Origin of the sequence: Methylosinus sp. (genome assembly GCF_036560965.1) — a bacterium.
Taxonomy (GTDB): Bacteria; Pseudomonadota; Alphaproteobacteria; order Rhizobiales; family Beijerinckiaceae; genus Methylosinus.
Genome location: NZ_DATBQF010000020.1, coordinates 115,053 through 170,639, shown reverse-complemented (window position 1 = coordinate 170,639; position 55,587 = coordinate 115,053). Strand labels below are relative to the sequence as shown.

56 protein-coding genes, 1 tRNA gene and 1 pseudogene (2 of these 58 running past the window's edge) are annotated in these 55,587 nt (G+C 66.3%); 34 read left to right on the top strand and 24 right to left on the bottom strand.

Annotated features, from left to right (window positions below; translation table 11 throughout):
* Positions 1-137, bottom strand: the beginning of a protein-coding gene (locus VIF40_RS07080; RefSeq protein ID WP_414684767.1) for a sigma-70 family RNA polymerase sigma factor. It extends 382 nt beyond the left edge of the window; only the first 137 of its 519 coding nucleotides appear in the window; the start codon lies at positions 135-137; its stop codon lies beyond the left edge, outside the window.
* Between the two features lie 246 nt (positions 138-383).
* Here VIF40_RS07080 and VIF40_RS07075 point away from each other — a divergent pair, with 246 nt between their 5' ends.
* Positions 384-1,706: a L,D-transpeptidase family protein gene (locus tag VIF40_RS07075; RefSeq protein WP_414684764.1), complete on the top strand. Its 1,323-nt coding sequence runs from the start codon at positions 384-386 to the stop codon at positions 1,704-1,706.
* 549 nt (positions 1,707-2,255) lie between these two features.
* Here VIF40_RS07075 and VIF40_RS07070 read toward each other — a convergent pair.
* The 4 genes from VIF40_RS07070 to VIF40_RS07055 all read right to left on the bottom strand — a co-directional run bounded on the left by VIF40_RS07070 (position 2,256) and on the right by VIF40_RS07055 (position 6,340).
* Positions 2,256-2,723, bottom strand: coding sequence for a hypothetical protein (locus VIF40_RS07070; RefSeq protein ID WP_331936821.1), 468 nt, complete (start codon positions 2,721-2,723; stop codon positions 2,256-2,258).
* A 175-nt stretch (positions 2,724-2,898) separates the two neighbouring features.
* Positions 2,899-3,657, bottom strand: coding sequence for an FkbM family methyltransferase (locus VIF40_RS07065; RefSeq protein WP_331936820.1), 759 nt, complete (start codon positions 3,655-3,657; stop codon positions 2,899-2,901).
* 377 nt (positions 3,658-4,034) lie between these two features.
* Positions 4,035-4,439 carry a hypothetical protein gene (locus VIF40_RS07060; RefSeq protein WP_331936819.1) on the bottom strand — a complete coding sequence of 135 codons (405 nt, stop codon included), beginning with the start codon at positions 4,437-4,439 and terminating at the stop codon, positions 4,035-4,037.
* Between the two features lie 32 nt (positions 4,440-4,471).
* Positions 4,472-6,340, bottom strand: a complete 1,869-nt coding sequence (locus VIF40_RS07055) for a methylmalonyl-CoA mutase family protein (RefSeq protein WP_331936818.1) — start codon at positions 6,338-6,340, stop codon at positions 4,472-4,474.
* Between the two features lie 192 nt (positions 6,341-6,532).
* Between VIF40_RS07055 and VIF40_RS07050 the strand changes: the two genes are divergently transcribed.
* The 8 genes from VIF40_RS07050 to VIF40_RS07015 all read left to right on the top strand — a co-directional run bounded on the left by VIF40_RS07050 (position 6,533) and on the right by VIF40_RS07015 (position 13,652).
* Positions 6,533-6,808, top strand: coding sequence for an acyl carrier protein (locus VIF40_RS07050; protein WP_331936817.1), 276 nt, complete (start codon positions 6,533-6,535; stop codon positions 6,806-6,808).
* 1 nt (position 6,809) lies between these two features.
* Entirely contained in the window at positions 6,810-8,054 is a 1,245-nt protein-coding gene (locus tag VIF40_RS07045; RefSeq protein ID WP_331936816.1) for a beta-ketoacyl-[acyl-carrier-protein] synthase family protein, read from the top strand.
* On the top strand, positions 8,055-8,471 hold the full coding sequence (locus VIF40_RS07040; RefSeq protein WP_331936815.1) for a hypothetical protein: 417 nt from the start codon (positions 8,055-8,057) through the stop codon (positions 8,469-8,471). It begins immediately after the preceding gene.
* Complete coding sequence (locus VIF40_RS07035) at positions 8,468-8,887, top strand: MaoC family dehydratase (protein WP_331936814.1); 420 nt, start codon at positions 8,468-8,470, stop codon at positions 8,885-8,887. Before VIF40_RS07040 ends, VIF40_RS07035 begins: the two co-directional genes overlap by 4 nt.
* Entirely contained in the window at positions 8,884-9,681 is a 798-nt protein-coding gene (locus tag VIF40_RS07030) for an SDR family NAD(P)-dependent oxidoreductase (protein WP_331936813.1), read from the top strand. Before VIF40_RS07035 ends, VIF40_RS07030 begins: the two co-directional genes overlap by 4 nt.
* Positions 9,678-10,859, top strand: a complete 1,182-nt coding sequence (locus tag VIF40_RS07025; protein WP_331936812.1) for a glycosyltransferase — start codon at positions 9,678-9,680, stop codon at positions 10,857-10,859. The genes VIF40_RS07030 and VIF40_RS07025 overlap by 4 nt, the downstream gene beginning before the upstream one ends.
* Before the next feature lie 6 nt (positions 10,860-10,865).
* Positions 10,866-12,167 (top strand): glycosyltransferase family 2 protein, encoded by a 1,302-nt coding sequence (locus VIF40_RS07020; protein WP_331936811.1) that lies wholly within the window; start codon positions 10,866-10,868, stop codon positions 12,165-12,167.
* Between the two features lie 120 nt (positions 12,168-12,287).
* Positions 12,288-13,652, top strand: coding sequence for an outer membrane protein (locus VIF40_RS07015; RefSeq protein WP_331936810.1), 1,365 nt, complete (start codon positions 12,288-12,290; stop codon positions 13,650-13,652).
* A gap of 10 nt (positions 13,653-13,662) precedes the next feature.
* Here VIF40_RS07015 and VIF40_RS07010 read toward each other — a convergent pair whose 3' ends face one another.
* Complete coding sequence (locus tag VIF40_RS07010; protein ID WP_331936809.1) at positions 13,663-14,400, bottom strand: YqgE/AlgH family protein; 738 nt, start codon at positions 14,398-14,400, stop codon at positions 13,663-13,665.
* Positions 14,401-14,498: 98 nt separating this feature from the next.
* On the opposite strand from VIF40_RS07010, the gene VIF40_RS07005 reads away from it, so the two are divergent.
* Positions 14,499-15,329 carry a protein-disulfide reductase DsbD domain-containing protein gene (locus tag VIF40_RS07005; protein ID WP_331936808.1) on the top strand — a complete coding sequence of 277 codons (831 nt, stop codon included), beginning with the start codon at positions 14,499-14,501 and terminating at the stop codon, positions 15,327-15,329.
* Between the two features lie 126 nt (positions 15,330-15,455).
* Here VIF40_RS07005 and rnhA read toward each other — a convergent pair whose 3' ends face one another.
* From rnhA to ispH, 3 genes are read right to left on the bottom strand one after another with little or no spacing between them, the layout of a single operon-like run.
* On the bottom strand, positions 15,456-15,911 hold the full coding sequence (rnhA, locus tag VIF40_RS07000; protein ID WP_331936807.1) for a ribonuclease HI: 456 nt from the start codon (positions 15,909-15,911) through the stop codon (positions 15,456-15,458).
* On the bottom strand, positions 15,908-16,873 hold the full coding sequence (gene thrB / locus VIF40_RS06995; protein WP_331936806.1) for a homoserine kinase: 966 nt from the start codon (positions 16,871-16,873) through the stop codon (positions 15,908-15,910). Before thrB ends, rnhA begins: the two co-directional genes overlap by 4 nt.
* A gap of 47 nt (positions 16,874-16,920) precedes the next feature.
* Positions 16,921-17,892: a 4-hydroxy-3-methylbut-2-enyl diphosphate reductase gene (gene ispH / locus VIF40_RS06990; protein WP_331936805.1), complete on the bottom strand. Its 972-nt coding sequence runs from the start codon at positions 17,890-17,892 to the stop codon at positions 16,921-16,923.
* A gap of 191 nt (positions 17,893-18,083) precedes the next feature.
* On the opposite strand from ispH, the gene VIF40_RS06985 reads away from it, so the two are divergent.
* Positions 18,084-18,788, top strand: a complete 705-nt coding sequence (locus tag VIF40_RS06985) for a DUF937 domain-containing protein (RefSeq protein WP_331936804.1) — start codon at positions 18,084-18,086, stop codon at positions 18,786-18,788.
* 4 nt (positions 18,789-18,792) lie between these two features.
* Here VIF40_RS06985 and VIF40_RS06980 read toward each other — a convergent pair whose 3' ends face one another.
* Positions 18,793-18,960, bottom strand: coding sequence for a pilus assembly protein (locus VIF40_RS06980; protein WP_331936803.1), 168 nt, complete (start codon positions 18,958-18,960; stop codon positions 18,793-18,795).
* A gap of 308 nt (positions 18,961-19,268) precedes the next feature.
* On the opposite strand from VIF40_RS06980, the gene VIF40_RS06975 reads away from it, so the two are divergent.
* Entirely contained in the window at positions 19,269-20,642 is a 1,374-nt protein-coding gene (locus VIF40_RS06975) for a glutamate--cysteine ligase (protein WP_331936802.1), read from the top strand.
* A 58-nt stretch (positions 20,643-20,700) separates the two neighbouring features.
* Here VIF40_RS06975 and VIF40_RS06970 read toward each other — a convergent pair whose 3' ends face one another.
* Together VIF40_RS06970 and VIF40_RS06965 are read right to left on the bottom strand one after the other, a co-directional pair.
* The gene (locus tag VIF40_RS06970; protein ID WP_331936801.1) at positions 20,701-21,012 is read right to left on the bottom strand and encodes a hypothetical protein; all 312 of its coding nucleotides are present in this window, start codon (positions 21,010-21,012) and stop codon (positions 20,701-20,703) included.
* A gap of 196 nt (positions 21,013-21,208) precedes the next feature.
* A complete protein-coding gene (locus VIF40_RS06965; protein ID WP_331936800.1) occupies positions 21,209-21,955 on the bottom strand; it encodes a 16S rRNA (uracil(1498)-N(3))-methyltransferase in 747 nt (248 codons plus the stop codon).
* A 195-nt stretch (positions 21,956-22,150) separates the two neighbouring features.
* Here VIF40_RS06965 and VIF40_RS06960 point away from each other — a divergent pair, with 195 nt between their 5' ends.
* Both VIF40_RS06960 and ubiA read left to right on the top strand, forming a co-directional pair.
* Positions 22,151-22,567, top strand: a complete 417-nt coding sequence (locus tag VIF40_RS06960) for a hypothetical protein (RefSeq protein WP_331936799.1) — start codon at positions 22,151-22,153, stop codon at positions 22,565-22,567.
* Positions 22,564-23,547, top strand: coding sequence for a 4-hydroxybenzoate octaprenyltransferase (gene ubiA, locus VIF40_RS06955; RefSeq protein WP_414684763.1), 984 nt, complete (start codon positions 22,564-22,566; stop codon positions 23,545-23,547). The genes VIF40_RS06960 and ubiA overlap by 4 nt, the downstream gene beginning before the upstream one ends.
* Here ubiA and VIF40_RS06950 read toward each other — a convergent pair.
* Positions 23,538-24,071, bottom strand: coding sequence for a DUF6101 family protein (locus VIF40_RS06950; protein ID WP_331936798.1), 534 nt, complete (start codon positions 24,069-24,071; stop codon positions 23,538-23,540). The genes ubiA and VIF40_RS06950 overlap by 10 nt on opposite strands.
* Positions 24,072-24,311: 240 nt before the next feature.
* Between VIF40_RS06950 and VIF40_RS06945 the strand changes: the two genes are divergently transcribed.
* The 4 genes from VIF40_RS06945 (at position 24,312) to lpxK (ending at position 27,820) form a co-directional block, all read left to right on the top strand.
* Positions 24,312-25,130: a 3'(2'),5'-bisphosphate nucleotidase CysQ gene (locus VIF40_RS06945; protein WP_331936797.1), complete on the top strand. Its 819-nt coding sequence runs from the start codon at positions 24,312-24,314 to the stop codon at positions 25,128-25,130.
* Positions 25,127-25,378, top strand: a complete 252-nt coding sequence (locus VIF40_RS06940; protein ID WP_331936796.1) for a DUF4170 domain-containing protein — start codon at positions 25,127-25,129, stop codon at positions 25,376-25,378. The genes VIF40_RS06945 and VIF40_RS06940 overlap by 4 nt, the downstream gene beginning before the upstream one ends.
* Positions 25,379-25,531: 153 nt before the next feature.
* On the top strand, positions 25,532-26,809 hold the full coding sequence (locus tag VIF40_RS06935; RefSeq protein WP_331936795.1) for a 3-deoxy-D-manno-octulosonic acid transferase: 1,278 nt from the start codon (positions 25,532-25,534) through the stop codon (positions 26,807-26,809).
* A 21-nt stretch (positions 26,810-26,830) separates the two neighbouring features.
* Positions 26,831-27,820 carry a tetraacyldisaccharide 4'-kinase gene (gene lpxK, locus VIF40_RS06930; protein WP_331936794.1) on the top strand — a complete coding sequence of 330 codons (990 nt, stop codon included), beginning with the start codon at positions 26,831-26,833 and terminating at the stop codon, positions 27,818-27,820.
* A 35-nt stretch (positions 27,821-27,855) separates the two neighbouring features.
* On the opposite strand, the gene VIF40_RS06925 is transcribed toward lpxK, so the two are convergent.
* From VIF40_RS06925 to VIF40_RS06915, 3 genes are all read right to left on the bottom strand, one after another.
* Positions 27,856-28,083 (bottom strand): DUF2093 domain-containing protein, encoded by a 228-nt coding sequence (locus VIF40_RS06925; protein ID WP_331936793.1) that lies wholly within the window; start codon positions 28,081-28,083, stop codon positions 27,856-27,858.
* A gap of 145 nt (positions 28,084-28,228) precedes the next feature.
* Positions 28,229-29,890: an OprO/OprP family phosphate-selective porin gene (locus VIF40_RS06920; protein WP_331936792.1), complete on the bottom strand. Its 1,662-nt coding sequence runs from the start codon at positions 29,888-29,890 to the stop codon at positions 28,229-28,231.
* Positions 29,891-30,040: 150 nt separating this feature from the next.
* Positions 30,041-31,699, bottom strand: a complete 1,659-nt coding sequence (locus tag VIF40_RS06915; protein ID WP_331936791.1) for an OprO/OprP family phosphate-selective porin — start codon at positions 31,697-31,699, stop codon at positions 30,041-30,043.
* A 561-nt stretch (positions 31,700-32,260) separates the two neighbouring features.
* On the opposite strand from VIF40_RS06915, the gene VIF40_RS06910 reads away from it, so the two are divergent.
* From VIF40_RS06910 to VIF40_RS06900, 3 genes are all read left to right on the top strand, one after another.
* Positions 32,261-33,922, top strand: a complete 1,662-nt coding sequence (locus tag VIF40_RS06910) for an OprO/OprP family phosphate-selective porin (protein ID WP_331936790.1) — start codon at positions 32,261-32,263, stop codon at positions 33,920-33,922.
* 209 nt (positions 33,923-34,131) lie between these two features.
* Complete coding sequence (locus VIF40_RS06905) at positions 34,132-35,781, top strand: OprO/OprP family phosphate-selective porin (protein WP_331936789.1); 1,650 nt, start codon at positions 34,132-34,134, stop codon at positions 35,779-35,781.
* Between the two features lie 241 nt (positions 35,782-36,022).
* The gene (locus VIF40_RS06900; RefSeq protein ID WP_331936788.1) at positions 36,023-37,693 is read left to right on the top strand and encodes a porin; all 1,671 of its coding nucleotides are present in this window, start codon (positions 36,023-36,025) and stop codon (positions 37,691-37,693) included.
* A gap of 30 nt (positions 37,694-37,723) precedes the next feature.
* On the opposite strand, the gene VIF40_RS06895 is transcribed toward VIF40_RS06900, so the two are convergent.
* Positions 37,724-38,917 (bottom strand): Ppx/GppA phosphatase family protein, encoded by a 1,194-nt coding sequence (locus tag VIF40_RS06895; protein WP_331936787.1) that lies wholly within the window; start codon positions 38,915-38,917, stop codon positions 37,724-37,726.
* A gap of 248 nt (positions 38,918-39,165) precedes the next feature.
* Here VIF40_RS06895 and VIF40_RS06890 point away from each other — a divergent pair.
* The 5 genes from VIF40_RS06890 to VIF40_RS06870 all read left to right on the top strand — a co-directional run bounded on the left by VIF40_RS06890 (position 39,166) and on the right by VIF40_RS06870 (position 44,253).
* A tRNA-Gln gene (locus tag VIF40_RS06890) sits at positions 39,166-39,239 on the top strand.
* Between the two features lie 331 nt (positions 39,240-39,570).
* Positions 39,571-39,945, top strand: coding sequence for a DUF2946 family protein (locus VIF40_RS06885; RefSeq protein ID WP_331936786.1), 375 nt, complete (start codon positions 39,571-39,573; stop codon positions 39,943-39,945).
* 101 nt (positions 39,946-40,046) lie between these two features.
* On the top strand, positions 40,047-40,547 hold the full coding sequence (locus VIF40_RS06880) for an RNA polymerase sigma factor (protein ID WP_331936785.1): 501 nt from the start codon (positions 40,047-40,049) through the stop codon (positions 40,545-40,547).
* Between the two features lie 93 nt (positions 40,548-40,640).
* Positions 40,641-41,588 carry a FecR family protein gene (locus VIF40_RS06875; protein ID WP_331936784.1) on the top strand — a complete coding sequence of 316 codons (948 nt, stop codon included), beginning with the start codon at positions 40,641-40,643 and terminating at the stop codon, positions 41,586-41,588.
* A gap of 166 nt (positions 41,589-41,754) precedes the next feature.
* Positions 41,755-44,253: a TonB-dependent receptor gene (locus VIF40_RS06870; RefSeq protein ID WP_331936783.1), complete on the top strand. Its 2,499-nt coding sequence runs from the start codon at positions 41,755-41,757 to the stop codon at positions 44,251-44,253.
* A gap of 3 nt (positions 44,254-44,256) precedes the next feature.
* Here the strand turns inward: VIF40_RS06870 and VIF40_RS06865 are convergent, their stop codons facing one another.
* Entirely contained in the window at positions 44,257-44,520 is a 264-nt protein-coding gene (locus VIF40_RS06865) for an Imm74 family immunity protein (protein ID WP_331936782.1), read from the bottom strand.
* A gap of 22 nt (positions 44,521-44,542) precedes the next feature.
* Positions 44,543-45,628: an A/G-specific adenine glycosylase gene (gene mutY, locus VIF40_RS06860; RefSeq protein ID WP_331936781.1), complete on the bottom strand. Its 1,086-nt coding sequence runs from the start codon at positions 45,626-45,628 to the stop codon at positions 44,543-44,545.
* 50 nt (positions 45,629-45,678) lie between these two features.
* Between mutY and VIF40_RS06855 the strand changes: the two genes are divergently transcribed.
* On the top strand, positions 45,679-46,194 hold the full coding sequence (locus tag VIF40_RS06855; protein WP_331936780.1) for a DUF721 domain-containing protein: 516 nt from the start codon (positions 45,679-45,681) through the stop codon (positions 46,192-46,194).
* Between the two features lie 3 nt (positions 46,195-46,197).
* Here the strand turns inward: VIF40_RS06855 and VIF40_RS06850 are convergent, their stop codons facing one another.
* The 4 genes and pseudogenes from VIF40_RS06850 to VIF40_RS06840 all read right to left on the bottom strand — a co-directional run bounded on the left by VIF40_RS06850 (position 46,198) and on the right by VIF40_RS06840 (position 48,643).
* A complete protein-coding gene (locus VIF40_RS06850) occupies positions 46,198-46,518 on the bottom strand; it encodes a hypothetical protein (RefSeq protein ID WP_331936779.1) in 321 nt (106 codons plus the stop codon).
* A 177-nt stretch (positions 46,519-46,695) separates the two neighbouring features.
* Entirely contained in the window at positions 46,696-47,946 is a 1,251-nt protein-coding gene (locus VIF40_RS06845; RefSeq protein WP_331936778.1) for an FAD-dependent oxidoreductase, read from the bottom strand.
* Between the two features lie 242 nt (positions 47,947-48,188).
* A pseudogene (locus tag VIF40_RS21425) lies at positions 48,189-48,419 on the bottom strand (DUF5615 family PIN-like protein); the annotation flags it as partial.
* On the bottom strand, positions 48,419-48,643 hold the full coding sequence (locus VIF40_RS06840; protein ID WP_331936777.1) for a DUF433 domain-containing protein: 225 nt from the start codon (positions 48,641-48,643) through the stop codon (positions 48,419-48,421). The gene VIF40_RS06840 and the pseudogene VIF40_RS21425, both read right to left, overlap by 1 nt.
* 227 nt (positions 48,644-48,870) lie before the next feature.
* On the opposite strand from VIF40_RS06840, the gene purB reads away from it, so the two are divergent.
* Complete coding sequence (purB, locus tag VIF40_RS06835; protein WP_331936776.1) at positions 48,871-50,178, top strand: adenylosuccinate lyase; 1,308 nt, start codon at positions 48,871-48,873, stop codon at positions 50,176-50,178.
* Positions 50,179-50,233: 55 nt separating this feature from the next.
* On the opposite strand, the gene VIF40_RS06830 is transcribed toward purB, so the two are convergent.
* Positions 50,234-50,533, bottom strand: coding sequence for a DUF6156 family protein (locus tag VIF40_RS06830; RefSeq protein ID WP_331936775.1), 300 nt, complete (start codon positions 50,531-50,533; stop codon positions 50,234-50,236).
* Positions 50,534-51,192: 659 nt separating this feature from the next.
* Between VIF40_RS06830 and VIF40_RS06825 the strand changes: the two genes are divergently transcribed.
* The 6 genes from VIF40_RS06825 to VIF40_RS06800 form a co-directional block, all read left to right on the top strand.
* Positions 51,193-51,765, top strand: a complete 573-nt coding sequence (locus VIF40_RS06825) for an ANTAR domain-containing response regulator (protein WP_331936774.1) — start codon at positions 51,193-51,195, stop codon at positions 51,763-51,765.
* Positions 51,762-52,931, top strand: coding sequence for a CmpA/NrtA family ABC transporter substrate-binding protein (locus VIF40_RS06820; RefSeq protein WP_331936773.1), 1,170 nt, complete (start codon positions 51,762-51,764; stop codon positions 52,929-52,931). The genes VIF40_RS06825 and VIF40_RS06820 overlap by 4 nt, the downstream gene beginning before the upstream one ends.
* 227 nt (positions 52,932-53,158) lie before the next feature.
* Positions 53,159-53,281 carry a hypothetical protein gene (locus VIF40_RS06815; RefSeq protein ID WP_331936772.1) on the top strand — a complete coding sequence of 41 codons (123 nt, stop codon included), beginning with the start codon at positions 53,159-53,161 and terminating at the stop codon, positions 53,279-53,281.
* A complete protein-coding gene (locus VIF40_RS06810) occupies positions 53,274-54,599 on the top strand; it encodes a CmpA/NrtA family ABC transporter substrate-binding protein (RefSeq protein ID WP_331936771.1) in 1,326 nt (441 codons plus the stop codon). Before VIF40_RS06815 ends, VIF40_RS06810 begins: the two co-directional genes overlap by 8 nt.
* A gap of 14 nt (positions 54,600-54,613) precedes the next feature.
* On the top strand, positions 54,614-55,510 hold the full coding sequence (ntrB, locus tag VIF40_RS06805) for a nitrate ABC transporter permease (RefSeq protein WP_331936770.1): 897 nt from the start codon (positions 54,614-54,616) through the stop codon (positions 55,508-55,510).
* Positions 55,511-55,525: 15 nt separating this feature from the next.
* On the top strand, positions 55,526-55,587 hold the start of the coding sequence (locus tag VIF40_RS06800) for an ABC transporter ATP-binding protein (protein ID WP_331936769.1). It continues 703 nt past the right edge of the window; only the first 62 of its 765 coding nucleotides appear in the window; it begins with the start codon at positions 55,526-55,528; its stop codon lies beyond the right edge, outside the window.

The window sequence follows — 55,587 nt, the reverse complement described above, 5'->3', positions numbered from 1 at the left end:
TGCACCACATCCTCCGCCTCGCCGACATCGAGGCCGAGGCGCGCGCAATCGCGCCGCGCGACGCCGCGCAGCGCCGGCGTCAGCGAGACGAGCAGCCTCTTATAGGAGCCCGAATCGCCCGCTATCGCGGCGCGCATCAGCACGGCCCATTCCTCCTCGGCGTTACGCGCTGCCAAACGTCCACCATCCCATTCGTGAAAAAGCGCCCTTTCGTTACGTCATGCGCGGGGTCTGCGTCGAGTGTTCTCGCGATTTTCCGAGCGCGTCACAAAAACGCCGGACTATTCGCGCCTTTTTAACGAAAGAATCGCAAATCTATCGACGCGCCGCGCGACAGCGGCCTCGCCCGGGCGAAACGGGCGCAGTCGGATTGGAGCTTCCCCTTGCGTAGGTTTTCGAAGTCCGTCTTTTCGCTGAGCGTTCTCGCGCTCGCCGGCTCCGCGGCCACTGCGGCGATCGCCGCCGGCGACGCCTATGACGGCCAGGCCGAATGGGCGCAGCGCTACGACGCCGATCCGCGCCTCACCGTCTCGCGCTCGACGACCCCCATCCTCTCGGCGCAGACGGTCGCCGCGACCGAGGCCGCCATCACCCAGCTTCAGGAGATCGTCGCGCGCGGCGGCTGGCCGATGGTGCCGGCCGGCCAGCAGTTGCGCCTCGGCTCCAACGGCCCCGCCGTCTCGGCGCTGCGCCGCCGCCTCATCGTCTCCGGCGACATCGGCGCCGAGGCGGGCGCGAGCCCCGTCTTCGACTCTTACGTGGAAGCCGCGGTGCGGCGCTTCCAGGCGCGCCACGGCGTCAACGCCACCGGCGTCGTCGCGCAGCAGACCTTCGCGGCGCTCAACGTCTCCGCCGAGCTGCGCCTGCGCCAGCTCGAGACCAATCTCGTGCGTCTGCGCAGCTTCTCGCGCGACCTCGGCAATCGCTATGTCACGGCCAACATCCCCGCCGCCACCGTGGAGACGGTGGAGAACGGCGCCGTCGTCACCCATCACACCGCAGGCGTCGGCAAGATCGACCGCCAGTCCCCGGTGATGCAGACCAAGGCGATCCAGGTCAATTTCAACCCGTTCTGGACCGTGCCCGCCTCCGTCATCCGCAAGGATCTGATCCCCAAGATGCAGGCGGACTCCAACTATCTCTCGGACAATCACATCCGCGTCTACAATAAGGAGGGCGTCGAGCTCTCCCCGCAGCAGATCAACTGGAACTCGCTGGAGGCGCTGAACTACAAGTTCCGCCAGGACACGGGCGGCGATTTCAACTCGCTCGGCGTGGTGCGCATCGACATCGCCAACCCCTACGGCGTCTATATGCACGACACGCCGGCCAAGGGCATTTTCGGCGATGATTTCCGCTTCGTCTCCTCCGGCTGCATCCGCCTGCAGAATGTGCGCGACTATGTCGCCTGGCTGCTGAAGGAGACGCCCGGCTGGGACCGCGACCATATCGACGAGGCGATCCGCTCCGGCGAGCGCATCGACGTGAAGATCACGCCCGCCGTGCCGGTCTATTGGGTCTATGTCACCGCCTGGGCGACGCCGGAAGGCGTGATGCAGTTCCGCGAGGATATTTATCAGCGCGACGGGCTCGGCATGACGGCCTCCATCCCGCAGCAATCGGCCCCCGCCCCGACGCCGGCGGCGTCGCGACAGGCGTCGCGCTCGCCGCAACTGCTGCCGGTGTTCGGCGAAGACGAGAACTGAGCAGCGCCGCAGGCATGCGAGAAGGATGGCGACGTCGATTTTAGGCTCGACTTCGAGACAAAGAATTTGTTTCGCTGGAAAATTGCCTCCGGGCTGCAACATCTCAAAAGGTCGAAATAAGCGACAGATCAGCACGGGGCAAAGTCCTTCAACTCCGGCGCTAACACGACGGCCAGCACTCTACAGACAGAGAGCAGGCCGTCGAACTCGCGAGGTTCCGGGTGTGTTTGTTGCTTCCGCGGGCCCGCATCGACGGCGTGACATACATTATTGCCTCGGGTGAGGATCGCTCCTGTCGAGAGCGAAGGAGTCGAGATATAAAAGTTCGATTTTCTTTGGCGCCGTTAGCACAGACCCAAGCTTGTAGAGGAATGAAACGGAGTCATTGCAAAAAACGCTCACATTTCTCGATACATGCCTTCTGGCCACACCGCAGTTGATTGGGTCGATATCAACTGCATATACATGCCCGCCACAAATTGTGACAAACTCATCGAACAAGAAGGTACTTTGACCATCGGCCCACGGCCCTTGCGACCCGCCCGGATATCACGGGTGGTCGGCAGGAACCTGATCGCCATAAACGACGCCGTCTCCATCCGCCTTGCGAGAACAGCCTGTTTCGACAATAGCGCAGCTGTCGAGACGCATGTTCGCCAAGAAGTTGAAAATAGCACGAAATCCGGTCGCTCGAAACGCCGTCTTAGCAGCGTATTTTTCTTCAAAAAGGTCAATATATGCGTCGGAGTTGCGACCCAAGATCTTGGAATTGTGACGATCAGCCGGCAATGTGACGTCGACATAGTCACCCGCCCTGCGTCCATTCAGCGCGCAGCGCACGCGATTAGCGGCCCGCGCGCCGGACTCCACAGCGATCCACCGCGCCATGTGCGCCGTCGCATGCGCTCGAATATCATGGCGCTGCAATAGGGAGAGCGCTCCGACGTCGCCACGACGAAAACGCCATCGCTGGTTCTTATCGATCGCGATCGAAAGATGCGCAGATGCGCTCGACAATTTCGTGACGCGTTCGGCGCCGCGCAGGCCGCAGCTGGTGTTCTGCGAAAAGCGGAATCGAGGCGGCGATCGTTTCTTTCGTCAGGCGCTATTGGCGGCGCTCATCGCGAGATAGGGCAGCTGCGAAAATGAGGATCGAATTCGCTCCTCGCTTTCGCAGCGCCTGCGCCGATGATTACGAAGCCTGATTGACGAGATCGAATACGGCGAATTCCGTTTGCGACATCGCATCGAGCGCGGCAACCGCGTCACGAGCGTTTGCGGGCAGACGCTTCACCTCGCCGGTGAGAGGCTCGACGACTCCGAGAGGGCCGAGCAATTCGAACGCTCGCTGCAGAAATTGCTCCGGCTGCGAGCCGTGATTTTTGACGATCGCATAGCGATTGTATTCGAGAAAAAAGATCGGCCGATGTTTGAAAATCGTCTCGATCGCGCCCTCCAACACCTCGATCTCGAAGCCTTCGACGTCGATCTTGACGAAGTCCACTGAAGGCAGCTCCGCTGCGAGAGCGTCCACGGTCCACACCGGCACCTCGGAGCCTTCGCCATTGACTGTCAGATGATTGCCGGCCGAGGCGCTCTGGTTATCAGCGAAGTGAGCGGTCCCTATTTGATGCCCGACCGCCCAGCAGTGGGTCAAAACCTGGCCTTCTGCATTCGCTCGGTGGACATTTTCCACCAGGAATTGATAAGTCCTCGCGGAAGGCTCGAACGAGTATATTTTGGCCGTCGGCGCAATCTCGGACACCAAAAGATTAGAAAGACCAATGTTTGCCCCGATGTCGAAACAAACACGAATCTGCCGCTTCGCTGCAATGCGGAAAAAATAGTTGCTCAGACCGCCAAGGTCGTGCTCGGGCAAATTCTTGTAATATCCGTCCCCATCATTACCGTTGATGGTGTAGGTGTTCTTGAAGCCTCTAAACGTTTTCATGCACGTTTCCCGCCTTGGGTTGCGTCGTGAGTTTCGTCCATGGACGCCGAGGGAAAATAAGACCAATGCGGCTGACGCCGCAAGCAGATATCACCGCTGCGGAATCCTCACGAATCCAGCAGAGCGCGCGTCCAATATCCGATCGAGTCACGCTCGTTCGAATTCGCCTTGAATTCATCATTCCCGATCGGCCGTCCAAGTATCGTCTCAAACAGAAAGTCCAGAATCTCGCCATCGGCCAGATGGGAATCGATCAAGTTAGAATCCGTCATACGGAGCGGTTGGCTCCGGTCGGTTCTCTAGCTCAGGGACGGCCGTTTGGCCAGAGGCGTTCGGAGACCGCCGCGAGGGCCGAGCGCTCCTGCGCCCGGCGCCCCTCAATACCCCGCGCGCTGGGCGCCGCCGCGATGGGCGCGCCATGTGCCGCCGCATTTGTCGGTGGAGGAGGACCAGGCGCCCTGGCCCGCATTGCCGCGCAGATTGCCATGGGCGCGCGCCACATGGCCGCCCTGCGAGGTGAAGCGCGTCATGATCGCGCCATCGCCCTCGACATAGCCCCAATGGGCCATGCGCCCGGCGGCGAGCGCCGCCGCTCCCGCCTGCGTGCCGACGAGAAGATCGCCGCGAATCTCGATTTGCTCGGGCAGCAGCCCGGGGCAGGAGCCAACCGTCGTGCGCGGCTCGAAAACCCAGCCGCCGTCGTAGCGGCCGGCCTCCGGCGCGGCGCCGGTCGCCTCGCGCTGCGCGGCCTGCGCGGCCTGCGCGGCCCCGATCGAGATCATCGCGCCAACCAAGAAAAGTCCCAACCCCCGCATCACACGGCCTCCTCGAACGCTCGCTGCAGCGTGTCGAACATATCACCGCCAGCGTAAATAAATTCTGCGACGCCAGCCGCGCGCAACGCCGTCTCGAGCTCTCCCGGCCGCCCCGCGAGATAGACTCGCGCCCCCGCCGCTGCGAGATCGCGCGCCGCCGCGCCCGCCTTTTCCGCATAGATCGCGTCGGACGAGCAGACGCAGGCGAGCTTCGCGCCGCTCGCGCGGAAAGCCGCGACGAGATCCGCGACGACGTCCGCGCCCTCTTCGCCGAACACCGCCTCTATGCCGGCGGCCTCGAAGAAATTCTTGGCGAAATTCGCCCGCGCCGTGAACGCCGCCACAGCGCCCAGATTGGCGAGAAAGACGCGCGGCCGGGCGCCCGTTGCGGCGAGCGCGGCGTCGGAGCGGTCGCGCAGGCCCTCGAAGGGCTCGGCGATGCGGCGCGGCCGCAAGGGCGTCGAGCGCGCAGCGCCGGCGGGCGCCGCCGCTTCGAGGAACGACGCGTCGAAAGCCGCGAGCGCCGCGACCGGCGTTTCGCCGATGTCGGGAAAAGCGTTGCAGCCGGTGATCTTGTCGCGGGCGCGCGCGGCGTTCTGCGCCCGCTTGGCGGCGACCTCCGCGATGCGGCCCTGGAAGGAGCCCTTCTCCAGCGCCGCCGCCAGCCCCCCATCGGCCTCGAGGCTCTGGAACGCCTCCCAGCCGCGCTCGCAGAGCGCCTCGGTCAGCGCCTCCATGCCGCCGGAGCCGCTCGCCGGATCGTCGACGGCGTGGACATGCGACTCGTCCTGTAGCACGAGCTGCGTGTCGCGGGCGAGGCGGCGGGCGAAACCATCCGGAGCGCCGAGCGCCTGCGTGAACGGCAGAACGGTGATGGCGTCGGCGCCGCCGATCGCCGCGCCGAAAGACGCCAGCGTCGCGCGCAGCAGATTGGTCCAGGGATCGCGCCGCGTCACCATGCGCCAGGCCGTCTCGGCATGGACATAGATCGGCGCGGGCGTGAGGCCGCAGGCCTCCTCGACGCGGGCGAACAGGCGTCGCAACGCGCGGAATTTCGCAATGGTGACGAATTCGTCGGCGTCCGCGGCGAGGCGGAAGACGAGCAGCGAACGCGCCTCGTCGAGCGACAATCCGCCCGCCTCCAGCGCGCGCAGATAGGCGAGCGCGGCGGCGAGCGCGAAACCGAGCTCCTGCGCCTCCGTCCCGCCGGCGGCATGGATCACACGGGCGTCGACGGCGACGGTCCCGAACCGATAGCCGGCGGTCGCGAGGCTCTTGGCGCGGGCCGCGAAGGACCGGCTCGCCTCTCCCCAAGGGGCGGCCGCAAAGCCATGCAGCGCCTGCGCGCCGAGCGGATCGAGCCCCAAGGAGAGGCGCGTGATGCTCGGATCGATATGGGCGCGGTCGACCAGGCTCAGCAGCGCGTCCACGGCGCGCGGCGCGCGTGGGGAAAGCTCGACCAGCGCGGGAATCCCGTAGTCGAGGCGAATCTTGTCGAAAACATGGGCGAGCGCTTCCTCGCCGTCGTCGACGAGGCCCGTCCCATAGGCGCCCTGCGCGCCGGCGAAGACGATGTGCAATCCATCGGCGCCGCCCTCGAGATCGGCGAGAGCCATGGCGTTGGCCGCGTCCGCGTCGGCGAGATCGACGCGGGCCAGAACGGACCAGCGGCCGGGCGCGGCGCGAAGCGCCCGCGGGCCCGGCGCAACGGCGCGCGGATAGAGCGGCGCGATGGCGACGCCGTCGTAAGTCTTGGACGTCAGCCGGTCGAAGGAGGCGCCTTTGAGCGCGCGATCGACGATTTTACGCCAGCCCTCCTCGTTTCCCGGTGGAAAAACGCCGGCCAGCGGCGCGTCTTGCAAACTCATGAGCGAGCCTCGAACAAATGACGGGGTTGCGGGCGTCTTCTTGCATGAAGCGCGCCCTCCCGCCACCCAATATCCGCAGCCTTCGCCAGCGCCGGGCTTTATTTTCGCGGCGGGGCGCCTTAACGAGAACGCTGCGCCGCCCGCCCCCGGGAGGCGGCCCGACCGGCTGAATGACCCTGAACGGAGGTGGACGTGGCTGAAGATCCGCAGGAAAAGGCCAAGCTCGTCGAAGAAATCGTCGAGGTCATCGCGTCGGAGGGGATGATCGACCGCACCAAGGTCACGCCCGGCGCGACGATCGAGAGCCTCGGCCTGAAATCGGTCGATATCGTCATGATCCTCACCGCCCTCGAGGAAAAGTTCAACGTCTATATCCCGATGGACGGCGCTCTGCAGGACGCCAAAAATGTCGAAGGTCTGATCGACGCCATCGCGGAATATGTGCTGAAAGAGAGAGAGAAACAATAATATGGCCGCTTCGTCCGGAGGCGTCGGCGAGCGTCGGGTGGTGATTTCGGGAATGGGGACGGTCTCGGCGGCCGGCGTCGGAACCGCGGCGCTGTGGACCGCCGCCCGTGACGGAATCTCGCAGGTCCGCCCCCTCGTGACCGAATATCCGTACGACGGGCGCATCCGCATCGCGGCGCAGGTTCCCGATTTCGATCCCGCCAAATATCTCGAGAAGGCGCTTCTGACCTTCTGCGACCCCTTCACGCAATTCACGCTGGTGGCAGCCGAAGAGGCCGTCGCCCAAGCGGGCTTTGCGCGCGAGGAGCTCTCGGGACCGCGCGTCGGCGTCATCGTCGGGTCCGGCATCGGCGGGATGACGACGATCGACAACGGTCTGCGCCACTATTACCAGGAGCGCATCCGGCCCGATCCGTTCAGCGTGCCGCGCCTCATCCCGAGCGCCGCGCCGACGACTCTGGGCATGCGCTACGCCGCCAATGGCCCGACGTTCTCGGTCGGCAGCGCCTGCTCCTCGGCGAGCCAGGCGGTGGGCCTCGCCGCGCAGATGATCCGCTTCGGCCTCATGGATCGCGCCCTCGTCGGCGGCGCCGAGGCCTGCATCGTCAACGGCACCATCCGCGCCTGGGAGGGCCTGCGCGTGATGACGCCCGATTTCTGCCGCCCCTTCTCCACCGGCCGCAACGGCATGACGCTCGGCGAAGGCGCCGCGGTGTTCGTGCTGGAGACGCTCGAATCGGCGCAAAAGCGCGGCCATGCGCCGCTCTGCGAGCTCGCCGGCTATGGCACGTCGAGCGACGCCAAGGATTTCGTGCGGCCCGATCTCGACGGAATGACCGGGGCGATGGAGGCCGCGCTCGCCGACGCCGGCCTCGCGCCGGAGGCCATCGACTATCTCAACGCCCATGGCACGGCGACGCACGCCAATGACATCACCGAGGCGGCCGCCATCGGCCGCGTGTTCGGCGAGCGCGCGGGCCGCCTGCCGGTCTCCTCGACCAAGCCCGTCCACGGACACGCGCTGGGCGCCAGCGCCGGGCTCGAGCTGGCGCTGACGATCCGCGCGCTGCAGGAGCAGATCGCGCCGCCGACGATCAATTTCCTCGATTTCGATCCGCGCTGCCCGATCGACGCCGTGCCCAATGTGGCGCGAGGCGTCGAGATTCGCACGGCCATGTCGAATTCCTTCGCCTTCGGCGGCATCAACGCCGTGCTGATCGTGCGCGCGCTCGCGGGAGGGGCGTGAATGACCGCGGAGCCCGAAAGCGCAGAGACGCGCATCGGCCCGCTGCGCGTCTGCGCGGATGAAGAGCGCGTCATCCGCTATCGCCGCGAGATCGGCTTTCCCGACACGCTGGAAAAAATCGTGCCCGTCGCCTTTCCGGCGGTGTGGCTGACCACGCCGGAGATCGACGCCGCGATCCGCGATTTTCTCGCGGGCGAGGACGCCGTGCCGGTGCACGAATCGCAGAGCTTTCATTATTTCGCGCCGCTGCGCATCGGCGAGAGCTACGACTTGACCGTGTCGCTGCGCCGCGAGGCCGAGCCGCCGCGCCTTGCGGTCAACGCCAGCCTCGCGACACTGGGCGGCGAAACCCGCCTGCACGCCGAGACGCTGCTGCGCATCGTGCCGCGCCCGGCGAGCATGGGAGGCGCCCCGTGAGCGGCGCGCGCCTGCCCGCCGTCGGCGAACGCCTGCCGGATTGGCGGATCGGCCCCTTCGACGCCGCGGCGCTGGCGGCCTACGCGACCGCCTCCGGCGACGCCAACCGTTTGCATCTCGACGATGATCTCGCCCGCGCGATCGGCTTTCCCGCGCCGCCCGTCCATGGCATGAAGCTGCTCGCCGCCTTCGAGCCCATGCTCTCCGCCTGGCGGCGCGATTTGTTTCTGGCCCGGCTCGCCGGCAAATTCGTGCAGCCGGTGCTGCGCGGCGAAGCGGTCACCCTGTCCGGCCGCGTGCTGCGCTCATCCCCTCGGGAGGGAGTGTTCTTGAGACTTCTGGCCTATGGCGAGGCGCGCGCGCCGGCGATCGTCGGCGAGGCGCTGATGACTCTTCCGCGAAAGCTCCACCCGTGAAGCGCGGGGCGCGGCGCATACTCGTCACCGGCGCGTCGAGCGGCATCGGCCGCGCGCTGGCGCTGCGCTATGCGCAGGAGGGCCGGAGCCTCGCTCTGTTCGGACGCGACGCCGCGCGGCTCGCGGCGGTCGCCGCCCAGTGCCGGGCCAAGGGCGCGGAAACCGCCGTGACCATCGCCGATGTGCGCGACCGCCGCGCCATGGCGGACAGCATCGCCGAGGCGGATGCGCGCGATCCGCTCGATCTCGTCATCGCCAACGCCGGCGTCTCGACCGGCCTCTCCCCCGGCCAGATCGCCGAGGACCCGGAGGCGGTGCGCGGGACGCTGTCGATCAATGTGCTCGGCGTGTTCAACACGGTCGAGCCGGCCATAGAGGCGATGACGGCGCGCAAGCGCGGCCAGATCGCCGTCGTCGGCTCCATGGCGGGACTGCGCGGCCTGCCCTATTCTCCCGCCTATTGCGCCAGCAAGGCGGCCGTTCACCTCTACGCCGATTCTCTGCGCGGCGCGCTCCGCCCGCATGGGGTCCATGTGAGCCTGATCGTGCCCGGCTTCGTGGCGACGCCGATGACCGACAAGCTGACGGCCTGGCAGGCGGGAAAGGTCAGCGACGAGCGGGCCGCGGAGATCATCATGCGCGGCCTCGACCGACGCGCCGCAGTGATCGCCTTTCCGCTGTTCGTCTATTATGCGATGAAGCTGTTTGCGATGCTGCCGCCCCACGCCGTCGATTCGGTCATGCGGCGCTTCGAAGTGGCCGTGCCTCAGACCCATGAGCGGGAGGAGCCGTGATCGACAGCATTTTGTATTGGCTCGTCGTTCTATCGGCTGTCTTCTGGGCCTGCTCCGCCTTGCTGCTGCTTCTCTCGATCTTCGCGGCGCTCATCCATCCCTGGCTCATCGCGCGGCGCGGGACCAGCTCCGAACAGCCGCCCGTCTCGCTGGTCCTGCCGGTGAAGATGCTGGACCAGGGGTTCGCCCGCGCGCAGGAATCGGCTCTCGCGCAGAATTATCCACAGCTGGAGGCGCTCGCCTCGGCGACAGAGGCGGATTCCCCCGCGATTTCGGCCATACGCGACATTTTCGCGCGCCATCCGCAGATCGCCTCGCGCATTTTCCAATCCACGGCGCGTTTCGCCGCGAGCCCCAAGGTCGACAATCTGTTCGCGCCCTTCAACGCGGCGCGCAACGATGTGATCTTCATGAAGGACTCCAATGTCGTGCTGGAGCCGGACGATCTCGCCGAGACGATGCGGCATTTGAAGCCCGGCGTCGGCTTGGTCTGCGCGATCCCCTACGCCGCGCGGCCGGAGAATTTCGCCGCCCATGTGGAGGCCGGCATTCTCAACGGCCCGCATCAGCGCATGTTGTTCGCGGCCTCCGCGCTCGGCGGCGGCTTCGGCGTCGGCAAGATCATGCTGTTTCGGCGCAGCGATTTCTTGCGCGCCGGCGGCTTCGCGGCGATCGCGCATACGGTGGGGGAGGACAACGCCACCGCCAAGGCGCTCGGCCGCATCAAGCTTCGCACCGTCTTCTCGCATCGGCTGGTGCGCCAGGAGCTCGGCGAGCGCAATCTCGTCGACATCTACAATCGGCAGCTGCGCTGGAGCGTCGTGCGCCGCGACGACGAGATCCTGTCCTTCCTGGCCGAGCCCTTCTGCCAGGCGCTGCCGGCCTTCGCGGCGGCGGCGATCGGGGCCCCGCTCGTCGGCGCGACGCCCATGACGGCCTTGACCGTCACTTTCGCTTTGTGGCTAAGCTCGGAGACGCTGCTCTCCATCGCCAAGGGATGGAAGGTGTCTTGGGCCGCGCCGGTGATCTTCCTGGCGCGCGAGGCGTTGATGTTCGCTGTGTGGCTGCACGCCTGGACGGCCACCAAGGTCGTCTGGGCCAGGACGACGATCGACACGCGCTCCGGCGGCGAAGCGGCCGCCACCACGGAGCCGCAGGTCGCGAAGGAAGAAGGATAACACCGCTTGATCCTCGCTCTTCTGCAGTTTCTCGTCGATAGCGTCTGGCTCGCCGCGGCGCTGATCATGATGATGATCGGCGCGGGCTTCGTCGCGATCATCGCGCGCTTCCTCTTCGATCGATTGCGCGGCGCGCGCGACCCGGAGCCCGCCGTCCTGGCCGAGGACGAGCTGCCGCATGTGCTGCTGCAAATCCCCGTCTTCAACGAGGCCGAGGTGACCGAGCAGGCGCTGCGCTGCGTCGCCGAGCTCGACTGGCCCAAGGACAGGCTGCACATTCAGCTGCTCGACGATTCGACCGACGAGACGCCCCGGCGCGCCGAGGCGGTGGCGATCGAGCTGCGCGCCAAGGGCGTGGACATCCACCATGTGCGCCGCGCCGATCGCTCCGGCTTCAAGGCCGGCGCCTGCGCCGAGGGGCTGAAGCTCTTCGACGCGCCCTATGTCGCCATGCTGGACGCCGATTTCCGCCCGCCGGCGGATTGGCTGCGCCGCACCGTGCCGCTGCTGGTGAAGGACGATCGCGCCGGCTTCGTGCAATCGCGCTGCGAATTCTCCAATTATCGCAAGAATTGGCTGACGCGCGCGCAAGGCCTCGTGCAGGACGGGCATTTCCTCGTCGAGCAGCGCACCCGCGCGCTCGCCGGCTGGCTGTTCCAATTCAACGGCACCGGCGGCATTTGGCGGCGCGCGACGATCGACGCCGTCGGCGGCTGGTCGGATTACTCGCTCTGCGAGGATCTGGACCTCACCGTGCGCGCGGCGCTCGGCGGCTGGCATGGCGTCTTCGTCTCCGAGCCGCCCATTCCCGGCCAGGTGCCGGAGGGGCTGCGCGACTATCGCCGCCAGCAGCGCCGCTGGTCCAACGGCTTCGTGCAAGTGGCGCAGAAGACCGTGCTGCCGCTGTGGAACGCGCCCTGGTCGCTGACCCGGCGCGTCGCGGCGATCGTGCTCATCGTGCATCAGATCTTCTTCCCGACGGCGGCGATCGGCCTCATCGCCCTGCTGCTCGGCGTGATCCTGCGCGGCTCGCTCACGCCCTATCTGCCGGTGCTGGAGCTGATCCTCGCCGAGACGCTGGTCGTCGTGCTCGGCTTCACGCTTCTGCCCTATCTGGCGCTGAAGCGCGGCGGGCTCGGCGATTATGTGAAGACGATGGCCTCGGTGCCGCCGCTGATGATCTATCTCGCCTTCTCCAATGGCGCGAAGATCCTGCAGACGATGCGCGGCCGCAAATCGACCTTCAAGCGCACGCCCAAGACGGAACATGCGCCGGCGGCGCCGACGCAGATTCAGGAAGCGGAGTGAGGCGCGCCGGGGACGGACCGCCGTCCCCGGCTACTCGAAGGCGAGCGTCGCGTGCGTATGAGACGGGTCACGGGGCGTCGCGCCCGATTTCGCCGCGCGATCGGAAAGCGTCTCGCGGCCTTGCTGATAGCCGGCTTTTCGCTCGCGCTGTCCCCCGCGAAGGCAGGACCGCCGTTTCTGACCGACGATCCGGAGCCTGTCGACTACGGCCATTATGAATTCTACCTGTTCTCGCAAGGCGTCCGGGCCGGCGGCGAGACGAGCGGCGGCGCGCCGGCCTGCGACTGCAATTTCGGCGTGCTGCCCAATGTGCAATTTCATGTGCAGCCCGCCATGGCCTTCCGCCGGCCGGGCGGCGGCGATCTCGTCTGGGGCGCAGGCGACGTCGAGCTCGGTGTGAAATATCGCTTCATCGAGCAGGACAAGGAGGGCGCGGCGCCCTCCGCGGCTTTCTATCCGCTGATCGAGACGCCGACCGGAGACGCGGCGCGCGGGCTCGGCGGCGGCCGCGCCCGCATCTTTCTTCCCGTGTGGCTGCAGAAGGATTTCGGCGATTGGTCGACCTTCGGCGGCGGCGGCTATTGGATCAATCCCGGCCCCGGCGCGCGCAATTTCGGCTTTCTCGGCTGGGCGCTGCTGCGCAAGATCGACGAGCGGCTGACGCTCGGCGCCGAAATTTACCACCAGACGTCGAGCGAGATCGGCGGCGCGTCCACGACGGGGGTCAATATCGGCGCGATCGTCGATCTCTCCCCCCGCTATCATTTGCTCGCCTCGATCGGGCGCGGCCTGACGCATGCGACGGAAACCGACCAATTCTCCTGGTATCTCGGCTTCCAGGTGACGAATGGCGAAGAGGCCGCGAAAAGCCCGGGCGAAACGGCGCCGGCGTCGGCCGCCGCCGCGGACGACTGGTCGGGATTTCACGCAGGCCTCTCGCTCGGCCGCCTCTATCGGCGCGCAGGAGAAACGCTCGTCGTGGACTATTCTCCGGCGGCGGAGACGACAGCCGGGTCGAATGGAGCGACGCTCGGCGGATTCGGAGGCTTCGACGCGCAATTCGGATTCGTCGTCCTCGGCGTCGAGACGGATGTCGAGGCCGGCGGCGTCTCCAAAACGGCGTTCGGCGTGACGCTGCGCAATGACGCGCGGGCGTCCCTACGCGGGCGCGTCGGTCTCGCTCGCGACCACGCAATGCTCTACGCGACCGGCGGAGTGTCGGTCTCCGACCTCGCCGTCACCGCATTACGCGAAGCCTTCGACCGGGCGCAGACCGGCTGGACCATCGGCGGCGGGATGGAATATGCGATCGCCGACCATTGGACCGGCCGGCTGGAATATCGCCACGGCCGCAGCGGCGAGATCGCTTTCGCCTCGGCCAATTTCGACGGCAATCTCTATCGTATCCGCCTGCGCGACGATTCGATGCGGCTCGCGCTCGCCTATCGCTTCGGGCTCGACGCGCCGGAGGCCGGGGCGAAATAGCGCTGTCGGCTCAGGCGTGGCCCGCGGCCGAGGAAAGGCGCGCCAGATCGATGCCGATGAGGCGCAGGGCGCGCGCATATTTCGACTCGAGATCGGTGTCGAAGAGAATGGCGGGATCGGCGGGACAGTTGAGCCAGCCATTGTGCTGGATCTCATTCTCGAGCTGGCCCGGATCCCAGCCGGCGTAGCCCAGCGCCAGCAGCGCCTGATTGGGCCCCTCGCCGGCGGCGATGGCGCGGAGGATGTCGATCGTCGCGGTGAGCGAGACCCCATCGTCGATCGGCAGCGTCGAATTGTCGATGAAGAAATCCGAGGAATGCAGCACGAAGCCGCGGTCGGTCTGCACCGGGCCGCCCTGCAGCACCTGAATGGCCTCGGTCGCCTTGGGCAGGCTGATGCGCTCCTGCGGCGCGATGATCTGCAGCTGCACCAGAAGATCGGGAAAATCGCGGACCTGCGAGGGCTGGTTGACGACGATGCCCATGGCGCCATCCTCGGAATGGGCGCAGAGATAGATGACGGAGCGGGCGAATCGCTCGTCGGCCATGCCGGGCATTGCGACGAGCATCTGCCCGTCGAGATAGCGCCTGCCGGAGGAATTGGAGCCAGCGTCCCGGTCCTGTCCCGCGTCGGGGTCCCGGATGATCGGCGCGGCGGAGTGCGAGCCCGCCGACCGCGAGCCTCTCGATCGCGAGGCTCCGCGGACGGCCGGGTTCTCGAGGCCTTGTTTCTTGCCGACCGGACTCATAGGGTCATTCTACGCTCGGCGCCCAGCCATAACAAGCGCCGTTCGACAACGGAAAATGTGGCGCGGGGGGCGTCTCCAGGACCCGGGAATAGCGCAAAATGAACAGCGCAAATATGAATAGCGCAAATCCGAGAGCGGCCGCGCTCGCCTTGGCTCTGCTCGCCTTGGTTCTGCTCGCCTCGCCGCCTGTCGCGCTGGCGCAGGACGCGGACTTCGCCTCCCCTTCCGCCCGCGGCGCCCATTCGGCGGCGCGCCTGCTCTCGGCGGGCGCGCCGAGCGGCGGCGTCTATCGACTCGGCGTCGAGATCGCGCTCGATCCGGGGACGGTGACCTATTGGCGCAATCCCGGCGACGCCGGCGCGCCGCCCGTCTTCGACTTCTCCGCCTCCGAGAATGTCGCCGCGGTGGAGACGCTCTATCCGGCGCCCAAACATATCGTCGAGGCCGGAATCACAGTCGCCGGCTATGACGAGAGCCTCATTTTTCCGCTGCGCGTCACGCCCAAGGAGGCGGCCGCGCCCGTCGTGCTGAAGCTCGCGCTGGACTATGCCGCCTGCGCGCAAATCTGCCTGCCGGCCAAGGCGAAGCTCTCTCTCGCGCTGCCGACGGCGGGAGCCTCGCCCTTCGCGGCGACGCTCGCGGCGGCGGAGACGCTGGTTCCGCGCCCGATCGGCGCCGGCGAGGTGAAGCAATTGGTGGAGGTCGCGCGCGCCGGCGCCGGCGCCTGGCGGCTGCGCTATCACGGTCCGGGCCATGCGGCGGATGTCTTCGTCGAGGCGCCGGAGCCCTTCATCATCGACAGCGCCGCCGACGGAAACGGCGGCTTCGCGCTGACGCTCGGCGAAGGAAAGCAGCAAGGCGCCATAGCGGCCCGCGCGACGATCCGCACCGAGAGCGGCGGAATAGAGCTGCCGCTGACGCTGGATTAGCGCGCTTTCCGATCGATACGACAAAAAAGGGCGCGGCCACTGGCCGCGCCCGGAGTAGAAGAAGAGCTCTGTTCCCATGAAAATGGTATTTAGAGTCTCATTCGACAAGGGGCCGACGGCCGGCGCTCAGCGCGATTTCGCCTTCGACTGAAACGGCGCCATGCCCTTGCGGGCGAGCGCGTCGGCGCGCTCGTTCATCTCGTCGCCCGCATGTCCGCGCACCCAATGCCACGCCACCTCATGGCGCTCCGTCGCGGCGTCGAGACGCGTCCACAGATCGACATTCTTGACCGGCTTGCGATCGGCCGTCTTCCAGCCGCGCGCCTTCCAGCCCTTCAGCCAGGAGGTGATCCCGTCGCGCACATATTGCGAATCTGTGTGCAGATCGATGAGGCAGGGGCGCGTCAGCGCGTCGAGCGCCTCGATCGCCGCGGTGAGCTCCATGCGATTATTGGTGGTCGCGGTTTCGCCGCCGCAGAGCTCCTTCTCGCGGTCGCCGAAGCGCAATATGGCGCCCCAGCCCCCGGGGCCCGGATTGCCCGAGCAGGCGCCGTCGGTCCAGATCGCGACGCGCCCGCTCACGCGCGAAGGCCATAGTCGCGGGCGGCGCGAATCGTCCGATGAAAGCGCAGGCGGGCGAGATATTCGCGCGGGTCCTTGGGCCGCACCAGCGCCCCCGGCGGCACGTCCAGCCAATCGACGAAGCGCGTCAGCAGGAAGCGCAGCGCCGCGCCGCGGGCGAGCAGCGGAAAGGCCTCGACCTCCGCCGCCGTCAACGGACGGGCGCGGGAATAGGCGTCGAGCAGCGCCGCGCCCTTGGCGGCGTCATAGGTCCCGGCCGCGTCGAAGCACCAGGCGTTGAGGCAGACGGCGAGATCATAGGCCAGCGAATCGACGCAGGCGAAATAGAAATCGATGACGCCGGAGACGCGGTCGCCGAGGAAGAACACATTGTCCGGAAAGAGATCGGCGTGGATGACGCCCTCGGGCAGGCCGCGCGGCCAATCGCGCTCCAGCGCATCGAGCTCGGCGGCGACGATCGCGCCCAAATCCTCCGCAACCTCGCCGGCACGCGCGGAAAAAGGCGCATAGAGCGGCCGCCAGCCGCCGACCGAGAGGGCGTTGCCGCGGCGCAGCGGAAAATCCGCGCCGGCGAGATGCAATTGCGCCAGCGCCTCGCCGAGCCGCGCGCAATGGGCGGGCTCCGGATGATGGATGGAATAGCCGTCGAGAAACGTCACGATCGCCGCCGGCCGGCCGGCCAGCCGTCCGAGCGCGGCGCCGGCGCGATCGCGCACCGGCTGGGGACAGGTCAATCCCTTGGCGGAGAGATGCTCCATCAGCCCGAGGAAGAAGGGCAGATCCGCCTCGGCGACGCGCTTCTCATAGAGGGTGAGGATGAAGCTGCCGGCGCTCGTATGCAGGAAATAATTCGAATTCTCGACCCCTTCGGCGATGCCCTTCAAGGACAAGAGCGCGCCGAGGTCGTAGCCGGCGAGAAAGGCGATCAGCTCCTCGTCGTCGACATCCGTGTAGACGGCCATGAGTTCCGCGCGGTTGGAGGGATGCGGCCACAGTCGTCGCGCGCGCGTCAGGCGTGCGTGCGCAACTCTTTGGGCAAGGGGAAGGCGACATCTTCCAGCGCGGCCGAAACGGTCTCGACGGAGATTTCGTAACGCTCGGCGAAAGCCTCCATGATTTCCTCGACGAGCACCTCCGGCGCGGAGGCCCCGGCGCTGATGCCGAGCGAGCCGATGCCGGTGAACATGCGCCAATCGATCTCGCGGCGGCCCTGGACGAGCTGCGCCGGCGCGCCGGCGCGCTCCGCCACCTCGCGAAGACGCTGCGAATTGGACGAGTTGGGCGAGCCGACGACGATCACCGCATCGACATGCGGCGCGACCTGCTTGACCGCCGCCTGGCGATTGGTGGTCGCATAGCAGATGTCCTCCTTATGGGGACCGACGATCTGCGGGAAACGCCGCGTCAACGCGCTGACGATCTCCTGCGAATCGTCGAGCGACAGAGTGGTCTGCGTCACATAGGCGAGATTGGCCTCGCCCTCGAGCTGCAGCTCCGCCACCGCCGCGACCGATTCGACCAGCACCACCGCGCCCGGCGGCAGCTGGCCCATCGTGCCGACCACTTCCGGATGGCCGGAATGGCCGACGAGCAGCACTTTGCGCCCGCGCTTGTGATGAATTTCCGCCTCGCGATGGACCTTGGTCACCAGCGGGCAGGTGGCGTCTATGGCGAGCAGATGGCGCGAGGCGGCTTCCGCCGACACGGATTTGGCGACGCCATGAGCGGAGAAGATCACCGGCGCCCCCGTGTCCGGCACTTCCTCGAGCTCCTCGACGAAGATCGCGCCCTTGGCCTTCAACGCCTCGACCACATAGCGGTTATGCACGATCTCGTGGCGCACATAGACGGGCGGCCCGAATTTGGCGAGCGCCCGCTCCACCGCGTCGATCGCCCGCACGACGCCGGCGCAAAAGCCCCGCGGCGAGCAGAGCAGAATCTTCAACGGCGGCTTCTGCGGCGGGCGGTGCTGAACATTCATTCTCTAGCGCCTCTTGAATCGAAGGGGGCGGCCGAAGCCCGCCGCGCTGTGATGTCCCGCGTGGGGATAGGTGTCAAGCCGGGCGCTCGCTCCCTCGCGGCCGGGGAGAAAATCTGCTAGACAGGCGATCGACGAAGACTGGCCGCGCCGATGCCGGAGTGTCTCGCGGTCCATGAGGGGACGGGGCGAACATGTCGAATATCGTCGATATAATACAGTCCGCCCAAGGCGGCCAGATCATCGAAAATCTCTCGGATCGTTTCGGCCTCGCGTCCTGGCAGACGCGATCGGCCGTCGAGGCGCTGCTGCCGGCGCTGGCCGCGGCGCTGCGCAAGGCGGCCGAAGAGCCCGGCGCGCTGCGTCCGGTCTTCGACGCCGCCAACGACTCCGCCCATCGCGCCGCCTTCGAGAACGCCGAGGACGCCCATTCGCAGGCCAGCGTCGAGGGCGGCGACGCCATTGTTGCGCATTTGTTCGGCTCCGCCTCGGCCGCCGGCGAGGTCTCGCAGCTCGCCGCGCGCGAGAGCGGGCTGCGCGCCGATGTGCTGCAGCGCCTGCTGCCGATTCTCGTCTCCGTCGTGGCCGGCGGGCTCGGCTCGACGCTGGAGCGCCAGAACGTCGGCCAGCCCGTGGAGCCGCCCGCGGCTCCTGTTCCTGCTCCTGCCGGCGGCGGCCTGCTCGGATGGCTGCAAAGCCTGTTCGGCGGCAAGCCCGCGCAGCCGGTTCCGATTCCTGGTCCGGCCCCAACCCCTGCCCCGGATGCGCTGGAGGCGGCGCTGGAGCGGATCCGCGAGGCGCTCACGTCCCCGGCCCCGGCCGACGCCGAGCGCCAGGCCGGCCTCGACGAATTGCTGGGACGGATTTTCGCCTCGGAAAAGAGCCGCCCGGCGGCGTGACGCCTCAGGTCAGATTATTGGCGACGGGCAGGTAGTAGGCGGCCGACAGCTTGGTGCCGATAATGCGCGTCGCCGCCAGGATCACGATCGAGAGAAAAAAGCCGATCATCGCATATTCGAGGACCGTCGCTCCGCTTTCGTCCGCGAGAAATCGGCGCAGGCAGTTCGGCATGGGACAATTCCTCGAGCGGTCCGGCCCGGCTGGGCGTCGCCTCGTCGCGATGGGCGCGCGACCGGGACGGTAACCGAAAGATAAGCATAATACGTCTCGAAAGGGTTAAGCCTCCCTCCACGCCCGCGCCGGGGTCGACGGTGTGGTCTTGCGCGCGGGCGGCTTTTCGGCCAATTCAGCAGCCGGAACGCATATTGCTTCGGCGCCGACGCCGGAAGCGCTGTCGTTCGCGCCCGCCCTTTCGCGCCCGCCGGAAGGGGTTGTCGACCTATATGGACCGCTGCGCCGGTCCTCACTGAAAGTTGCTGATGGCTCGCGACGTTAACGATACGACGCCGATCACGTCGCGCAATGCGCTCGTGGAGTGGTTCGAGGCTGGGATAAAGACTCCCGACGATCTCAACGTCGGCACCGAGCACGAGAAAATCCCGTTTTTCGGCGCGAGCCGCGCGCCCGTCCCCTACGAGTCGCCGGCAGGCGGGATCAAGGACCTGCTCGACGGGCTGGGCGCGGCGCTCGGCTGGGAGCCGATCACCGATCGCGGGGCGATCATCGGCCTCTACGACCCGAATGGCATCGGGGCCGTGTCGCTGGAGCCCGGCGGCCAATTCGAATTGTCCGGCGCGCCGCTGCCCACCGTTCACGCGGCCAAGACCGAGCTCGACGTCCATTTCGCCGCGCTGGAGCCGGTCGCCCAGCGGTTCGGCGTCTCCTTCCTCGATCTCGGCGCGAGCCCCAAATGGCGGCGCGCCGAGACGCCCGCCATGCCCAAGCAACGCTATGGAATCATGGCCGCCTATATGCCGAAGGTCGGCGCGCTCGGCCTCGACATGATGTTCCGCACGGCGACCATACAGGTCAATCTCGACTTCGTTTCCGAGACGGACATGGTGGATAAGCTGCGCGTCGGCCTCGCGCTGCAGCCGATCGTCACCGCGCTCTTCGCCAATTCGCCCTTCATCGACGGCGAGCCGACCGGCTTCCTGTCGCAGCGCTCGCAGATCTGGCTGGACACCGACGCCGACCGCACCGGAATGCTGCCTTTCGCCTTCGAGCCCGGCATGGGCTTCGAGCGCTATGTCGATTACGCGCTGGATGTGCCGCTCTATTTCGTCAAGCGCGGCGAGATCTATCACGATGTCGCCGGCGCGAGCTTCCGCGACCTTTTGGACGGCAGGCTCGCGGCGCTGCCCGGCGAGCGCGCGACAATGTCCGACTGGGCCAATCACCTCGGCGCGATCTTCCCCGAGGCGCGGCTGAAGCGCTATCTCGAGATGCGCGGCGCCGATGGCGGGCCGCGCTCGCATATGACCGCCTTGCCGGCGCTTTTCGTCGGCCTCTTCTATGATCGCGCGGCGCTGGACGGCGCGCTGGCGCTCATCGAGGGCTGGAGCGCCGAGGAGCGCGAGGCGCTGCGCGCCGACGTTCCGCGTCTCGCGCTGGAGGCGCGCATTCGTGGGCGCCGGGCGCTCGACATCGCCCGCGACATGCTGGCGCTGGCCCGCGGCGGCCTCGCCCGAAGGGCGCAGCACGACGCGCAAGGGCGGGACGAGACCATCTATCTCGCGCCGCTGGAGGAGATCGCCGAGAGCGGCCGCACGCTGGCGCAGCAGCGGCTCGAGGCCTATCACGGCCGTTGGGGCCGCTCGGTCGACCCCGCCTTCACGGATTGCCTGTTGTAGACGCGAGCGACGCCCGCGCCCAAAACGCGCGGGCGACGGTCAGAGAAGCGGGCGGCTTTCAGCGCGCGTAGAGGCCGGGCGCCGACGGGGCGCGCACATAGGAATGGCCGATCGGCCGCATGCCGTCCTGCGACCAGGCCCGCGGGCCGCCGAGGCCCCCGGCGCGCACATGACCGCCGAGACGCACGCAATTGTCGGAGCCGGAAACCGGGACGAAACCCTCGCCGAAACGAGAGCAGCGCCCGCCGGAGGGAAGAGAGCCCGTCGTCTGCGCCTGCGCCGCCGGCGCGCTCATTGCGGCGCACAGGCAAAGACAAGCGAAAAGACGGCGGACGTCGAGCCCGCAAGGTTCGGCGGTGAAAACTGTCATTCGCAGATGAGCCTCGAAAATTCTCGCATCGCAACGCCCGAGTCGACGCGATGGCGCGCCCCGTCTCGATGTTGCCGCCCGATGTTTACCAACTCGTTACTTTTCACGCTTCGACGCGAGGGGTCGCGCGACGGCGACCACTTAGGCGCCATACAGTCGAATAATCGTGGCAGGATCGTGTCGCGCGGCGCGCCCGTCAACGCCAATCGCCCAGGACCGCCTGCACGAGCGTCAGCGCCGCGACCGCCGCAGTGTCGGCGCGCAGGATGCGCGGGCCGAGCGAAAGTCGCGCGATGAGCGGCGCCGCGGCGAGAATCGCCTCGCGCTCCGCGGGATCGAAGCCGCCCTCGGGGCCGACCAGCACATCGACGCCCTCATGCGGCGGCGCTCCGCGCAAGGCGGCGGTCGGATCGGCGACCTCGGCGTCCTCGTCGCAGAAGACGAGCAGCCGCCCGACCGGCCGCGCCGCGAGATGCGCCTCGAGCGCGAGCTCCTCGACGACCTCCGGCACGTTCAGCACGCCGCATTGCTCCGCCGCCTCCACCACATTGGCGGCGAGGCGCTCCAGATTGACGCGGCGCGCCTGGGTGCGGCGCGTGATCACGGGGGCGAGGCGCGAGACGCCCATTTCGGTCGCCTTCTGGGCCATATAGTCGAGCCGCGCGTGCTTGAGCGGCGCGAAGCAATAATGCAGATCGGCGCTCGCGGTCTGCTCGCGCAGCCGCTCGATGGGAACGAGAATCGCCTTGCGCCGCGCCACCTCCTCGAGCCGCGCCCGCCACTCGCCATCGCGCCCGTTGAACAGCAGAACCGCGTCGCCCTCGCGCAGGCGCAGCACATTCAACAGATAATTGAGCCGGTCGGCATCCGGGACGATACGCGCTCCGGCCTCGAGGCCCGCCTCGACGAAAAGGCGCTGCGCGGAAAAATCATAGCGTGACACGAGCTTTCCCGGAGATGAGGGGCGGGGCGCCATCAAGCCGCCGCTTTATCCGCGAAACTGCCGGATGCTTGCAACAGGCGCAAGTCTCTTGCTAAGACCTCTTAAACCATGAAGGGGATCGCCGCCATGACGGCCACAAGCCGGAACGCGCAGATAGAGAGCGGGAACGCGCGGAAACAGCGCGGAATTGCGCGCATGAGCGTCGGCGCGCCGATTTTGGGAGCTCTTCTCGCGCTAGCGGGGGCCGAGACGGCCGTCGCCCAGTCCTGCCAGGAGGACTTCCAGAAGCTCTCGCAGCGACGCATGTCCCAGATCCAGACGCTGAACAACATCGGCAAGGCGTCCAAGGGCAAGATGGACCCGGTCGCGGCCTGTCCGGTGGCGCGCAAGCTCGTCTCCATCGAGACCGAGATGGCCGCCTATATCGATAAGAACAAGGAATGGTGCAACATTCCCGACAATATGGTCGACGGCTTCAAGCAGGCGCGCGGCAAGACCCAGACTTTCGCCGCCCAGGCCTGCGCCGTCGCCGCCAAAGCGAAGAAAATGCAGGAAGAGCAGGCCGCCGGAATCGGCCCGCAAGCGCAAAAGCTCCCTGCCGGGCCGCTGTGAGCGCTGCGGAACGGCCTCGGGACGGCGAGCGATCGGAAGGAGAGCGATCGGACGGGGCGCGACTGCCTGACGCCGTCGCCGACCATCCGCTCTGGCGCCTCGCTCCCGAGCCGCTTCGCCCCTATGTGCAGCTCGCCCGCCTCGATCGGCCAATCGGCTGGTGGCTGCTGCTGCTTCCCTGCTGGCAGGGCGGCGCGCTGGCCTCGGCGGCGCTGGGCGCTCCGCCGCATCTCCTGCATCTGCTGCTGTTCTTCATCGGCGCGGTCTCCATGCGCGGCGCCGGCTCCACTTATAATGACATCGTCGACCGCGACATCGACGCAAAGGTGGAGCGCACGCGGCTTCGCCCGCTCGCCAGCGGACGCGTCTCCTTGCGCGCGGCGATCGTCTTTCTCGTGCTGCAATGTCTCGTCGGCCTCGGCGTTCTTCTGTCCTTCAACGGCGTCACCATCGCGCTCGGCCTCGCGTCGCCGCTGATCGTGCTGATCTATCCCTTCGCCAAGCGCTTCACCTCCTGGCCGCAGGCGATTCTGGGGCTCGCCTTCGCCTATGGCGCGCTGCTCGGCTGGACGGCGCTGACCGGCAGGCTCGAATGGCCGGCGATCTTCCTCTACGCCTCGGCGATTCTGTGGACGATCGGCTTCGACACGATCTATGCGCTGCAGGACAAGCGCGACGACGCCATCGCCGGGGTGCGCTCGACCGCGCTGCTGTTCGGCGCGCATGTGCGCCTCGCCGTCGGCGCGCTCTATCTGGCTTCGGTCGTTTTCGCCGAATTCGCGCTGCTTTCGGCCGATGTCGGAGGAGCCGCGCAGATCGGCCTCGCCGCCTATGCGGCGCATCTCGCCTGGCAGGTCTATCGTACCAGCGACGCCGCCTCGCCCGAGGTCGCGCTGAGATTGTTCCGCTCCAATCGCGACGCCGGCCTGGTGCTCTTCGCCGGCCTCGCGGCGCAGGCCGCGATCCGCGCCTATTCGTAGCAGACGATCTCGCGCTCCTCGCGGTGGACCGTCTCCATCAGCGCGTCGCTTCCCTCTTTGCGGCGCGCGCAGAAGCGCGGACGGCGCAGGGCGACCGTCGTGTTCTTGCGGCGGGCGATCGTCTCGCGCAGCGCGACGCCGCCGAGCCGCGGGTCGACCGTCTCGAAAGCCCCGTCGCGCGCGGCGAGGCGCGGCAGATCGAGATAGGACGCCCAATATTTCCAGTCCGCCGAGATCGCGCCGCCATCCGCCGTCTCGGTGAGGACGATGTCGAGATCGGGATCATCATGGGCGAGCGACAGGCGGTAGGACGCGCCGCCGTCGACGCTCGGCTCGACATCCAGCGCGACGCCGCGATAGGCGCGCACCGGCACGCTGATCAGCATGGACATTCCGCCCAGGCGCCGCGAGATCAGAATGTCGCGGCGGTCGAGACGCACCTGGCGCTGACCGCCATCGGCGCGCCGATCGCGCTGGACGGCGAATTGAAGCTGCGTTTCTGCCATGGCGGCGGTCTCGAACATGCGCTCGCTCCCCGAAAAATGCTCTTCGCGTTTGGTGTCTCGTTTCATGAGCCCATGTTGAGCGTCGGCTCGGCCAAAGCACGCTAACAAGGCTGGTGAATCCCCTGTAAACCATTGCCTTTTCGAACGATTCGACAGCTTTGGGTTAGCAGTGAGCAAACGCGATCGTAGAAATTCGAGGCAATTCGCCGAAAAAAGGCGCCTTGCGGGGCGGGCCGGGCTCGCTTAACCACTGTCCCGATGGCCGACATTCGAACCGACCTCGCGGCTCAGCTGCCGTTGCTCGAAGCCGTCGCGCGGCGAGCGGGCGAGATCGCCATGGCCTTTTTCCGGCCGGGCGAGAAAACGAGCGCGGCCGTCTTCTATAAAGAGGGCGGCTCGCCGGTGACCGAGGCCGATATGGCCGTCGACCGCTTTCTGCAGGAGACCGCGCTCGCGCTGTTCCCGGACGCCGGCTGGCTCTCCGAGGAGACCGCCGACAATCAGCAGCGCCTCTCGCGCGCGCGGCTCCTCGTCGTCGACCCCATCGACGGGACGCAGGCCTTTTTGCGCGGCGACGCGCGCTGGGCGGTTTCCATCGCGCTGATCGACCGCGGACGGCCGGCGCTCGGCGTCATTCATGCGCCGGCGCTCGAATGGACCTTCGCCGCGGCGGCCGGCCATGGCGCGGCGCTCAATGGCGCATCGATCCGCGTCGCCGAGCGCGCCGTTCTGACCGGCGCGCGGCTCGAGGCGCCGCGCGGCCTCGCCGCCCGCTTCGCCGGCTCGGACTATAAATTCGACATTCAGGACCGCACGCCCTCGCTCGCTCTGCGCGTCGCCGACGTCGCCTCCGGCCGCAATGATCTGACCATCGCCTCCGCCGATTCGAAAGACTGGGACATCGCCGCGGCCGATGTGATACTCACCGAGGCGGGCGGCGTTTTGTCCGAGCTCGAGGGCGTTCCCTTGCGCTACAATCGTCCGACACTGCGGCGCGACATGCTGATCGCCGCGCCACAAGCAATCTTTCCGGAGAGTCTCGCGCTGGCGCGAGCCGTTTCGAAGGGCGTCATATGAGCGAAGCGACTACACAGGACGGCGGCGCGCCGAAGCAGGCGCTGCATCTGGTTTTCGGAGGCGAGCTCATCGACCTCCAAGGCGTCGCCTTCCGCGATCCGTCGAAAATCGACATTGTCGGCATCTATCCCGACAATGAAGCCGCGCTCGCCGCCTGGAAGGCGAAAGCGCATGCGACGGTCGACAACGCCCATATGCGCTATTTCGTCGTGCAGCTGCACAGCCTCCTCGATCCCGACGCAAATTGAGCTAATATCCTAGAGATCGGCGCGGCGGATCGTCGGCCCCACGGGCCGGCGCGCCGCGATCCGAGCGTTCATTCGAGGCCGGAGCGAGCGCCGGCCCAGGCGGCGCGCCGTGGATCGGCCGCCGCGATATTGGCGAGTTTCACCGGGGCGTCGATGCCGGTCTTGACGATTTATCGGTTGCTGACCATCGGTTTGGCGCCTCTCGCCGGCGCAGTGCTGGGCTGGCGCGCGAGACAGGGCAAGGAAGATCGCGAGCGGATCGGCGAACGCATGGGCGTTCCCGGCCTCACGCGTCCCGCCGGCCGGCTCGTCTGGCTGCATGGCGCGAGCCTCGGCGAGAGCCTCGCGCTGCTGCCGCTGGTCGAGCGCTTCATCCAGCGCGGCGTCGAGGTTCTCGTCACCACCGGCACGGTGTCTTCCGCCAAAGTGATGCGGGCGCGGCTTCCGGCCGGCGCGGCGCATCAATTCCTGCCGCTCGACGCGCCGCAATTCGTCGAGCAATTCCTCGAGCATTGGCGCCCGGACATCGTGCTTTTCGCCGAGTCGGAGCTGTGGCCCAATATGGTCCGCGCGATCCATGCGCGCCGGCTGCCGCTCATTCTGGTCAACGCCACCATTTCACGCCGCTCCGCCGCGCGCTGGCGGCGCCTGCCCGGCGGCGCGCGCATATTGTTCGGCGAGATCGACCTCTGCCTCGCGCAGAACGCCGAGAGCGCGGCGCGCTATCTCGGCCTCGGCGCGCCGCGCGTGCGCGTCTGCGGCAATCTGAAATTCGACGTGCCGCCGCCGCCGGTCGGCGCCGGCAAGCTCGCCGAGCTCAACGGCGCGATCGGCGCCCGGCCGGTGTGGGCGGCGATCTCCACCCATGCGGGCGAGGAGGAGATCGCCATAGAGGCGCATCTCGCGCTCGCCGCCGAGGTTCCTTCGCTGCTGACCATCATCGTCCCGCGCAAGCCCGAGCGCGGCGCCGAGATCGCCGCTCTGGCGCGCGCCAAAGGGCTCTCCGTCGGATTGCGCTCGCAGGATGGCGAGCCGCGCCGCGGCGTGCAGATCTATGTCGCCGACACGATCGGCGAGCTCGGCCTGTTTCTGCGCGCGGTCAGCGTGGTGTTCACCGGCAAATCGCTCACCGCCGAGGGCGGCCATAATCCGATCGAGCCGGCCAAGCTCGGCTGCGCGATTCTGCATGGCCCGCATGTCGAGAATTTCGCCGACATCTACGCCGAGCTCGCCGCCGCCCGCGCCGCCGCCCGCGTGACCGACGCCGATTCGCTGGCGCGGGCGCTGCAATTTCTGCTCTCCGATCCGTCCCGCATGCGCAAGATGGGCCGCGCCGGAGCCGAGGTGGTCAAGAAGCTCGGCGGCGCCTCGCAGAGCATTATGGCGGCGATCGAGCCCTATCTCGCGCAATCGGCGCTGGAGCAGAGATGAGCGCGCGGCGCCGCGTCGACGATGCGCGCGCCTGAGTTCTGGCGACGCGCGCCGGCCTCGCCGATGGCGCGGGCGCTGGCGCCGCTGGGCGCGCTCTATGGAGGCGCCGCCTCCGCGCGAATGTCGAAGCCGGGCGCGCGCGCCGATCGGCCGGCGATCGTGATCGGCGGCCCGACCCTCGGAGGCGACGGCAAGACGCCGACCGCCCTCGCCATCGCCGCCCTGCTCGCGGAAATGGGCGAGCGGCCTTTCTTTCTCACCCGCGGCCATGGCCGGCGCGCGATGCGGCGCCCCTCCTTCCGCGTCGATGCGCAAATCCATACGGTTCTCGAGACCGGGGACGAAGCGCTGCTGCTGGCGCGCCGCGCGCCGACCATCGTCGGGATCGATCGCGCGGAAAGCGCGCGGCTCGCAAGCGATCTCGGCGCGACGGCGCTCATTCTCGACGATGGCCTACAGAGCCGGCGGCTCGAGCCCGATCTCGCGCTGCTCGTCGTCGATGGCGGCTATGGCGCCGGCAATGGGCTCTGCCCGCCCGCCGGCCCGCTGCGCGCGCCTTTGCGACGCCAGATCGAGGCTGTGGACGCGCTCGTCCTCATCGGCGAGGGCGCGGCCGGAGAGGCGGTCGCCGAGCGCGCGAGCGCGGCGGGAAAGCCCGTTCTCCGCGCCGACGTCGCCGCCCTCCCCTGCCCACTCGCGGGCCGGCGGGCGCTCGCCTTTGCGGGCATTGCGCGGCCGGAGAAATTTTTCGCGACGCTCGAGGCGATGGGCGTCGAGATTGTCGGCCGAAAAAGCTTCGCCGATCATCGCCGCTATACGACGCGCGACCTCGCGGCGCTCGAGCGCGAGGCCGAACGCCTCGACGCGACTCTGGTCACGACCGAAAAAGATGCGGCGGGTCTTTGCCCCGACAGGGCCGCGCGAATCGCCGTTCTGCCGATCGGCCTCCACTTCGCCGAAGACGAGAGGCTCCACGCGCTTCTGCGCCGCGCCCTCACCCGAGCGTCGTGAGCCTGGAAGCGGTCAGCGGCAGGCGAGGGCTTCGCTCAGGATTTCTTCGGGAAGCTCACGCCGATGCGCGCGAGCTTGGCGTCGGTGCTCGAATAGGCCTCTTGCAGGTCGACGTTCCAATAGCGGAGCTCTTCCAGCGGGATGGGCTCTCCGGTCACTGCGCAGCGCACATAGGCGCCCGGGCGGCGAATGCGGAAGTCGCCGTCGCGATATTCGACCTCGGCCTCCACCGCGGCCTGCGGCTGTCGTTCGAACCGGTTCATACGAATCCTGCGTCTCGCGCGCTCGGTTAAGCGGCGTACCGACGAAATAAACGAGGTCATGCCGGATTTTCAATAGGAGAGACGCAATTGGCAAGCCGAATCGCACATGTCCGGCCGAGCTTTCGTCCGCACGGCGGCTCCGACCTCACCAGAAAACCTGCGCCCGGGCGAGGAAAAGGCTCGGATGATCGCCATTGAGAAAAGCGCGATCGGAGGGCGCGATCAGCGTCATCGCGCGCGTCCAATTGGCCTGGAGACGCACGCCGCGGACCGGATACCAGTTCAGCGCCACGGTCACATTCTCCTGCCGGCCGCCGAGCGTCGCCGTATTGGCGATCGCCTTTTGCGCGGCCGAGCCCGCCGCCGTCGCCAGATAGACGAAGCTCGCCGGGACGAGGCCGCCATTGTTCAGATCGATCCCCTCATAGCGCGCGGCGACCTCGACGGCGCCATAGCCGCCCTTGCCCAGCGGATTTTTGATCTTCACATCGCTGTAGGTGCCGGGCGAGCTCCAATTCTTGTCATAGCCGTCATAGGAGGCGGCGCGCGATTCGCCGGTGAGGAACAGCGAGGCGGCGACATGATAGGCGCTGTAATGCAGCCGCGATCCGCCGCCATTGGCGTAGAGAAAGGCGAGCAGCGCGTCCCGCTCATATTGCGCGCCGACATATTCCGCCTCGACCGAGACCGGGCCGAGGGCGGCGGCGGCCTCGAAGCCGTAATTATACGAATATTTCAGGCAGCTCGGCCGCTGCACGAAAGGCGCGACGAGCTGGCCGGCGCCGGTCGTCACGACATTGAGCGACGCGGCCGAGGCGGCGCAAGAGAGATCCTGGGCCGCCGGCACGCGCGCCGTCGCGCCGCCCGCGCCGAGAATTCCGGTGAGCTCGCGCTCGAATGCGGAGGCGCCGGGGGTGAGATTGGTCGCATCTGTGGCGCCGGTCGCGCTATTGGGCCGGTGATAGACGAAGGCGGCGCCGAGATGGAGCAGCGCGTCCTCCTGGTGGATGGGCGTATAGACGGCGCGCGCCGAGGCGTCCCAATATTGCGCGCCCCCGACCGGCGGAGCGCTCGCCGCATCCTGCGGGCTGGTCGAGAAAATGCCGCCCTTCAACGCCCAGCTCGCGTCGCCGACGCCGATGGCTGCGCCTATGTGGCGGGCCGGGCCGAGATTGGCGGTGAGGCTGCGCTCCATGAAGGTCATATGCTTGTCGCCGTCGAGAACCTCGCGGCCGAAGGGCTCGTGGAAATTGCCGATCTGTAGGGAGACCGGCTGCGCGCTGATCCACTCGGGCAGGAATTTGGCGCGATAGGCGAGATAGGCGTCGCGAATGCCGACGACGCCGCCGGCGGCCGTGGCGAAATCATATTGGAAGCGATAGATCCAATTGCCGTAAGCGCGGCCGGCGACCTCCAGCTCGGCGCGGCGAAAGCCGGCGTTGCTGCGCCTTATGGTGTCGGCGGAGCTGGCGAAGCCGCCATCCGCATGGATGCGGCCGCCGATCTTGAAGTCGAAGCTCTTGTCCTCGCTCTCGACATAGAGACCGTTCTTGAAGCTGACGAAGACCGGCGGCGGAGCGCTCGCGGCCGGCGCCGATTTCGTCGAATCGAGATGCTTCGTCGCCTCATGCGTCGCCTTGGACTGGGCGTCGAGCTTGGTCTCGAGCCGCTTCAGCTGGGCTTTCAGCGCTTTTATCTCGCTGGCCGTATCGGCCAGAGCGAGGCCGGGCGCGCCCAGCGCCGCCGCCGCGAGAGCCGCTATGGCGACGCCGTTGCGCCATCCACGAGATTCCCCTTCGCCGAACATGAGCGCCCTCCCGATAGCCGAACCGGCTTCTAAGCACGGCAGGCTCGCGCGAGGCTCACGTGACGCGATCGGACGCTGAAAATACGAATGGCCGCCCCGAAGGACGGCCATTCATCGTCAAATCGCGAGCGGGTCAGAGCGAGCCGCGTCTCACCAGAAGACGTTGGCGCGAGCCAGGAAGAGGCTCGGATGCTCGCCGTTGAGATAGGGACGATCGGAAGCCGCGACCATCGTCATCACGCGCGTCCAATTGGCCTGGAGGCGGAAGCCGTTGACCGGATACCAGTTCAGACCGATCGTCAGATTTTCTTGGCGGCCGCCGAGCGTCGCCGTATTGGCGAGCGCCTTCTGGGCCGCCGAACCGGCCACCGTCGCCGCATAGACGAAATTGCCGTCGACGAGGCCGCCATTATTGAGATTGAGCTCGCTGAAGCGCGCGGCGATCTCCCAAGCGCCCCAGCCGCCCTTGTTGACGGGGTTCTTGATCTTGATCGCGCCGAAGGTGCCGGGCGAGCTCCAGTTCTTGTCGTAGCCGTTATAGACTTCCGCCTTCGACTCGCCGGTCAGGAAGTAAGAGCCCTGAACATAATAGCCGCTGGCCTGGAGGCTCGATCCGCCATTATTGCCGAGCAGCAGAGCGTTGAGCGGATCACGCTCGTAGCGCGTCGCGATATATTCGCCCTGCAGCGAGAAGGGGCCGTAGGCGGCCGCGGCTTCGAAGCCGTAGCTATAGGCGTATTTCAAGCAGCCATTCTTCATGACGAAGGGCGCGGACAGGAGACCGAGGCCGGTCGCGGTCGTCGCCAAGCTGCCGGAGGCCGCGCAAGTCATATCCTGCGCCGACGAGACGCGGCTCCAGGTTCCGCTGCCGCCCAGAACATCCGCCTCTTCGCGCTCGGTGCCCGCGCCAGGCCGCAAGAAGGCGGCGTCGGTGGCGGCCGTCGAATCGTTCGGCTTGTGATAGCGGAAGGACGAGCCGACATGCAGCAGCTTGTCCTCTTCCTGAATCGGCGCATAGGTGCCGCGAACCGCCACGTCCCAATATTGCGCGCCGCCGGTGGGCGGAGCGGTGGCCGTGTCCTGCGGCGAGGTGGAGAAGATGCCGGTCTTGACCGACCACAGCTTGTCGCCGATGCCCACGGCCGCGCCGGTATGGCGGCTCGGCGCGAGGACGGTCGGCATGGCGCGCTCGAGGAAGGTGATGTTGCTCGTCGAGCTGGTCGTCTCCATGCTGAAGGGCTCGAAGAAATTGCCGACCTGGAAAGTGACCGGCTCCTTGGTGATCGCCTCCGGCAACAGCTTCTGGCGATAGGCCATGAAGGCGTCGCGTATGCCCGCCACGCCTGTGTTGGTGAAGTCGTATTGGAACCGATAGAACCAGTTCTTATAGGCCTTGCCTTCGACCCAGATCTGCGCGCGGCGGAAGCCGACGTTGGAGCGCGACATGGTGTCGGCGGAGCTGGCGAAGCCGCCGTCGGCCTGGATGCGGCCGCCGAGCTTGAAGTTGAACGCCTTGTCCTCGGTCTCGACGAAGAGGCCGTTCTTGAAGCTGACGAACACCGGCGGCGGGGCGACGAGCCCGGGCAGCGTCTTGGCGGAGTTCAGCGCATTCTTGACCTGGACATTGGTCTTGGCCTGATCGGCGACCTTGGCCTCGAGCCGCTTCAGCTCGGCCTTCAGCGCCTTGATGTCGCTCGCCGTGTCGGCCAGAGCCGCGGCCGGGACGCCCAGCAGCCCGCAAAAAGCGACGAGCGAGACGCTGCCCGAGCGCCGTCGCGCCACTTTCGACCGGATTTTCAGTTCTTCCATCAAAGCCCCCTGCGCTCGGTGTTCGACGTTGCGCGTGAACGGGTCGGATTTTCTCTCCGTCGAGCGGGGTTTCATTCGGCTGAATGAATAACCTGCATCGACGACAAGTCTCCCGGTTCCGAAGCGGACACGCGAAACGCTCGACAATTACGCCATTTGCCTACTAATCGACAGATGACGCCCAAATTATCGCCAACTCCGCTCGCTTGACGAGCCTCGGCTGGCGAAATGTTCTTTGGATACATCACATGTAATTGTCTTACATTTCGATCGGCCATTTGCGCAAGGCCGGAATCGGCCTTGATTAAGGATTTTCACGTAAGTGTTGCCGATTCGCCACGATTCGTCGACGCGAGCGTCGTGAGCCGGAACGACCGTACGGCTCCCCGGCTCCCGGCCAGGGCCGACAGCGGCGGCCACGCCGCGCTCGCGTGGCATTTCGGTCACACCTTACGTTGAAACCGCCGTCACAATTCGCCGGCCCGGGCTTTTGTGATGATTGTGTCACAAAACGCCTCTAGCGCTGCCATAGCGGTAAGCAAAACAAGGCTAGAGGCTGACATGACACGACAACCGAACGTCCAGACGATCGCGAAGGGCGCGACGCCTTCGAAGCTGCTGGGAGGCGTGGCCGCCATCGCCCTCCTCGGCGCGTTCGGCGCGCCCACGGCGGCTGTCGCCGACACGTCGAGCGAGATCAAGGCGCTCAAGGCCGAGCTGAAGCGGCTCGAGCACAAGCTCGACGAGCAGGCCAAGGCGACTCATCAGGTCAAGAACGCGCTGAACTCGGCCAAGAGCGCGCCGGGCGGCAACGCTCCGCCGCCGGTGTTCATCAGCTTCAAGAACGGCCTCTATGTCGAGACCGAGGACAAGAGCTTCGACTTCAAGATCGGCGGCCGCATCCAGGCCGACGGCGGCTTCACCAGCTACCCCTCCGCCTCCGGCGCCCGCAGCAACGTCGGCTTCCGCCGCGCCCGCCTCGAGGTCGAGGGCAAGGCCTATAAGAACTGGTATTACAAGTTCCAATATGACTTCACCGGCACGGGCGTGACCGGCATTCGCGACGCCTTCGTCGCCTATCGCGACAGGCTGCTGCCGGAGTCCATCACCAAGCAGCCGGTCACCTTCCAGGTCGGCAGCCAGTACGAGCCGTTCAGCATGGAGACGCTGAACTCGTCCAAGCACATCACCTTCATCGAGCGCGCGCTTCCCGGCGCCCTGGCTCCGGACCGTCACGTCGGCGCCAAGATCGGCCTCGGCGACAAGCAGTGGAGCGTGCAGGCCGGCGTGTTCTCGACCAGCTTCGGTCAGGACTCCGCTCAGGCTCCCGCCGTCACCGGCCATCAATATTGGGATCTGACGACGCGCGTCACCTATGCGCCGATCGTCGAGGAGGACAAGCTGCTCCATTTCGGCGGCTCGTTCATGTTCCACAAGCCGAACGACTCGACCGCCGCTCAGGACCCGAACAATCTGCTGCCGGGCACCGGCTCGCGCGACGAGAGCGATATTCTCAACAATCGCTATGTCGTCGTCCCCTCGGCTCAGGCGCTGACCTGCAGCCCGGTCTTCAAATCGGCGGCCGGCGCCGCCCTGCTGTGGACGCCCGGCTATCTGCAGAACAGCTGTCTGAAATACAGCTTCAACTATAACTTCGAAGTGGCGGCCAGCTACGGCCCCGTCTCGTTGCAGGGCGAATATTCCGGCGCTCATTACGAGCGTGATGCGGGAACGGCCTTGGCCCTCGGCAACAATGGCGGCTCCAGCCTCAACTACAGCGGCTATTATGTCCAGGGCTCGGTGTTCCTGACCGGCGAGTCCCGCGCGGCCTCCTATAAGGGCTACGACAAGGACTGGAACACGCCCGGCACGTTCAGCGACATCGTGATTCTCAACCCGCTCAGCAAGGGCGGCCTCGGCGCCTGGGAGTTCGCTGCGCGCTATAGCGAGCTGAACCTCAATAATGGCGGTCTCGTCAGCGGTCCCTACGCCTATTGGGCGGCGGTGGCCGGCGGCGCCGCCGATAAGGCGCTCGCCAGCACGGCGACGCTCGGCGGCCGCGAGGAGAACCTCACGCTCGCTCTGAACTGGTATCCGGTGAAGGGCGTTCGCTTCCAGGCCAATTGGACGCGCGCCATGACGCTCGTCGCTCCGTCCGACAAGCCCTATCTCAACGGCCAACATCCCAGCACCTTCCTCGCTCGCGCCCAGGTTTTCTGGTGAGCGAAGACGCTGGGCCCTCGGCCCGGCGAGACGTCGAAACATGAAGAAGCCGCCCCTCCGGGCGGCTTTTTTCGTTATGAAACTAATCTTTACGACGTGACATTTCCGCCACGGCCGCCGCCGAAAATTGTCGCCCGCCAGCAATCAGCCTAGTCAGCATCTATAGTCCATGGATAAGATATAGTACTTAGGGACTCATGGAGACACTGATGCACGGGCACGGACGGACACTGCGGCGGCTCTCGGGCGGCGTCGCTCTCGCCGCCTTCGCGGCGACTCTCGGACTTCCGGCAGCCGCTCTGGCGGATACGGCGAGCGAGATCAAAGCGCTCAAGGCGCATTTGAAGCGGCTCGAGACGCGACTCGCCGAGCAGGCCAAGTCCACCACACAGGTCAAGAACGCGCTCGACACGAAGGCGGCCCCGACGACGAACGCGCCGCCGCCGGTCTTCGTCTCCTTCCGCAACGGCCTCTTCGTCGAGACCGAAGATCAGGACTTCAGTTTCAAGGTCGGCGGGCAACTTCAGATCGATGGCGGCTTCGCCTCCTCCGCCGACACCATCTCCCGCTCCAATGTCGGCTTCCGCCGCGCTCGTCTCGAGATCGAGGGCAAGGCCTATAAAAACTGGTTCTATAAAGTACAATATGATTTCACCGGCGCGGGCGTCGCCGGCATTCGCGATTTCTATTTCGCCTATCGCGATAAATTCCTGCCGCCGGAGATCAGCGCGCAGCCGGTGACCGTTCAGATCGGCAATTTCCGCGAGCCCTTCAGCCTGGAATCGACGGAATCGTCCAAATATTTCACCTTCATCGAGCGCTCGCTGCCGTCCGTCCTCTCGCCGAGCCGTCATATCGGCGCGGCCGTCGCCGTCGGCGACAAGCAGTGGAGCGTCAAGGCCGGCGTCTTCTCGACCAGCCCGCAGGATACGGCGACCGCGCCGCCCACGGGCGAATCGCAATATTGGGATGCGGCGGTGCGCGGCGTCTATGCGCCGATCGTGGAAGAAGACAAGCTCCTCCATCTCGGCGCCTCCTTCAAATATCACAAGCCCAACAACACCACCGCGGCCACCGACGCCGCCAATCTGCGCCCCGGCCAATCCCCCGAGCGCGAGGAGACCGACGTGCTCGGCGGCGGCGGCGCTCTGACCCGCGTCTCCGCGGCGCAGGACCTCTCCTGCGGCGCCTCGGCGGCCAGCCTCAACATAGCGACCACCGGCGTCGGCCTGCTCAGCGCGCCATTCGCGCGGCGCTCGAGCTGCCTGAAATATTCCTATAATTACGGATTCGAAGCCGCCGCCGCCTATGGCCCGGTCTCTTTGCAGGCCGAATATATCGCCGCCCAATATGAGCGCGACGTCACCAATGCGCTCATCTACGGCAATGGCGGCGGAAACAGCCTGCGCTACAGCGGCTATTATGTCTTCGGCTCCGTGTTCCTGACCGGCGAATCCCGCGCGGCCTCCTACAAGGGCTATGACAAGGATTTCAACACGCCCGGCAGCTTCGGCGACGTTCAGATCAAGAACCCGCTGAACAAGGGCGGCTATGGCGCCTTCGAGCTGGCGGCGCGCTACAGCGAGATCAATCTGAACAATGGCGGCCTCGTCGACGGCAATTTCGTCTATGCGGCGGGCGTGGCCGGCAACGCCGCGCAAAAGGCGATCGCCAGCACGGCGACGCTCGGCGGCCGCCAGGACAATCTCACCGTCGCGCTGAACTGGTATCCGGTCAAAGGCGTGCGCTTCCAGGCCAATTGGACCAAGACGCTGACGCTGATCGCGCCTTCCGATCGCCCCTATCTCAACGGCGAGCATCCCAGCCTCTTCCTCGCCAGAGCGCAGGTCTTCTGGTGAGAAGGACCTTCTGGTCACAGTGATTTACAGAACGCTCGAAAAACTCGCGGCCGCCTTTCGAAAGGGCGGCCGTCGCCTGTTCATGCGCCTCGATCCGGCGGCGGCCATTTGCGTCGCGCGGGAAATACAATAATAACTTAAGAAGTTTCTGCCGCCGATTCGGCGAAGCGTCGGTAATCGATCCATTTACCTAAGCGTAAATACGTAACTCGATTGATCGTTGCTTCGACGGATTCTGAGCATGGCTTCTATAACCCGCATTTCTATCGTCATTGCCGCTGTCACGCACAGCATAAGCGCGGGGCGCGCCGAAGAGCTCCCGAAGCGACAGGCGGCGCCGGTGGAATATGTGCGCATCTGCGATCAATATGGATCGGCCTTCTTCTACATTCCCGGCAACAACACTTGCCTGCGCATCGGCGGCGCAGCGGTCGCCGAATGGCGGTCGTGGAGCAGCTCTTATCGCATGTCGCGCAACATCATCGCGACCGACAATCCTTTCTCCTTCGGCCCCAGCATCAACACAAATCCGCTGGGCATACCGGGCCATGTCCCCAATCTCGGCTATGCCAATGCGCGCAGCGGCGACAATAGCGGCTTCGTCGGCATCGGCCGGCTGGAGATGGATGCGCGCGCGCCGACCGATTACGGCACGATGCGCGCTTTCGTGCGGCTCGAATCCCAGTTCGGCTCGAACAGCAGCGCGGCGACCGGCTCGATCAGCGGCTCGCAATATTTCGGCGCCGCCAATTTCTCCAACGGCAATGTGTTCCGCACGACGGCGCGCGAGACGACGATCCTCAACAAGGCCTTCGTGCAATTCGGCGGCCTGACCGCCGGCCGCGTGCAGTCCTTCTTCGATTTCTACACGGACATCATCGATTGGGAGGCGTTGCGCGGCTCCAACGCCACTGTCGGCGCGCTGGCCTACACCTATAGTTTCCGTGACGGCGTCTCTCTCAGCTTTTCGCTGGAGGACAATGCCTCGCGGCGCGGCTTCATCGGCTCGACGATCGGCGGCTATAATTACGTGGCGGCGGTCTACGGCCTCACCGGCGCGGCCGCGGACGCCGCCGCCGCGGCCTGGGGCACGCGCTTCACCGGCGTGCCGGACGGCGTGCAAATCCCCGAGATCGTCACCGCCTTCCGCATCGATCAGCCCTGGGGCGCCATGCAAATCTCCGGCGCGGCGCATCGGCTGCGCACCTCCACCTATGCGCGCAACGCCACGGTGGCGACGCCCGTCAGCGGCCTGCCGCTCGGCACCGCCATCCCCGCCGCCTCGCAAGAAGACTATGGCTATGCCGCTCAGATCGGCTGGCAGTTCAATCTCGACAAGCTGGCCCCGGATATTTTCGCCGAGGGCGACAAATTCTGGGTGCAGGGGACCTACGCCCGCGGCGCGGTCGGCTATCTGATGGGCAATAATCTGAGCTTCAACGGCGGCCCCGTGAACGGCAACGCCTTCTACGGCTATGGCAATGGCGGCGTCAAAGCCAGCAATGGCTGGGAGTTCCTGAGCTTCGACTGCATTTGGACCGCCGCCGCCCATTGCGACAAGTCGCAGGGCTGGGTGGCGCTGGCGGCCTTCAAGCATTATTGGACGCCGACGCTCTCCTCCGGCGTCTACGGCTCCTTGATGGAGCTCTACTACAGCCGCAACGCCATAGCGGATTTCGGCGGCGGCGTCGGCGCGGTCAATACGACCGAATATCGGGTGGGCTCCAATCTCGTCTGGACGCCGATCAAGAATTTCGACCTCGGCGGCGAGCTGATGTATCTGCGCGACAATCACCACAGCCGGCCGGTGGGGCTCGCGCCGGACATTGCGCTCTGGTCGGTCGGCCTGCCGTCCTTCAAGGGCGCCAACGCCACGGTCGAGGGCCGGCTGCGCCTCCAGCGCTCGTTCTGACGCCTTCAGCCCTCGCGCGCGAAGACGCCGTCAGCTCTCACGCGCGAAGACGCCGTCCGCCTCCATCATCTCGAGCAGCATGCCCTCGCGCAGGCCGCGATCGGCGATGCGCGTGCGGGAGGCCGGAAAGACGCTGCGAATGGCCTCGAAAATCGCGCAGCCGGCGAGCACGAGATCGGCGCGCTGCGGGCCGATGCAGCCATTGGCGGCGCGCTGATCGAAATCCATCGCGCGCAGCGAATCGATCGCGCGCGTGGCGTCCTCGTCGGAGAGCCAGAGGCCGTCGACGCGCCAACGATCGTAGCGCTCGAGGCCGAGATGCACGCCGGCGAGCGTCGTCACCGTGCCGGAGGTGCCGAGCAGATGGAACCGCTCGCAGCGCCGCTCGGCCGCCGTGCGCTCGGCGAAGGAGGCGAGCCCCTCGAGCGCGCGCGCGGTCATCGCCTGATAGATGGCCGGGCTCACGCTCCTGCCGCCGAATTGCTCGGCGAGCGAGACCACGCCGAGCTCGAGCGAGGTCCAATGGCGCAATTCGCAGCCGCTGGCGTCGCGGGTGAGCCAGACGAGCTCGGTGGAGCCGCCGCCAATGTCGAAGAGCAATATGCTCGCCGCGCGGGGATCGGCGAGCGAGCCGCAGCCGCGGGCGGCGAGGCGCGCCTCGGTCTCGCGGTCGATCACCTCGAGCAGCAGGCCGGTGCGCTCGCGCACGCGCTCGACGAATTCGGCGCCGTTCTCGGCGGCGCGGCAGGCCTGGGTGGCGATGAGCCGCGCGCGGGAGACGCCGCGCGCGCTCATTTTCTCGCGGCAGATGTCGAGGGCGTCGAGCGTGCGCTCGATCGCCGGCTCGCAGATGCGATGCGAATTGCCCATGCCCTCGCCGAGCCGCACGATGCGCGAGAAGGCGTCGACGATGCGCAGCATATCGGTCTTGCGCCGGGAGCGCTGCTCGGGCCGCGCGATCAGCAGCCGGCAATTATTGGTGCCGAGATCGAGCGCGGCATAGACATGCTCGTCGCGCCGCTCGAGCGGGAGGCCGCGGTCGCTCTGCGCATTCGGCGCGCCGCCGGCGCCCGCGCGGGCGGGATCGCCCGGTCCGTCGTCGGATACGCGCGTCCCGACGCCCGCGCGCGGCGCCTCGCCGCCGCCCAGACCTGCGCCCTCGTGGCCTGCGCCCCCGAGACCTGCGCCTCCAAGGCCTGCGCCCCAATGTTCCGGCTTTTTCAACCCGCCTCCCGACCGGCCTTTTGTCATGGCGCCGCCGCGCCGCCGGTCTTTGTCTCTAACGGCGACTCTCATGGCCGATCGCGGGAAGTGTAGCAAGGCCGGCGGGAATGCCAAGGAGCGCGTTTTCGGAAACGTGAGCGCGACATTGTGGAGAGAGGCCGCCGGGCGGGCTCGAAGCGCCGCGATCATGTTGACAGAGGCGAGCCCTCTCTTTAGATCAGCGCGACGCGCCGCTTCACGCGCGCCGTTGGGGGATAGTTCAACGGTAGAACAGCGGACTCTGACTCCGTTAATCTTGGTTCGAATCCAGGTCCCCCAGCCAATTGATTTCACAATGAGTTTTAGCCCTGCGGCTGGACCGCGGATTTGACGTTGCGGCGATCGCGACCGAGCTCGAACGCGCTTTCCTGATCTGCGGAGGCTCTCCGTGCGCTAAATCTAGCGCGGCTTTCGATCATCGAGGATTTGGCGCGTTCATCGGTTCTCGCGCTGCGCTTCGACGCGGGTCGTCCCTTATAAAAATGCCCCGCCTGTTCATCCGAGGTCGCGGCGTTTCGCTGTGAAGGGAGACGGATGCGGGCCGGCCCTTGACGCGCCTTCGCCGATCATGGACCTTTTCCGTCATGGCAAAGCTCCTGCCCCGATTTCGGCGGATGGCGCGCGCGCTCCTTTCGAAGGGGATCGTCGCGCTTTTTCTCGTTCAGGCGCTCGCCATTCTCCTCTCCGCCCCTGGACGCGCCGATCTCGCGCAAGCAGACGGCGGAGCCTCGCTCCTCGCCGCATTCTGCGGAGGAGCCGCGCATGACGGCGATCCGACGCCGGCGGACCATCGCCATCATTGCGACATCTGCCCGGCCGGCTGCGACGGCTCCGCGGCGAAAGCCGCCCTCGCTCCATCGCCGCGGGCCGACACGCTCGCCTTTGGGTCGCTGGCCGCGTCCGAGCCGCGGCGCGCGACGCCGCCCGCTCCCTTTCCCTCTGGCTGGACCAGCTCGTGGTCGTCGCGGGCGCCGCCGATTCGCGCCTGACCGCGCCGGTCTCCCGATCTCGCAGCGCGCATTTCGCGGCGCGATCGCGCAACGCCGCGCTCCTTCCGCCCTACCCTTTCCGCACGCATCGGACGCCGCGCATGTCGGACATCAAATTCTTGTCGTTCCGCGAGCTTTTCCTTCGCAACAAGCGCGGCCTGCTCACGTTTCTGACGCGTCGGGTGGGACGCGAGGAGGCCTCCGATCTGCTGCAGGAGACCTTCGTGCGCGCGCTGCGCCACGACCGCTTCGAGACCGTCGCCGATTCGACCGCCTTTCTGAAGCAGATCGCCGTCAATCTCAGCAGGGACTTCGCGCGCCGGCGCAAGACCGAGACCCGCTATCTCGACTTCGGCGATCCGCCAGAGCAGACACCCTCGCAGGAGGCCACGCCGGAAGAGGCCCTCGATCACGGCCGCAAGACCCGCATCGTGCTGGAGACGATCGAGGCGCTGCCGCCGCGGTGTCGGGAGGTCTGCCTGCTCGTCATGCACGAGGGCGCGTCCTTGAGCGAGGCGGCGCGGCGGCTCGGCATTTCCGAGACGATGGCGCGCCGCCACCTGCGCCTCGCGCTGCTGCGCTGCCGGGCGTCGCTCGATTGATTTTTTTCTCGCCCCCCGTTTCATTTTCGGCTGCGGCGCGTCCTATGAAGCAGCAGCCGGCCGAGGAGCCGCGCCGATCGATGGCCGTGACGAATGACTGACTATAGCGACGGTTTCGATCACGACAGCCCGCGCGTCGCCGCCGTCGACTGGTGGATACGCATGCGGGCGGGCGCGCTTTCGGCGAGCGAGACGGCCGCGTTCGAGGCGTGGCGAACGGCCGACCCCGCCAATGCCGCAGCCTTCGACGACATGGCCGAAATGTGCGGCTTCGTGGAGAGCCTCGCGCCCAACCGGCCGGCGGAGCGCCGCCGTCCTGCGTCGAGGCGTCCGCTGCTGGCCGGCGCGGCGACGATCGCCGCCGCCATCGGGCTCGTCGTCGCCATCGGCTTCGACGACCTCGGCGCCTGGCTGCGCTCCGACATCTATGCCGGCGTCGGCGATCGCAAGAGCGTGACGCTGGAAGACGGCTCGCGCGTCGAGCTCGACGCGCGCTCGGCGATAGCCCTGCATTTCGAGCCCGGCCGACGGCGGCTGACGCTGCTCGAGGGCGAGGCCTGGTTCCAAGTCGCGCCCGACGCCGCGCGGCCTTTCGTCGTCGAGGCGGCGGGCGGCGCGGTGACCGCGCTCGGCACGGCGTTCGACGTCGCCATCGACAAGGGCGAGGCGCGCGTCACCGTCACCGAGCATCACGTCGAGGTGACGAGCGGCGGCGGCATGGTGATCGTCGAGGAAGGCGCGCAGAGCGGCTTCGGCGCCGAGCGCGCGGCGCGGCCGCCGGAACCTGTCGACGTCAAGCGCGCCACCGCCTGGCGGCGCGGCAGGCTGATCTTCGAGAACCGGCCGCTCGGCGAAGTGCTCGCCGCGCTCGGACGACACCGGCGCGGCTATGTCTATTGCATCGGCGACGCGCGCTGCTCGCGGCGCGTGACCGGCGTCTTCGACGCCGAGAATCCGGCCCAGGCGCTGCGCGAGATCGAGGCCTTTCTCGGCCTGCGCGCGATCCATGTCACCGACTATCTGATCCTGCTTCACGGCTGAGGCGCTCCGCCTCTCCGAGAAAAATTTTGCTCCGCGAGGTTTCGTTTTTCGCATCGACCGCGTCCAGCAAGACAGGGGGCTCGCAACGCCCCGGCGGACGAATCGAGAGGGATGCGGAGACATGGCGAGGAAGTCGGCGCGCGGCGAGCGGCGGGGAAGAGCGAAGATGAGTTCGGCGGTCGCGGCGGCGGCGTTCGGCGCCTTGATGACAGGAGCGGGAGTCTCGGATTCTCCGGCCGAGGCGGCGATCGCCCCGCAGGAGCGCTCCGGCGCGATCCAGACCTACCGCATTCCCGCAGGCTCGGTGGCGTCGGCGCTGAATGTCATCGCCGACGAGAACGACCTGCACGTCCTCTATGACGCGCGGCTCACGCATGGGCGCATGACGCCGGGGCTGTCCGGCAAATATTCCGTGCGGGAGGCTCTCGGCGCGCTGCTGGCGGGAACCGGCCTCACTTATGAATTCTCGCGCGATGGGCAGGCGGTGTCTATCGTGCTGGCGCAGAACGACAATGGGACGCAGAGCGACGCCAGCGGCGCGACGCCGCTGCCGGCGATCGACATAGGCGCTCAGACCAATGGGCGCCGCGACGGCGCGCGCCGCCGCGCAGCGCCGGGACCGGGCGATCGCTATACGGGCTATAACGCCTCGAGCGCGCCGGCGACGCTGAAGACCGACACGCCGCTGTTGAAGACGCCGATCGCCATCGAGGTAGTGACGCGCCAGACGATGGACGATCAGCAGGCGATCAGCGTCAATGACGCGCTGCTCGCCAATGTCAGCGGCGTGACGCTGAGCGGCAATGGCGGCTTCGAGACGTTCAAGGTTCGCGGCTTCTTCAACACGGTCGGAAACGTCTATAAGAACGGCCTGATGGAGTATCGCCTTCGCGCTCTGGACACTGCGAACCTCCAATCGATCGAAGTATTGAAAGGGCCGGCGGCGATGCTGTTCGGCCGCGGCGAGCCCGGCGGCATCATCAATTTGGTGGTGAAGCGTCCTTTGGAGACGCCCTATTATTCGATCGAGGAAAAAGCCGGCTCCTACGGGCTGACGCGCACGACGATCGACGCGACCGGTCCTGTGACGCAAGACAAATCCGTGCTCTATCGCTTCAACGGCGAATACTACCGCGCCGACTCTTTTCGTGATTTCGTCAGCTATGAAAATATATTCGTCGCACCGACGCTCGCCTTTCATCCGATCGAACAGTTCCGGATGAACGTCGATTTCGAATATCAGAACCGGACCTGGGTCGAGGACGAGCCCTTGTCGGTCGTGGTCGGCGACCGCCCGGCATCTCTTCCGCGAAGCCGATATTTGTCGGCGGCGGCGGTCACGACCGCTGCGCCCAATCATTTCGACAAGAAGCGCATCGCCTATGATTGGACATACGACTTCCTTCCCGGCTGGAGCCTCACAAATCGGCTCAGCTATTACAGCGTTGGCAGCCGGACCGAGAATTCCATCGGCCTCGGCTTCAATCAAGCGACCGGAGTGTTGAGCCGGGCCATGGTCGTGCTGCCTGGCTATACGGATAATACTTTTGCGACCAATCTCGATCTGAAAGGGAAATTCGCGACCGGGCCGTTAGATCATTCGATCTTGCTCGGATTTGATTATTTCGGCCATTATCTTCCTGTCTACAGTTACTATCAGCCACTGATCAGCGCGATCAACGTCTACGCCCCCAACCCCCGGCAGTTCGACAACGTCTACAAGAGCCTAGGCTATGGGACGATCGGCCAGAAATGGACGGGCATCTACGGACAGGATCAGATTTCGTTCCTGGACGATAGGATCCATGTGCTATTCGGCGGGCGCTATGATTGGGCGGAGACGGGCGCGAGCAAGGTCTCGACATCGTCCGCCGCCGCGCTCGCGAGCTATGTGACCAATTACACACAAGCGTTCAGCCCACGCGTCGGCGTCGTGTTTCAGCCGCTGCCCTGGCTGTCGCTCTATGGCAATTTCACCCAATCCTTCGGCGCCAACAATGGCACGACGACGCTGCTCATTCCGCTCGCTCCACAAAAAGGCGAGCAATTCGAAGGCGGCGTGAAAGCGGAGCTTCTCGACAGGCGCCTCACGCTCACAATGGCCTATTTCGATATCTTCAAGTCCAACATTGCCTATGCGGACCCGCTCAACGCCAATAATACGCTGCTGATCGGCAAGGCGCGCAGCCAAGGATTCGAATTCGACCTCACGGGCAGCATCGACGACAATTGGAGCGTTATCGCCAATTACACGCATGATGACGTTCGCACCGTCCAAGGCGCGAGCTCATACAATCCGCTCACTCTGGCGACGACGCAGCTCGCCGTCGCCGGCTCGAAACTGGCCGCCAGCCCGAGAAATTACGGCAATCTATGGGTGAAATACGAGGCCGACGGCGCGCTGAAGGGTCTCAGCCTCGGAGCCGGCGTCTCCGTCTATGACAGCTCCTTCGGCGACACGGCCAACACTTATGTGCTGCCGAGCTATGCGCTGCTCAACGGCATGATCGCCTATCGCACCGAGATAGCCGGCTTCACGGTCACTGGCCAGCTGAATGTGAAAAACATCACCGACACGATCTATTACCCGGCCGCCAGCGGCCGTTACACGATCATGACCGGCGCGCCGCGCACTTTCCTCGGCTCGCTGCGCGTGGAGTTCTGACGCTCATTCGAACGTCACGCTCAATCCGTGACGTTCGAGCTCCTCCTCGATCGCCTCCAAAATCGCTTGCAGCTCGACGATGTCGATCGATATCTCCTCGTCGGGCGCGTCCCAATGGTCGATATCGTCGAGGCGGATGAAGAAATCCGCGTCCTCGTCGGCGTCCGGCGGCGGCGCCGAATTAGCGATCGTCAGCACATGGCCGCCGGAGAGGATTCGGATCGCGCCTTCTGTCATCTCGATCTGGATCGCACTGCGTCGCGCCATGCCGATGCTCCCGCTTTCGCGCTCACTCTACAATCAATCCGGCCCGGACGGCCACTTTTCGCATCAGCGTCGGCAGCCCCTCGTCGCAAAGGCGCGAGAGCGGCGTCCAACGGCCGTTCTCGATATGGGGCGGCGGCGCCGGAAGCGTCGCGGCGAAAATCGTGAGCCGCAACGAAAAATGCGTGAACACATGCTCGACCTCGCCCGGCAGCGCCCGCCAGCGCGCCGCGACAGGCGCATGAGCCTGCGCTCGGGAGGGATCGAAATCGACGCGGAAAGGCGTCGAGGGAAATTCGCTCATGCCGCCGAGCAGGCCGCGCGCCGGCCGCGTGCGCAGCAGAGCCGCGCCGTCGCTCGTCAACACGAAGGCGGCGCCGCGCCGGAGGGGTTTCTCCGGCTTCGGCGTCTTGACGGGGAAGCGCTCCGTCTCGCCGCGCCGCGCCGCCTCACAGGCGGGCGCGAAGGGGCAGAGATCGCAGCGCGGCCCGCGCGGCGTGCAGACCGTCGCGCCGAGATCCATCAGCGCCTGGGTGAAATCGCCCGCGCGAGCGGGGGGAAGCAGCGTCTGCGCCTTTTCGCGCAATTCGCGCTTGGCCTCGCGCGCCGGCTTGTCGACAGCGAACAGCCGCGCGACGACGCGCTCGACATTTCCGTCGACGGCGACGCAGGGCGCATCGAAGGCGATGGCCGCCACCGCCGCCGCCGTATAGAGGCCGACGCCCGGCAGCGCGAGCAGATCGGACTCATCCCGCGGGAAAATTCCGCGATGCTCGACGGCCACCTGCTGCGCGCAGGCGTGCAGATTGCGGGCGCGGGCGTAATAGCCGAGGCCGGCCCAGGCCTTCATCACCTCGTCGAGCGGGGCGGCGGCGAGCGCCGCGACGCTGGGCCAGCGCGCCAGAAAGGCGGCGAAATAGGGCTTGACCGCCTCCACCGTCGTCTGCTGCAGCATGATCTCCGACAGCCAGACGGCGTAAGGGTCGGCGCGCTCGCCCGGCCCGGCGCGCCAGGGCAGATCGCGCCGGCGGCGGTCGTACCAGGTCAGCAGCGCGCGCGGATCGGGACGCGGCGGCCGTTCGGCGGAGGAGTTGGCGGAAGCTCTCGGCATGGGCTAATCTGTTCCTAACGAGATCGGATGCGATCGCGCAAGGAGAGAGCATGACCGCACCAGCCACGGGGCGCTCGAAATCCAGGCAATCGCGCTCGCTCGGCGAATTCGTCGGCAAGACGCTCGATCCGCTGGCCGCGCGACAGGGGTTCAGCGAGTCCTCGCTGCTGCTGCGCTGGGAGGCCATCGTCGGCGCCCGCGTCGCCGCCGTCTGCGAGCCGATGAAGCTGCAATGGCCCCCGCGCGCCAAGAACCGCCCGGCCGAGAAGAAAGACGAGCCGGCGACGCTGGCGCTGCGCGTCGAGCCGGGCTTCGGCCTCGACATTCAGCATATGAGCGCCGCCATCATCGAGCGGGTGAACACGCATCTCGGCTGGCGCTGCGTCGCCAAGGTGACGATGAAGCAGGAGCCGCTGCTCCCGCGTCGGGTCCGGCCGGCGAAGCCGCCTGTCGACCTCGCCGCGCGCCGACAGGCGGAAGCCGTGACCGAAGGCGTCGCCGACGAGCGGCTGCGGGCGGCGCTGGTCCGGCTGGGCGAGCGCGCGCTGGCCAAGCCTGCGTCGTGACGCCTATTGGAGAATCCAATAAGCGTCCGGATCGCCCCTCATATGCACCTTGACCAGCCGGCTGAAGGGCGGGACGAGCTCGACGACGAGGTCGCCGCCGAGCACGCGGCAATCCTTGCTCTTCAAGCCGCGGCGAATGATCTCCCGCGCCGCCTCCAGATCATATTGCTCGGCGAGCTCGATGACGCGCTGCATGTCGGCGCGCTCCTTGCAGCCGGCATAGCCCGGAAATCCTTCATAGATGACGGCGACCTCGACGGCCGCCGCGGGCGCGAGCAGAAAAGGCGCGAGCCCCGCGCCGAGAAAAAATGCTGCGAGCTTCATAGTCGTCTCCGCTGAAAAATATCGGGTCGCCCGTAAGGGACGCGGACACTGTGAAAAAAATCGGCATGAATAGCGGCACGAGCGCCGGCATGAGCGCCGGCATGAATCGATCATCGACGCACGGGCGAATCACTGCGCCCATGGTCGCTCATCCGGCGGGAAAATTCCGCAGCGAATTTATCGAAATCGCTCGACCGCGTAGGGGGCCGGATCGGTGAAGGGCGCCTCGCCCGTCATCATCTCCGCCAGCAGCCTTCCGCTGACCGGCCCCAGCGTGAAGCCGTGATGCTGATGGCCGAAATCGAACCACAGGCCCTGATGGCGCGGCGCCTTGCCGATGATCGGCAGCATGTCCGGGAAGCAGGGCCGGCAGCCCATCCAGGGCTTGGGGTCCAGCCGCTCGCCGAGCGGGAACAGGGTGCGGGCGAGGATTTCGTCCTTGTCCACCTGCACGGGCGTTGGCGCGGCGTCGCGGCTGGCGAATTCCGCGCCGGTGGTGAGGCGCACGCCGCGCGTCATCGGCGCCAATACATAGCCATTGTCGGCGTCGAGCACCGGATGGAAGAGGCGCGCGCCCTCCTTGGTCCCATAGTGCATGTGATAGCCGCGCTTGACCGCGAAGGGCAGATCATAGCCGAGCGGACGGAAAATCTGGTCCGACCAGGGGCCGAGCGCGACGACGAGATCGCGGACGATCAGCGCGCCGTCATGGGTCGGCACGCTCCAGCGTCCGTCGCGCGTCTGCTCGAGCGCCCGCACGTCGCCCGCGAGAAAGCGCCCGCCGCGCCGCTGGAACAATTCGGCATAGGCCTGCGCCACCGCGCAAGGATCGGCGACCGAGGCCGTGTCGAGGAAATGCACCGCGCCGACGACCGGCGCGATATCGGGCTCCAGCGCCGCGAGGCCGGCGGCGTCGAGCTGCTCGACCCGCAACGAGAAATCGCGCAGCCGGGCGGCGTCCACGACGCCTTTGGCGAGGCTCTTCTCGCTGCGATAGAGCTTGATCCATCCGGTGCGACGCACGATGTCGCCGGCGCCCGAGAGCTGGATCAGCGCGTCATGCTCCTCTAGGCAGCGCTCGACCAGCGGCAGCGCGTCCAGCGCGTGACGCTTGGCGCGCTCCGGCGAGCTCTCACGGAAATAGCGCCACAGCCAGGGCGCGACGCTGGGCAGCGCGGAGAAATGATAATGCGCCTGCGGCGAGAGATTGAGCGCGTAGCGCAGGAGATCGCCGAAATCGCGCGGAAAGAGATAGGGGAAGATGGAGGCGCGCTCGATGAGCCCGGCGTTGCCGAAGCTCGTCTCGAGCCCGGCCGCGCCATGCCGGTCGACGAGGACGACCTCGCGCCCGCGCGCCTGCAGATGCAGGGCGGCCGACACTCCGACCATACCCGCGCCCAGCACGGCGACATCGGCGGTCTGCTGCATGAGGTCCTCCGGCAAAACGCGTTCTCGACGCGGAATATGGCCGCGCGGGCGACCGAACGCCAGCGTTGGCGTCGGTTCATCCGCAGCAATATTTCGGCCAGGGCGGGCGTCTCGAATTCCGGCGGTCCGGCCGGCGAAGGCCGCTCAAATGACCTCGATGAGGCTTTCGCCTCGCTCCAACGCCGCCGAGATGTCTGGAGCATCCTCTCGAACCAGGCCAGAAGCTCGCGCTTTCGCGTGTTCGGAACCCGCACCCAGACGATTGGCGGTCCGCCACTCTCGAGCGCTTTCCGCTGTGCAAAATCCTCGTCTTTGGAGATAACGACGGCGCCGGCCGCGAGGGCATAGCTCCAGATCGAATCATCGCTGGCGTCGCCGAGACCGACATCCCCGACGTGCTCTGCCTCATGTCCCGCCGCGGAGAGCCAGCGCGCGAGCGCCGGCGGCAGTTGCGCATCGACGAGAAAGCGCATCAGGCGACGCGCAAGATCGGATGATCGCTCTGGCGCGCGGCGAATTCGAGGACCGCGGCGATATCCGCCGCCTCGAGCAGCGGATAATCCTCGAGAATCTCCTCTTTCGAGGCCCCGGCCGCGAGAAGGTCCAGAACGTCTTTGACGCGAATGCGCAGCGAGCGGATACAAGGGCGTCCGCCGCATTGCCGCGGATCGACAGTGATGCGCTCGAGCTGGCTCATTTCAACCTCCGGTTCCTTATCCAATATATCGCGAGGCACGCTCGAGGTCACCCGGGCCTATGTCGGGACCACCCCCGCCCTACGCTTTGCTCTTTAGAACCTATTCACCACGACGACAGGAGGCGGAGTTCGTCCCGCCCCCTTCACTCCGCCCGCGGAACGGCCTACACGGACCTCTTCCCGTCCCCCGGCTGCGCCGAGACATTTCCCAAAGGACGCCCGAGCCCATGATCCCTCGCTATTCCCGCCCCGAGATGACCAAGATTTGGGAGCCGCAGACACGCTTTCGCATCTGGTTCGAGATCGAGGCCTATGCCTGCGACGCGCTCGCCGAGATCGGCGTCATCCCCAAGGAGAGCGCCAAGGCGATCTGGGACAAGGCCGATTTCGTCACTTTCGACGTCGCCCGCATCGACGAGATCGAGCGCGTGACCAAGCATGACGTCATCGCCTTCCTCACCCATCTCGGCGAGTTCATCGGCCCGGATTCGCGCTTCGTGCATCAGGGCATGACCAGCTCCGACGTGCTCGACACCTGCCTCGCCGTGCAATTGGCGCGCGCCGCCGATCTGCTCATCGCCGATGTCGATGGACTGCTCGGCGCGATAAAGCGGCGCGCGCAGGAGCATAAATACACGCCGACGATCGGCCGCTCGCACGGCATTCACGCCGAGCCGACGACTTTCGGCCTGAAGCTCGCGCAGGCCTACGCCGAATTCACTCGCGCGCGCGAGCGGCTCGTCGTCGCGCGCGCGGAGGTCGCGACCTGCGCCATTTCCGGCGCCGTCGGCACTTTCGCCAATGTCGATCCGCGCGTCGAGGAGCATGTGGCCAAGCAGCTCGGCCTCGCCGTGGAGCCCGTCTCGACGCAGGTCATTCCGCGCGACCGACACGCCGCCTTTTTCGCGACGCTCGGCGTCGTCGCTTCGTCAGTGGAGCGGCTGGCGATCGAGATCCGCCATTTGCAGCGCACCGAGGTGCTGGAGGCGGAGGAATATTTCTCGGCCGGGCAGAAGGGCTCCTCGGCAATGCCGCATAAGCGCAATCCCGTGCTCACCGAAAATCTCACCGGCCTCGCGCGTCTGGTGCGCGGCATGGTGACGCCGGCGCTGGAGAATGTCGCGCTATGGCACGAGCGCGACATCTCGCATTCGTCCGTCGAGCGCAATATCGGCCCCGACGCGACGGTGACGCTCGACTTCGCGCTGGTGCGAATGACCAGCGTCATCGATCAGCTCATGATCTATCCCGAGAATATGCAGAAGAATCTCGATCGCCTCGGCGGGCTCGTGCATTCGCAGCGCGTGCTGTTGGCGCTGACGCAAAAGGGCGTCTCGCGCGAGGACGCCTATTCGCTGGTGCAGAGAAACGCCATGCCGGTGTGGCGCGGCGAGGGCGAGTTCCGCACGCTGCTCGGCGCCGACGCCGAGGTGAGCGCGAAGCTCTCGCCCGCAGAGCTCGATGAGCTGTTCGATCTCGCCTATCACTTCAAACATGTCGACACGATTTTCGATCGTGTGTTCGGCAAGGCGTGACATCCGCGATGCGAGCCTTCAGGCTCGCATTCGATACGGCTCGAGGGCTCCGCCCTCACGCCATCGTCTGCTTGCCATTCTCGTCGAACAGCACCTCGGTCTCGTCCTCGCCCATCACGATGAGCGCGCGGGCGAGGCCGCCCTCGGCGCGATATTCGTAAGTGTGACTGAGCTCCACCTCGCCATAGACGAGCTTCTCGCAGATCAGCAGCCGCTCCGCGCCGTCGAAACGCGCGCGAAAATAGGTGTTGCGGTTGTTGAGATCATTGGGGTCGAGCTGCGACATCAGATTGAGCGGCAGCCCCACGCCGCTGTAGGTCAGAAAATAGCGATAGTCGTCGGCTTCCGTGCTCATGCGTTTTTCTCCCCGCGGGCCGTCCGGCGCTCGCCCGGCCGGCCTCGTCGGAGGCATGGCCTAGCGCGATGCGTGGAAAAAGAAAACAGCCTCCCTGCGGCCGATCCGACGCGACCGATTTGTCACTTGACGAATCCTAGAATCGAGATCACCATTTCATCATCGCGTCATAAAGGCCCCGGGCGGCGGCGAACACGCCAGCCCGAAGCCCCATAGATCGAGCGGGACCTCGAGGGATGAGAACGCGATAGGCGGGCCGGCGTGGCAACGCACGCAGGCTCTAGTCGAGCGAAACATGCGAGAGGAGCATGACGCCACCGGGTCACACCCTCTGACCTCGACCACCGAGGTCGATGGCGCGGCGGAGAAATCGAGCGCTGATTTCCTCGAGCGCCGACATTCGTGACATCCCGACGGGCGGCGAAACGCGAAGGCCAAGCGCGACGCCTCCCGTACCTCCGAATCTGGATCTCTCCGGAAATTTCGCATTCTGCGAAAACCAAGCGGCCCCGCCAGCCTCAGCGCTGCGGGGCCTTCTGTTGTCGGCTCCGCTCGGCCGCTCGGCCGCTCGGCCGCTCGGCCGCTCGGCGAAATCATTTGAAATTCGCGCGCATATTCGCTAGCGCCAGCCTGCGGCGCAGCGTCGCGGAGGCGTCGATTTGAAAATCGTCATCGTCGATGAGAGTCCGGTGCGGACGGCGATCCTCGAGGACGGATTGCGCGAGGCGGGCTTCACCAATGTCGAGCGCATCGGCGAGATGCGCAGCCTGCTCGCGCGCATCTATGCGCTCGACCCGGACGTCATCCTCATCGATCTCGCCAATCCGAGCCGCGACATATTGGAGCAGATGTTCCAGGTGAGTCGCGCCGTGCGCCGCCCCGTCGCCATGTTCGTCGATCAGAGCGACACCGCCTCCATTCAAGCCTCGGTCGACGCCGGCGTCTCCGCCTATATCGTCGACGGGCTGAAGAAAGAGCGCATCAAATCCATCCTCGATCTGTGCATATCGCGCTTCAACGCCTTCTCTCGCCTGCAGGACGAATTGGAGCGCGCCAAATCGCAGATCGAGGAACGCAAGACGATCGACCGCGCCAAAGGCCTGTTGATGAAGGCGAAGAACCTCGGCGAGGAGGACGCCTATCGGCTGATGCGCAGCACCGCGATGCGCGAGAAGAAGAAGATTTTCGAGATCGCCCAGGCGATCATCACCGCCTCGGAGCTGTTCAAATGACCGCGGAGCGCGAAACCCTGCGCATCGGCTTCATTCCGCTCGCGGATGCGGCCTCGCTCTTCATCGCCGTGGACAAGGGCTTCGCCGCGCAGGAGGGACTCGAGATCGAGCTCGTGCAGGAGGTCTCCTGGTCCAATGTGCGCGACAAGCTCAATATCGGCATGTTCGACGCCGCGCATCTTCTGGCGCCGATCGCCGTCGCCTCGAGCCTCGGCCTCGGCCATGTGAAGACGCCGATCGTCGCTCCCTATAATCTCGCCATGAATGGCAACGCCATCACGGTCTCGCCGTCGTTGCACGCGGCGATGAACGCGCGTCTCGAGGGCGATGCGCTCGATCCTCTCGCCACCGCCAGAGCGCTCGCGCGCGTCGTCGCCGATCGCAGGGCCGCGCAAGCCGAGCCGCTGACCTTCGGCATGACCTTCCCCTTCTCCGGCCATAATTACCAATTGCGCTATTGGATGGCGGCGGGCGGCGTCGATCCGGACGAGGATGTGCGGCTCGTCGTGCTGCCGCCGCCCTATATGGTCGGCAGCCTCGCGCAAGGCCATGTCGACGGCTTCTGCGTCGGCGCGCCGTGGAATTCGGTCGCCGTCGATCTCGGCGTCGGACATATTCTGCATTTTTCGGTCGAGCTGTTCACGCGCTATGCGGAAAAATCGCTCGCCATGCGCGAGCGCTTCGCGCTCGAGCATCCGCATGTCGTCGCCGCGCTGCTGCGCGCGCTGCATCGCGCCGCGGGCTTCGTCGCCGAGGCCGATCCGCATGAGGTCGCCGCCATTCTGGCGCGGCCGGACCGCGTCGGCGTCGATGCGCAGGTGATATTGCGGACGCTGCAAGGCCGTCTCAAAGTGTCGCCGGGCGGCGCGACGCGCGAGAATGCGCGCTATCTTCTGCTCGGCCAGGAAGGCGCCGAGCGGCCCGATCCGACGCAGGCCGCATGGCTCTATGCGCAAATGGCGCGCTGGGGACAGGCGCCCGTCTCACCCGCGTTTCTCGACGCCGCCAAAGCCGTGTTCCGCGCCGATCTCTTCGACGCCGCGCTGCCCGCCGTCGCCGCGCCGCCGCCATCCGCCGATGCGATCGGCGCCGTCTGCGGGCCGGCCTTCGACGATCGCGACATCGCCGCCTATCTGGCGGCCTTCCCGATTCGGCGCGCGCCATAGCCTGTTTTTTATCGATTTGGCGCCCGCACATTGTGCAAGGCGCCGCTTCAATCGTCGGCTTCCGCCAATGCGGCTCTATCATAGATCATTGATTTCTAAGTCGCCTCGCCGCATTCGCCAATTGGCGCGCAGCTTGCACCTGTCCTCATGACGATGCGCCCTGCGCATCATTCTCTAGTCCAATGACGGACGAAGCAGCAACGCCGCTGCCCAGAAGAGCGAGCGCCATGAGCGCCCTCTTCCAGGCAAGCGGCTTTTTTGCGTTTCGCGCCGTCGACAGGAGACGGCGCCGACTCGCCCCGACCGATGCGCTCTCGAAGCGCGAAGAGGACGACGGTGACGATGACTGACGAAACAAGCGAAGCAAAGACATTATCGCCGACAGCGTTCGATCGTCGCGCGCTGCTGCGCGGCGCGGCCGGCGCTGTCGCGAGCTTCGCCGCCATACGCGCGGCTTTTCCCGGCGGAGCCTTCGCCGAAGGAGCGGGACCCGAAACGACGAAAGCAATCCTCGGCTATATTGCGCTCGTCGACGCAGCGCCGCTGATCATCGCGAAAGAGAAAGGCCTCTTCGCCAAGCATGGAATGCCCGACGTCGAAGTGACGAAGCAAGCGTCCTGGGGCGCGACGCGCGACAATCTGGTGCTCGGCGGCGCCGCCAATGGCATAGACGGCGCGCATATTCTCACGCCCATGCCTTATCTCATCTCGACCGGCAAAGTGACGCAGAACAATATGCCGACGCCGATGTATATCCTCGCGCGCCTCAATCTCGACGCGCAGGGCATATCCGTCGCCAATGAATATAAGGATCTGAAGGTCACGACCAACGCCTCCGCGCTGCGCGAGGCCTTCGCCAGGAAGAAAGCGCAAGGCAAGGAGGTGAAGGTCGCCATGACCTTCCCCGGCGGCACGCATGATTTATGGCTGCGCTATTGGCTTGCTGCGGCCGGCATCGATCCCGACAAGGATGTCTCGACCATCGTCGTGCCGCCACCGCAAATGGTGGCGAATATGAAGGTCGGCAATATGGACGCCTTTTGCGTCGGCGAGCCGTGGAACGAGCAGCTCGCCAATCAAGGCATCGGCTACACCGCTTGCGCGACCGGCGAGATCTGGACGAAGCATCCGGAAAAAGCGCTCGGCCTGCGCGCCGATTGGGTGGACAAGAATCCACGCGCCGCGCGTGCGCTCACCGCCGCTGTGCTGGAAGCGCAGCAATGGTGCGATAAAATGGAGAATAAAGCCGAGCTCGCCGAGATCGTCGGCAAGCGCCAATGGTTCAACGTGCCCGTCGCCGACATCGTCGGCCGCCTGAAAGGCGATCTCAATTACGGCAATAGCCGCATCGAGAAGGCTACGAAGCAATATATGAAATTCTGGCGCGACGGCGCGTCCTACCCTTTCAAGAGTCACGACGCCTGGTTCGTCACCGAGGACATACGTTGGGGCAAGCTCGAGCCGACGACAAATATAAAAGCGCTCGTCGACAAAGTGAATCGCGAAGACATTTGGCGCGAGGCCGCGAAGGCGATCAACGTGCCGGCAAAAGAGATTCCGACATCGACCTCGCGCGGCAAGGAGACCTTCTTCGACGGCAAGGTCTTCGATCCGGAAAATCCGCAAGCCTATCTGAAGAGTCTGTCGATAAAGCGCGCTCAGGTGTGACCGAAGAGGCCGAAATGACGATGCAAATCATCAATAGCGATCTCGTCGACGCGACTCCCGGCGACGATCGCTCGATCGACGAGCTCTATGCGCGCAGGCGCGTTCCGCTCATCGAAAAGCATGGCGCGCGCATTCGCGCCTTCTTCGCCGCTGTTCTGCCGCCGATGATCGTGCTCGCGATCCTGCTCGGCCTCTGGCAGCTCCTCTGCATCGCGCCGACCTCGGCCTTGCCGTCGCCCACGCGCATATGGAGCGAGGCGAATGATCTCATCCTGCATCCCTTCTTCGTCGCGGGGCCGCAGGATATCGGACTCGGCTGGCGCGTGCTCACGTCGCTGCAACGCGTCGCCATCGGCTTCGGCCTCGCCAGCGTCGCCGGCGTGCTGCTCGGCGTGATCGTCGGACAATCGCGTTGGGCGATGCGCGGCCTCGATCCGCTGTTCCAAATCCTGCGCACTGTGCCGCCGCTCGCCTGGCTGCCGATCTCGCTCGCGGCGTTTCGCGACAGCTATCCATCCGCGATCTTCGTGATCTTCATCACCTCCATCTGGCCCATCATCATCAACACCGCGGTCGGCGTTCGCAATATCCCACAGGATTATCGCAATGTCGCCGCCGTGCTGCGGCTCAATCAATTCGAGTTCTTCTGGAAGATCATGATTCCCTCGGCCGCGCCCTACATCTTCACCGGCCTTCGCATCGGCGTCGGCCTCTCCTGGCTCGCCATTGTCGCGGCGGAGATGCTGACCGGCGGCGTCGGCATCGGCTTCTTCATCTGGGACGCGTGGAACTCCTCGCGTCTGCCCGACATATTCGTCGCGCTCGCCTATATCGGCGTGACCGGCTTCGTGCTCGACCGCATCGTCGCCGCGATCGGCGTCATCGCCACGCGCGGCGCGCAGGCCTCCTGAAATCAAGGAGCTTTCATGAGCTATCTTCGCATCGATCATGTCGACAAGACTTTCACCAATGGCGCCCGCTCGACGAA

Coding starts and splice junctions, on each gene's coding strand:
- lpxK (WP_331936794.1), top strand. CDS start 26,831: ATGCGCGCGCCTGAGTTCTGGCGACGCGCGCCGGCCTCGCCGATGGCG.
- ntrB (WP_331936770.1), top strand. CDS start 54,614: ATGACGATGCAAATCATCAATAGCGATCTCGTCGACGCGACTCCCGGC.
- VIF40_RS06850 (WP_331936779.1), bottom strand. CDS start 46,518: ATGAAGCTCGCAGCATTTTTTCTCGGCGCGGGGCTCGCGCCTTTTCTG.
- VIF40_RS06815 (WP_331936772.1), top strand. CDS start 53,159: ATGAGCGCCCTCTTCCAGGCAAGCGGCTTTTTTGCGTTTCGCGCCGTC.
- VIF40_RS06975 (WP_331936802.1), top strand. CDS start 19,269: ATGGCTCGCGACGTTAACGATACGACGCCGATCACGTCGCGCAATGCG.
- VIF40_RS06820 (WP_331936773.1), top strand. CDS start 51,762: ATGACCGCGGAGCGCGAAACCCTGCGCATCGGCTTCATTCCGCTCGCG.
- VIF40_RS06880 (WP_331936785.1), top strand. CDS start 40,047: ATGTCGGACATCAAATTCTTGTCGTTCCGCGAGCTTTTCCTTCGCAAC.
- VIF40_RS07010 (WP_331936809.1), bottom strand. CDS start 14,400: ATGAGTCCGGTCGGCAAGAAACAAGGCCTCGAGAACCCGGCCGTCCGC.
- VIF40_RS06950 (WP_331936798.1), bottom strand. CDS start 24,071: ATGTTCGAGACCGCCGCCATGGCAGAAACGCAGCTTCAATTCGCCGTC.
- VIF40_RS07045 (WP_331936816.1), top strand. CDS start 6,810: ATGGCCGCTTCGTCCGGAGGCGTCGGCGAGCGTCGGGTGGTGATTTCG.
- thrB (WP_331936806.1), bottom strand. CDS start 16,873: ATGGCCGTCTACACGGATGTCGACGACGAGGAGCTGATCGCCTTTCTC.
- mutY (WP_331936781.1), bottom strand. CDS start 45,628: ATGCCGAGAGCTTCCGCCAACTCCTCCGCCGAACGGCCGCCGCGTCCC.
- ispH (WP_331936805.1), bottom strand. CDS start 17,892: ATGAATGTTCAGCACCGCCCGCCGCAGAAGCCGCCGTTGAAGATTCTG.
- VIF40_RS06920 (WP_331936792.1), bottom strand. CDS start 29,890: ATGTTCGGCGAAGGGGAATCTCGTGGATGGCGCAACGGCGTCGCCATA.
- VIF40_RS07005 (WP_331936808.1), top strand. CDS start 14,499: ATGAACAGCGCAAATATGAATAGCGCAAATCCGAGAGCGGCCGCGCTC.
- VIF40_RS06865 (WP_331936782.1), bottom strand. CDS start 44,520: ATGGCGCGACGCAGTGCGATCCAGATCGAGATGACAGAAGGCGCGATC.
- VIF40_RS06905 (WP_331936789.1), top strand. CDS start 34,132: ATGCACGGGCACGGACGGACACTGCGGCGGCTCTCGGGCGGCGTCGCT.
- VIF40_RS06845 (WP_331936778.1), bottom strand. CDS start 47,946: ATGCAGCAGACCGCCGATGTCGCCGTGCTGGGCGCGGGTATGGTCGGA.
- VIF40_RS06915 (WP_331936791.1), bottom strand. CDS start 31,699: ATGGAAGAACTGAAAATCCGGTCGAAAGTGGCGCGACGGCGCTCGGGC.
- VIF40_RS06940 (WP_331936796.1), top strand. CDS start 25,127: ATGAGCGAAGCGACTACACAGGACGGCGGCGCGCCGAAGCAGGCGCTG.
- VIF40_RS07055 (WP_331936818.1), bottom strand. CDS start 6,340: ATGAGTTTGCAAGACGCGCCGCTGGCCGGCGTTTTTCCACCGGGAAAC.
- VIF40_RS06985 (WP_331936804.1), top strand. CDS start 18,084: ATGTCGAATATCGTCGATATAATACAGTCCGCCCAAGGCGGCCAGATC.
- purB (WP_331936776.1), top strand. CDS start 48,871: ATGATCCCTCGCTATTCCCGCCCCGAGATGACCAAGATTTGGGAGCCG.
- VIF40_RS06870 (WP_331936783.1), top strand. CDS start 41,755: ATGAGTTCGGCGGTCGCGGCGGCGGCGTTCGGCGCCTTGATGACAGGA.
- VIF40_RS06900 (WP_331936788.1), top strand. CDS start 36,023: ATGGCTTCTATAACCCGCATTTCTATCGTCATTGCCGCTGTCACGCAC.
- VIF40_RS06970 (WP_331936801.1), bottom strand. CDS start 21,012: ATGACAGTTTTCACCGCCGAACCTTGCGGGCTCGACGTCCGCCGTCTT.
- VIF40_RS07040 (WP_331936815.1), top strand. CDS start 8,055: ATGACCGCGGAGCCCGAAAGCGCAGAGACGCGCATCGGCCCGCTGCGC.
- VIF40_RS06960 (WP_331936799.1), top strand. CDS start 22,151: ATGAGCGTCGGCGCGCCGATTTTGGGAGCTCTTCTCGCGCTAGCGGGG.
- VIF40_RS06830 (WP_331936775.1), bottom strand. CDS start 50,533: ATGAGCACGGAAGCCGACGACTATCGCTATTTTCTGACCTACAGCGGC.
- VIF40_RS06925 (WP_331936793.1), bottom strand. CDS start 28,083: ATGAACCGGTTCGAACGACAGCCGCAGGCCGCGGTGGAGGCCGAGGTC.
- VIF40_RS06875 (WP_331936784.1), top strand. CDS start 40,641: ATGACTGACTATAGCGACGGTTTCGATCACGACAGCCCGCGCGTCGCC.
- VIF40_RS07060 (WP_331936819.1), bottom strand. CDS start 4,439: ATGATCTCGATCGGGGCCGCGCAGGCCGCGCAGGCCGCGCAGCGCGAG.
- VIF40_RS06840 (WP_331936777.1), bottom strand. CDS start 48,643: ATGAGCCAGCTCGAGCGCATCACTGTCGATCCGCGGCAATGCGGCGGA.
- VIF40_RS07065 (WP_331936820.1), bottom strand. CDS start 3,657: ATGAAAACGTTTAGAGGCTTCAAGAACACCTACACCATCAACGGTAAT.
- VIF40_RS06910 (WP_331936790.1), top strand. CDS start 32,261: ATGACACGACAACCGAACGTCCAGACGATCGCGAAGGGCGCGACGCCT.
- VIF40_RS06945 (WP_331936797.1), top strand. CDS start 24,312: ATGGCCGACATTCGAACCGACCTCGCGGCTCAGCTGCCGTTGCTCGAA.
- VIF40_RS06885 (WP_331936786.1), top strand. CDS start 39,571: ATGGCGCGCGCGCTCCTTTCGAAGGGGATCGTCGCGCTTTTTCTCGTT.
- VIF40_RS06980 (WP_331936803.1), bottom strand. CDS start 18,960: ATGCCGAACTGCCTGCGCCGATTTCTCGCGGACGAAAGCGGAGCGACG.
- VIF40_RS06935 (WP_331936795.1), top strand. CDS start 25,532: ATGCCGGTCTTGACGATTTATCGGTTGCTGACCATCGGTTTGGCGCCT.
- VIF40_RS06810 (WP_331936771.1), top strand. CDS start 53,274: ATGACTGACGAAACAAGCGAAGCAAAGACATTATCGCCGACAGCGTTC.
- VIF40_RS06855 (WP_331936780.1), top strand. CDS start 45,679: ATGACCGCACCAGCCACGGGGCGCTCGAAATCCAGGCAATCGCGCTCG.